The sequence below is a fragment of the Exiguobacterium sp. s34 genome (assembly GCF_018617435.1).
GTDB classification, from domain to species: Bacteria; Bacillota; Bacilli; order Exiguobacteriales; family Exiguobacteriaceae; genus Exiguobacterium; species Exiguobacterium aestuarii.
Genome location: NZ_JACSKE010000003.1, coordinates 1 through 57,671, shown reverse-complemented (window position 1 = coordinate 57,671; position 57,671 = coordinate 1). Strand labels below are relative to the sequence as shown.

The 57,671-nt window shown below is 45.8% G+C and carries 63 protein-coding genes and 2 tRNA genes (1 of these 65 running past the window's edge); 8 read left to right on the top strand and 57 right to left on the bottom strand.

Features of this window, described 5'->3' with window-relative positions:
• From spo0A to aroQ, 15 genes are all read right to left on the bottom strand, one after another.
• Nucleotides 1-634, bottom strand: partial view of a sporulation transcription factor Spo0A gene (gene spo0A, locus KNO87_RS07195; RefSeq protein ID WP_214794691.1) — the 5' portion only. Its footprint begins 98 nt before the window's first position; 634 of the gene's 732 nt are visible here — the first part of the coding sequence; the start codon lies at nt 632-634; its stop codon lies beyond the left edge, outside the window.
• Complete coding sequence (gene recN / locus KNO87_RS07190) at nt 635-2,332, bottom strand: DNA repair protein RecN (RefSeq protein ID WP_214787532.1); 1,698 nt, start codon at nt 2,330-2,332, stop codon at nt 635-637.
• Nucleotides 2,333-2,345: 13 nt separating this feature from the next.
• On the bottom strand, nt 2,346-2,795 hold the full coding sequence (gene ahrC / locus KNO87_RS07185) for a transcriptional regulator AhrC/ArgR (protein ID WP_214787530.1): 450 nt from the start codon (nt 2,793-2,795) through the stop codon (nt 2,346-2,348).
• Nucleotides 2,796-2,950: 155 nt separating this feature from the next.
• Entirely contained in the window at nt 2,951-3,766 is an 816-nt protein-coding gene (locus tag KNO87_RS07180) for a TlyA family RNA methyltransferase (protein WP_214794689.1), read from the bottom strand.
• Nucleotides 3,767-3,772: 6 nt separating this feature from the next.
• Nucleotides 3,773-5,665, bottom strand: a complete 1,893-nt coding sequence (gene dxs, locus KNO87_RS07175) for a 1-deoxy-D-xylulose-5-phosphate synthase (RefSeq protein WP_214794687.1) — start codon at nt 5,663-5,665, stop codon at nt 3,773-3,775.
• A gap of 124 nt (nt 5,666-5,789) precedes the next feature.
• Nucleotides 5,790-6,668 (bottom strand): polyprenyl synthetase family protein, encoded by an 879-nt coding sequence (locus KNO87_RS07170; protein WP_214787524.1) that lies wholly within the window; start codon nt 6,666-6,668, stop codon nt 5,790-5,792.
• Entirely contained in the window at nt 6,665-6,889 is a 225-nt protein-coding gene (gene xseB, locus KNO87_RS07165; protein ID WP_214787522.1) for an exodeoxyribonuclease VII small subunit, read from the bottom strand. The genes KNO87_RS07170 and xseB overlap by 4 nt, the downstream gene beginning before the upstream one ends.
• On the bottom strand, nt 6,864-8,210 hold the full coding sequence (xseA, locus tag KNO87_RS07160) for an exodeoxyribonuclease VII large subunit (protein ID WP_214794685.1): 1,347 nt from the start codon (nt 8,208-8,210) through the stop codon (nt 6,864-6,866). Before xseA ends, xseB begins: the two co-directional genes overlap by 26 nt.
• Nucleotides 8,203-9,039, bottom strand: a complete 837-nt coding sequence (gene folD / locus KNO87_RS07155) for a bifunctional methylenetetrahydrofolate dehydrogenase/methenyltetrahydrofolate cyclohydrolase FolD (protein ID WP_214787518.1) — start codon at nt 9,037-9,039, stop codon at nt 8,203-8,205. Before folD ends, xseA begins: the two co-directional genes overlap by 8 nt.
• 63 nt (nt 9,040-9,102) lie before the next feature.
• Nucleotides 9,103-9,489, bottom strand: a complete 387-nt coding sequence (nusB, locus tag KNO87_RS07150) for a transcription antitermination factor NusB (RefSeq protein ID WP_214794683.1) — start codon at nt 9,487-9,489, stop codon at nt 9,103-9,105.
• A gap of 112 nt (nt 9,490-9,601) precedes the next feature.
• Nucleotides 9,602-10,945 carry an acetyl-CoA carboxylase biotin carboxylase subunit gene (gene accC / locus KNO87_RS07145; RefSeq protein WP_214794681.1) on the bottom strand — a complete coding sequence of 448 codons (1,344 nt, stop codon included), beginning with the start codon at nt 10,943-10,945 and terminating at the stop codon, nt 9,602-9,604.
• A 7-nt stretch (nt 10,946-10,952) separates the two neighbouring features.
• Nucleotides 10,953-11,402, bottom strand: coding sequence for an acetyl-CoA carboxylase biotin carboxyl carrier protein (gene accB / locus KNO87_RS07140; protein ID WP_214787512.1), 450 nt, complete (start codon nt 11,400-11,402; stop codon nt 10,953-10,955).
• A gap of 117 nt (nt 11,403-11,519) precedes the next feature.
• Entirely contained in the window at nt 11,520-12,086 is a 567-nt protein-coding gene (efp, locus tag KNO87_RS07135) for an elongation factor P (RefSeq protein WP_214692975.1), read from the bottom strand.
• 29 nt (nt 12,087-12,115) lie between these two features.
• Entirely contained in the window at nt 12,116-13,183 is a 1,068-nt protein-coding gene (locus tag KNO87_RS07130; protein ID WP_312846164.1) for a M24 family metallopeptidase, read from the bottom strand.
• Complete coding sequence (gene aroQ / locus KNO87_RS07125) at nt 13,179-13,616, bottom strand: type II 3-dehydroquinate dehydratase (RefSeq protein WP_214794679.1); 438 nt, start codon at nt 13,614-13,616, stop codon at nt 13,179-13,181. The genes KNO87_RS07130 and aroQ overlap by 5 nt, the downstream gene beginning before the upstream one ends.
• Before the next feature lie 141 nt (nt 13,617-13,757).
• On the opposite strand from aroQ, the gene KNO87_RS07120 reads away from it, so the two are divergent.
• Together KNO87_RS07120 and KNO87_RS07115 are read left to right on the top strand one after the other, a co-directional pair.
• Nucleotides 13,758-14,699, top strand: a complete 942-nt coding sequence (locus KNO87_RS07120) for a DUF1385 domain-containing protein (RefSeq protein ID WP_214787506.1) — start codon at nt 13,758-13,760, stop codon at nt 14,697-14,699.
• Nucleotides 14,700-14,713: 14 nt separating this feature from the next.
• Nucleotides 14,714-15,124, top strand: coding sequence for an SA1362 family protein (locus KNO87_RS07115; RefSeq protein ID WP_214794677.1), 411 nt, complete (start codon nt 14,714-14,716; stop codon nt 15,122-15,124).
• A 22-nt stretch (nt 15,125-15,146) separates the two neighbouring features.
• On the opposite strand, the gene hpt is transcribed toward KNO87_RS07115, so the two are convergent.
• Nucleotides 15,147-15,674, bottom strand: a complete 528-nt coding sequence (gene hpt / locus KNO87_RS07110) for a hypoxanthine phosphoribosyltransferase (protein WP_214787502.1) — start codon at nt 15,672-15,674, stop codon at nt 15,147-15,149.
• A gap of 174 nt (nt 15,675-15,848) precedes the next feature.
• The gene (mntR, locus tag KNO87_RS07105) at nt 15,849-16,277 is read right to left on the bottom strand and encodes a transcriptional regulator MntR (RefSeq protein WP_074033309.1); all 429 of its coding nucleotides are present in this window, start codon (nt 16,275-16,277) and stop codon (nt 15,849-15,851) included.
• 163 nt (nt 16,278-16,440) lie between these two features.
• Between mntR and KNO87_RS07100 the strand changes: the two genes are divergently transcribed.
• Nucleotides 16,441-16,821 carry a rhodanese-like domain-containing protein gene (locus tag KNO87_RS07100; RefSeq protein ID WP_214787500.1) on the top strand — a complete coding sequence of 127 codons (381 nt, stop codon included), beginning with the start codon at nt 16,441-16,443 and terminating at the stop codon, nt 16,819-16,821.
• Between the two features lie 35 nt (nt 16,822-16,856).
• Here KNO87_RS07100 and gcvPB read toward each other — a convergent pair whose 3' ends face one another.
• The 12 genes from gcvPB to KNO87_RS07040 form a co-directional block, all read right to left on the bottom strand.
• Nucleotides 16,857-18,332 carry an aminomethyl-transferring glycine dehydrogenase subunit GcvPB gene (gene gcvPB, locus KNO87_RS07095; RefSeq protein WP_371816659.1) on the bottom strand — a complete coding sequence of 492 codons (1,476 nt, stop codon included), beginning with the start codon at nt 18,330-18,332 and terminating at the stop codon, nt 16,857-16,859.
• The gene (gcvPA, locus tag KNO87_RS07090; RefSeq protein ID WP_214795353.1) at nt 18,332-19,669 is read right to left on the bottom strand and encodes an aminomethyl-transferring glycine dehydrogenase subunit GcvPA; all 1,338 of its coding nucleotides are present in this window, start codon (nt 19,667-19,669) and stop codon (nt 18,332-18,334) included. Before gcvPA ends, gcvPB begins: the two co-directional genes overlap by 1 nt.
• Nucleotides 19,670-19,694: 25 nt before the next feature.
• The gene (gene gcvT, locus KNO87_RS07085; protein WP_214794673.1) at nt 19,695-20,771 is read right to left on the bottom strand and encodes a glycine cleavage system aminomethyltransferase GcvT; all 1,077 of its coding nucleotides are present in this window, start codon (nt 20,769-20,771) and stop codon (nt 19,695-19,697) included.
• Nucleotides 20,772-20,919: 148 nt separating this feature from the next.
• Nucleotides 20,920-21,258 carry a hypothetical protein gene (locus tag KNO87_RS07080; protein WP_214794671.1) on the bottom strand — a complete coding sequence of 113 codons (339 nt, stop codon included), beginning with the start codon at nt 21,256-21,258 and terminating at the stop codon, nt 20,920-20,922.
• On the bottom strand, nt 21,255-21,743 hold the full coding sequence (locus KNO87_RS07075) for a shikimate kinase (RefSeq protein WP_214794669.1): 489 nt from the start codon (nt 21,741-21,743) through the stop codon (nt 21,255-21,257). The genes KNO87_RS07080 and KNO87_RS07075 overlap by 4 nt, the downstream gene beginning before the upstream one ends.
• The gene (locus KNO87_RS07070; RefSeq protein WP_214794667.1) at nt 21,736-22,035 is read right to left on the bottom strand and encodes a hypothetical protein; all 300 of its coding nucleotides are present in this window, start codon (nt 22,033-22,035) and stop codon (nt 21,736-21,738) included. Before KNO87_RS07070 ends, KNO87_RS07075 begins: the two co-directional genes overlap by 8 nt.
• A complete protein-coding gene (locus KNO87_RS07065) occupies nt 22,011-22,523 on the bottom strand; it encodes a prepilin-type N-terminal cleavage/methylation domain-containing protein (protein ID WP_256441829.1) in 513 nt (170 codons plus the stop codon). The genes KNO87_RS07070 and KNO87_RS07065 overlap by 25 nt, the downstream gene beginning before the upstream one ends.
• Nucleotides 22,429-22,665: a hypothetical protein gene (locus KNO87_RS07060; RefSeq protein ID WP_214794663.1), complete on the bottom strand. Its 237-nt coding sequence runs from the start codon at nt 22,663-22,665 to the stop codon at nt 22,429-22,431. Before KNO87_RS07060 ends, KNO87_RS07065 begins: the two co-directional genes overlap by 95 nt.
• A 414-nt stretch (nt 22,666-23,079) precedes the next feature.
• Nucleotides 23,080-23,382 carry a prepilin-type N-terminal cleavage/methylation domain-containing protein gene (locus KNO87_RS07055; RefSeq protein ID WP_214787486.1) on the bottom strand — a complete coding sequence of 101 codons (303 nt, stop codon included), beginning with the start codon at nt 23,380-23,382 and terminating at the stop codon, nt 23,080-23,082.
• A 14-nt stretch (nt 23,383-23,396) separates the two neighbouring features.
• Entirely contained in the window at nt 23,397-24,374 is a 978-nt protein-coding gene (locus KNO87_RS07050) for a type II secretion system F family protein (RefSeq protein ID WP_214794661.1), read from the bottom strand.
• A complete protein-coding gene (locus KNO87_RS07045; RefSeq protein WP_214794659.1) occupies nt 24,356-25,162 on the bottom strand; it encodes an ATPase, T2SS/T4P/T4SS family in 807 nt (268 codons plus the stop codon). Before KNO87_RS07045 ends, KNO87_RS07050 begins: the two co-directional genes overlap by 19 nt.
• Nucleotides 25,163-25,220: 58 nt before the next feature.
• A complete protein-coding gene (locus KNO87_RS07040) occupies nt 25,221-25,607 on the bottom strand; it encodes a Spx/MgsR family RNA polymerase-binding regulatory protein (RefSeq protein WP_074033321.1) in 387 nt (128 codons plus the stop codon).
• 250 nt (nt 25,608-25,857) lie between these two features.
• On the opposite strand from KNO87_RS07040, the gene KNO87_RS07035 reads away from it, so the two are divergent.
• The gene (locus KNO87_RS07035; RefSeq protein WP_012726597.1) at nt 25,858-26,121 is read left to right on the top strand and encodes a DUF2626 domain-containing protein; all 264 of its coding nucleotides are present in this window, start codon (nt 25,858-25,860) and stop codon (nt 26,119-26,121) included.
• A gap of 30 nt (nt 26,122-26,151) precedes the next feature.
• On the opposite strand, the gene KNO87_RS07030 is transcribed toward KNO87_RS07035, so the two are convergent.
• The gene (locus tag KNO87_RS07030) at nt 26,152-26,772 is read right to left on the bottom strand and encodes an MBL fold metallo-hydrolase (protein WP_214794657.1); all 621 of its coding nucleotides are present in this window, start codon (nt 26,770-26,772) and stop codon (nt 26,152-26,154) included.
• A 159-nt stretch (nt 26,773-26,931) separates the two neighbouring features.
• Here KNO87_RS07030 and KNO87_RS07025 point away from each other — a divergent pair, with 159 nt between their 5' ends.
• Nucleotides 26,932-27,111, top strand: coding sequence for a DUF2759 domain-containing protein (locus KNO87_RS07025; RefSeq protein ID WP_074033323.1), 180 nt, complete (start codon nt 26,932-26,934; stop codon nt 27,109-27,111).
• A 164-nt stretch (nt 27,112-27,275) separates the two neighbouring features.
• On the opposite strand, the gene KNO87_RS07020 is transcribed toward KNO87_RS07025, so the two are convergent.
• From KNO87_RS07020 to KNO87_RS06915, 22 genes are all read right to left on the bottom strand, one after another.
• On the bottom strand, nt 27,276-29,192 hold the full coding sequence (locus KNO87_RS07020; protein WP_214794655.1) for an LTA synthase family protein: 1,917 nt from the start codon (nt 29,190-29,192) through the stop codon (nt 27,276-27,278).
• 226 nt (nt 29,193-29,418) lie between these two features.
• A complete protein-coding gene (locus tag KNO87_RS07015) occupies nt 29,419-30,381 on the bottom strand; it encodes an ROK family glucokinase (protein WP_214794653.1) in 963 nt (320 codons plus the stop codon).
• Between the two features lie 93 nt (nt 30,382-30,474).
• On the bottom strand, nt 30,475-30,669 hold the full coding sequence (locus KNO87_RS07010) for a YqgQ family protein (RefSeq protein WP_012726602.1): 195 nt from the start codon (nt 30,667-30,669) through the stop codon (nt 30,475-30,477).
• Entirely contained in the window at nt 30,666-31,688 is a 1,023-nt protein-coding gene (locus KNO87_RS07005; RefSeq protein WP_214794651.1) for a M42 family metallopeptidase, read from the bottom strand. The genes KNO87_RS07010 and KNO87_RS07005 overlap by 4 nt, the downstream gene beginning before the upstream one ends.
• Before the next feature lie 12 nt (nt 31,689-31,700).
• Nucleotides 31,701-32,750, bottom strand: coding sequence for a rhomboid family intramembrane serine protease (locus KNO87_RS07000; protein ID WP_353047457.1), 1,050 nt, complete (start codon nt 32,748-32,750; stop codon nt 31,701-31,703).
• Nucleotides 32,751-32,871: 121 nt separating this feature from the next.
• The gene (locus tag KNO87_RS06995) at nt 32,872-33,828 is read right to left on the bottom strand and encodes an L-lactate dehydrogenase (protein ID WP_074033328.1); all 957 of its coding nucleotides are present in this window, start codon (nt 33,826-33,828) and stop codon (nt 32,872-32,874) included.
• A 170-nt stretch (nt 33,829-33,998) separates the two neighbouring features.
• On the bottom strand, nt 33,999-34,769 hold the full coding sequence (locus tag KNO87_RS06990) for a DUF92 domain-containing protein (protein WP_214794647.1): 771 nt from the start codon (nt 34,767-34,769) through the stop codon (nt 33,999-34,001).
• Nucleotides 34,748-35,302, bottom strand: coding sequence for a 5-formyltetrahydrofolate cyclo-ligase (locus KNO87_RS06985; RefSeq protein WP_214794645.1), 555 nt, complete (start codon nt 35,300-35,302; stop codon nt 34,748-34,750). Before KNO87_RS06985 ends, KNO87_RS06990 begins: the two co-directional genes overlap by 22 nt.
• Before the next feature lie 54 nt (nt 35,303-35,356).
• Nucleotides 35,357-35,521 (bottom strand): 50S ribosomal protein L33, encoded by a 165-nt coding sequence (gene rpmG / locus KNO87_RS06980; protein ID WP_255313299.1) that lies wholly within the window; start codon nt 35,519-35,521, stop codon nt 35,357-35,359.
• 84 nt (nt 35,522-35,605) lie between these two features.
• On the bottom strand, nt 35,606-37,807 hold the full coding sequence (locus KNO87_RS06975; RefSeq protein WP_214794643.1) for a 1,4-alpha-glucan branching protein domain-containing protein: 2,202 nt from the start codon (nt 37,805-37,807) through the stop codon (nt 35,606-35,608).
• A gap of 14 nt (nt 37,808-37,821) precedes the next feature.
• Nucleotides 37,822-38,574, bottom strand: a complete 753-nt coding sequence (locus KNO87_RS06970; RefSeq protein WP_214787462.1) for a DUF4912 domain-containing protein — start codon at nt 38,572-38,574, stop codon at nt 37,822-37,824.
• 116 nt (nt 38,575-38,690) lie between these two features.
• Nucleotides 38,691-39,353, bottom strand: coding sequence for a phosphate signaling complex protein PhoU (phoU, locus tag KNO87_RS06965; RefSeq protein WP_214693037.1), 663 nt, complete (start codon nt 39,351-39,353; stop codon nt 38,691-38,693).
• 16 nt (nt 39,354-39,369) lie between these two features.
• Entirely contained in the window at nt 39,370-40,131 is a 762-nt protein-coding gene (gene pstB / locus KNO87_RS06960) for a phosphate ABC transporter ATP-binding protein PstB (protein WP_224862754.1), read from the bottom strand.
• Nucleotides 40,132-40,241: 110 nt separating this feature from the next.
• On the bottom strand, nt 40,242-41,153 hold the full coding sequence (gene pstA / locus KNO87_RS06955; protein WP_214794639.1) for a phosphate ABC transporter permease PstA: 912 nt from the start codon (nt 41,151-41,153) through the stop codon (nt 40,242-40,244).
• Nucleotide 41,154: 1 nt separating this feature from the next.
• Entirely contained in the window at nt 41,155-42,099 is a 945-nt protein-coding gene (gene pstC / locus KNO87_RS06950) for a phosphate ABC transporter permease subunit PstC (protein WP_214794637.1), read from the bottom strand.
• An 83-nt stretch (nt 42,100-42,182) separates the two neighbouring features.
• Nucleotides 42,183-43,118 carry a PstS family phosphate ABC transporter substrate-binding protein gene (locus tag KNO87_RS06945; protein ID WP_214794635.1) on the bottom strand — a complete coding sequence of 312 codons (936 nt, stop codon included), beginning with the start codon at nt 43,116-43,118 and terminating at the stop codon, nt 42,183-42,185.
• Nucleotides 43,119-43,271: 153 nt separating this feature from the next.
• Complete coding sequence (locus KNO87_RS06940; RefSeq protein ID WP_214794633.1) at nt 43,272-45,335, bottom strand: peptidoglycan D,D-transpeptidase FtsI family protein; 2,064 nt, start codon at nt 45,333-45,335, stop codon at nt 43,272-43,274.
• A 157-nt stretch (nt 45,336-45,492) separates the two neighbouring features.
• Complete coding sequence (locus tag KNO87_RS06935) at nt 45,493-46,101, bottom strand: superoxide dismutase (RefSeq protein WP_214794631.1); 609 nt, start codon at nt 46,099-46,101, stop codon at nt 45,493-45,495.
• A gap of 84 nt (nt 46,102-46,185) precedes the next feature.
• On the bottom strand, nt 46,186-47,658 hold the full coding sequence (locus KNO87_RS06930) for an alpha-amylase (RefSeq protein WP_214787453.1): 1,473 nt from the start codon (nt 47,656-47,658) through the stop codon (nt 46,186-46,188).
• 114 nt (nt 47,659-47,772) lie between these two features.
• Nucleotides 47,773-47,846: transfer RNA gene (locus KNO87_RS06925), tRNA-Ile, on the bottom strand.
• A gap of 7 nt (nt 47,847-47,853) precedes the next feature.
• Nucleotides 47,854-47,927: transfer RNA gene (locus KNO87_RS06920), tRNA-Met, on the bottom strand.
• 107 nt (nt 47,928-48,034) lie between these two features.
• On the bottom strand, nt 48,035-49,678 hold the full coding sequence (locus tag KNO87_RS06915; RefSeq protein WP_214794629.1) for a Na/Pi cotransporter family protein: 1,644 nt from the start codon (nt 49,676-49,678) through the stop codon (nt 48,035-48,037).
• A gap of 180 nt (nt 49,679-49,858) precedes the next feature.
• Here KNO87_RS06915 and KNO87_RS06910 point away from each other — a divergent pair, with 180 nt between their 5' ends.
• Complete coding sequence (locus KNO87_RS06910) at nt 49,859-50,317, top strand: hypothetical protein (protein WP_214794627.1); 459 nt, start codon at nt 49,859-49,861, stop codon at nt 50,315-50,317.
• Nucleotides 50,318-50,333: 16 nt separating this feature from the next.
• Here KNO87_RS06910 and KNO87_RS06905 read toward each other — a convergent pair whose 3' ends face one another.
• Nucleotides 50,334-52,034 carry a methyl-accepting chemotaxis protein gene (locus tag KNO87_RS06905; protein ID WP_214794625.1) on the bottom strand — a complete coding sequence of 567 codons (1,701 nt, stop codon included), beginning with the start codon at nt 52,032-52,034 and terminating at the stop codon, nt 50,334-50,336.
• A 213-nt stretch (nt 52,035-52,247) separates the two neighbouring features.
• Between KNO87_RS06905 and ispG the strand changes: the two genes are divergently transcribed.
• A complete protein-coding gene (ispG, locus tag KNO87_RS06900; protein ID WP_074033343.1) occupies nt 52,248-53,369 on the top strand; it encodes a flavodoxin-dependent (E)-4-hydroxy-3-methylbut-2-enyl-diphosphate synthase in 1,122 nt (373 codons plus the stop codon).
• 76 nt (nt 53,370-53,445) lie between these two features.
• Nucleotides 53,446-54,030 (top strand): 5' nucleotidase, NT5C type, encoded by a 585-nt coding sequence (locus KNO87_RS06895; RefSeq protein ID WP_214794623.1) that lies wholly within the window; start codon nt 53,446-53,448, stop codon nt 54,028-54,030.
• Nucleotides 54,031-54,067: 37 nt separating this feature from the next.
• On the opposite strand, the gene KNO87_RS06890 is transcribed toward KNO87_RS06895, so the two are convergent.
• From KNO87_RS06890 to KNO87_RS06875, 4 genes are read right to left on the bottom strand one after another with little or no spacing between them, the layout of a single operon-like run.
• The gene (locus KNO87_RS06890; RefSeq protein ID WP_214794620.1) at nt 54,068-55,456 is read right to left on the bottom strand and encodes an NAD(P)H-hydrate dehydratase; all 1,389 of its coding nucleotides are present in this window, start codon (nt 55,454-55,456) and stop codon (nt 54,068-54,070) included.
• A gap of 35 nt (nt 55,457-55,491) precedes the next feature.
• Entirely contained in the window at nt 55,492-55,917 is a 426-nt protein-coding gene (locus KNO87_RS06885; protein ID WP_214787447.1) for a Fur family transcriptional regulator, read from the bottom strand.
• Complete coding sequence (locus KNO87_RS06880; protein ID WP_214794618.1) at nt 55,910-56,767, bottom strand: metal ABC transporter permease; 858 nt, start codon at nt 56,765-56,767, stop codon at nt 55,910-55,912. Before KNO87_RS06880 ends, KNO87_RS06885 begins: the two co-directional genes overlap by 8 nt.
• Nucleotides 56,764-57,525, bottom strand: a complete 762-nt coding sequence (locus tag KNO87_RS06875; RefSeq protein ID WP_214787445.1) for a metal ABC transporter ATP-binding protein — start codon at nt 57,523-57,525, stop codon at nt 56,764-56,766. Before KNO87_RS06875 ends, KNO87_RS06880 begins: the two co-directional genes overlap by 4 nt.
• Nucleotides 57,526-57,671: the final 146 nt, after the last annotated feature.

Below are 57,671 nucleotides of genomic sequence, written 5' to 3'. Positions count from 1 at the left end.
GGTCGCGCATTCCATTCTCCCATGCTGTCTTGATCGCGTGACGCATCGCCCGTTCCACACGTGATGAAGTCGTATCATGCTCTTTTGCCACCATCGGATATAATTCCTTGGTGATCAATCCAAGCAAATCTTGACGCTCGCGCACATAGATGACGGCTTGGCGGATATATTTGAATCCTTTGATTCGAGGAGAGATCCCAAGTTGTTGGAGCAAGAGCGAAATTTCAATTTCATCTGGAGACATTCCTTCAAACTCGCGATTAGCACCGTCCGACAGTTCACGAATTTTCGTTAACAATTGTTGAATATTGAACGGTTTGACGAGAAAGTAAGAGGCACCTAATTGAACCGCTTGTTTCGTCACTTCATCTTTTCCAAATGCACTCAACATGATCACTTCCGGCTTATCATCACCGAGTTCTTCATGTAGACGTTGCAAGACTCCGATTCCATCCAAATGAGGCATGATTATGTCGAGTAAGAGTACATCCGGTTGGTGTGTCTTGACGACATCCAAGCACGCTTCACCATCGTGCGCTGTTCCAACGACACGGAGATCAGGCTCAGATTCTAGTTGTCGGCTTAACAAATCGACGATTTCTCGATTGTCGTCCGCAATACATAATGTAATCACTTATGACACTCCTTTGATGAACTTCTGTTTTACTTGCTGTGACATTTCGAGCAACTCTTCCACATGTTGCTTCGTCAAGTCGGTCATTTGTATACCTGCGATCATTCGGCCGAGCTCGTCAATTCGGCTCTCTCGGTCGAGAGTGGCAACATTCGTCTTCGTCCGATCATTCGTCTCCGTCTTGGTGATGTAAAGATGTTGATCCGCCATCGCAGCGACTTGTGCTAAATGCGTGATACATAGCACTTGTGAACCGACAGACAAACGGAAGATTTTTTCTCCCATCGCTTGAGCGACGCGTCCAGATACTCCTGTATCAACCTCATCGAAGATAATCGATGCGACACCAACCGTTCGGGAGAAAATTGACTTAAGAGCTAACATGACCCGGGAAAGTTCTCCACCTGAAGCCACTTTCGCCAGCGGTTTGAAAGGTTCTCCGACGTTCGTCATCATATAAAATTCGACGTCGTCAAGACCGTCTTGTTTTAGTGTCGTCGTTCGGAATCGAACTTCAAACGCCGTTTTTTCCATATACAGTTCTTTTAGTTCTCGATGGATGGCGTGTTGAAGAGACTCGGCCGCCTCTTTACGAGCCGCGGACAGTCTTGTACCCGCCTCTTTTGCAACTTTTTCTAATCGGACGAGATCCTCTGACAAAGTTTGAAGAAGTTCCTCTCGATTAGTCATCGACTTCAACTCGTCAGATACTTGCTCTCCATAAGCGATGACTTCTTCAATTGTCGTTCCATATTTTCGTTTTAACTGTTGGAACAATGCCAGACGCGACTCGATTTCATCTAAACGAATTGGATCAAACTCGAGTGAGTCTAGTTGATCACGCAACTGAAACTTCGCATCTTCGAGTAAATAATAAGCATTTGAAATCGTTTCTGATACAGATGCAAGGGATGAGGATAATTGAGATGCTTCTTCCATTTCACGCATCGCGACCCCGATATGGTCAAGTCCATTCGACTCTTCCGCGACCGCTTCATAAGACAGACGAATATGTTGATGAATCCGTTCGAAGTTAGCCAGTTCATCACGTTCTTCTGTCAGCGCCTGTTCTTCCCCTGCTTTTAACTCAGCTGCCTCAATTTCTTTCGTTTGGAACGATAACAAATCCATTCGTTGCGCGAGCTCTTGTTCACTTTGACTGAGTCGTTTCAGTTCATCCGCGACTTGTTTCCAGGCTGCATAAGCTGTCTGATACTCCTCTAATAGTGGCCCGACTTCTTTTTCGGCAAAATGGTCGAGAATGCCTAAGTGAAATTCTGAGTCCATCAAGTGTTGGTGTTCATGCTGTCCATGAATATCCACGAGAAGTCGTCCGAATTCTCTCAACGTCGAGAGTGGCATCATCTTCCCATTCACACGACAGACACTTTTCCCGCTACTATGTAAGTCTCGGCGCAAAATGACTGTCCCATCTTCGATTTCGATGCCGTATTGTTCAGCCGCCTCAATCACCGGATGATCCGATTCCACCATGAACATCCCTTCGATTTCGGCCTTATCCTGACCATAACGAACGAACTCACTCGACCCACGTCCTCCAACAAGCAACCCAATCGCATCTAACAAAATCGATTTACCTGCACCCGTCTCACCTGTAAGAACGGTCATGCCCCGATTAAACGGAATGTTTAATTCGTCGATAATCGCAAACTGTTTGATTGATAGTTCTGCTAACATACGTACTTTCACCTCATAACATTCCGAGTAGTCGATCAATAATCTGCTTCGCTTTGTCCTCATCGCGAGCAATCATGAGAATTGTGTCATCTCCACAAACCGTTCCAATCAATTCATCCCATGATAGATGATCAATCAAGACACCAATCGCATCCGCATTACCAGGTAACACTTTCATGACGACCAAGTTTTGAGCTGAATCGACTGAGACGAAACTGTCACTGAGGATGCGCTTCATTTTACCGTATGGGTTAAAGCGCTGATCCGCAGGCAAGCTGTATTTGTATCGCCCATCGTTCAAAGGTACTTTGACCAAATGTAACTCTTTAATATCCCGAGATACAGTAGCCTGTGTGACGGGATACCCTAAACGACGAAGCTCGTCTACTAGTTCATCTTGCGTTTCGATTTCACGATTCGTCACGATGTCTCGAATTTTAATCAATCGCTGTCCTTTATTCATAAGCGCTGACACCTCATTCTTCGTTTCACATACACATTATCATTCTAAAGTATTGTCGAAAAAAGGTCTAGCATTCCAGAGGTGATTTCCACCATTCTCCATCTCTTCTTCTACAATCATAAAAAGCTACAGACAAATCTGTCTGTAGCCATCGCTTACCCTTTTAATTTGGTGTGGGCCGCATCCACAACATCTTCGACTCGGAGTGATGGCGTGACGCCCCCTACTCCCGTATAACGGGCGAATAACAGGAACTCAATGTTTCCATCTCCACCCGTAATCGGGGAGTAATCCAGTCCTTCGACAAAGAACCCTTCCGATGCGAAATAGCGAACCATATCGCTCGCCACCCGCTCATGAACATCACGATCTCGCACAATCCCCTTTTTCCCAACGTCGGCTTTACCGGCTTCGAATTGAGGTTTTACGAGGGCCATGACGACACCGTCCTGCTTTAGAATTTCTTTAAGAGGTGGCAACATGAGACGAAGTGAGATGAAAGAAACATCAATCGTCGCAAAATCTGGCTTGGTTGGGAATTGATCGACTGTCGCATGACGGAAGTTCATCCGCTCCATGACAACGACTCGATCATCGCTCCGAAGCTTCCAGGCTAGCTGATTGTATCCGACATCGACCGCATACATTTGCGTCGCACCGTTTTGAAGTGCACAGTCTGTAAATCCTCCGGTAGAGGAGCCGATATCAATCCCAACACGTCCTTCGACGTCGAGCGGGAACACTTGTAGTGCTTTCTCGAGTTTCAGCCCTCCTCGTCCGACATACGGAAGCACTTGACCTTTCACTTCAAGAGGGATATCGTCAAACACTTTATCGCCCGCCTTGTCTAGGCGCTCGGTCCCACTGTAGACGAGACCGGCCATGACAGAACGTTTCGCCTTCTCTCGTGTTTCAGCGAGTCCGCGTTCGACGAGTAGTACATCTAATCTTGTTTTCGTTCTTTTTTCCATAATCCCTCACACATTCTGTCGATTTGTCTCCATGACGAACCGTTCAATCGATTCTGCCATTTGGTTTGGTCGGAGACCAATCTCTTCTAAGAGTTGATTGACACCACCGTGCTCGATATACCGGTCCGGAATCCCGAGACGTTGAATCCGCGGGAACGCTCCTGCTTCATTCGCATGTTCGAGCACACTGCTCCCAAAACCACCTGCGAGCGCCGCTTCCTCAAGCGTCACGAGCGGAATACCTTCTGCATATAAAGAGGCGAGCATTGCATCATCGAGCGGCTTAATCGTGCGACAATTGATGACGCGTACACTGAGCTTGCCTTCTAACAATGAACGTACTTCCAAAGCGTCTTGAACTTGTGGTCCGAACGTCAGAATCGCGACATCTGTCCCTTCTGCCTCGACTTCCCAATCATCAAGAGAGATTTCTTGGAGCGTATCACTCATTGGTACGCCAATCCCTTCCCCACGCGGGAAACGGATTGCAATCGGTCCACCATCATAGCGAAGCGCTGAATAAACGAGTTGTTGCAACTCTTCTTCATCTTTCGCCATCAAGATTCGAATGTTCGGTACGTGACGCATGAAAGCGATATCGAATACACCTTGGTGTGTCTCTCCGTCTGCTCCAACAAGTCCTGAACGGTCGATTGTGAACACGACGTTTAGATTTTGACGACAAATGTCATGGACGAGTTGGTCATACGCGCGTTGGAAGAACGTCGAATAGATCGAGACGACCGGTTTTAGTCCTTGTGTCGCCTGACCACCTGCAAGTGTTACCGCATGTTGTTCGGCAATCCCGACGTCAAACATGCGTTCCGGGAATTTCTTCGTGAAACAGTCGAGTTTTGACCCGACACTCATTGCCGGCGTGATCAATGTGACGCGCTCATCCGTTTCTGCCACTTTCGTGATTGTCTCGGCAACGACTTTCGAGTAGCTCGGGCCTTTCGGTTTCCCTTTAATCACTTCACCTGACTCGATTTTATAAGGTCCTAATCCGTGCCATGTTCCGACACCGTCTAACTCAGCGGGACGATAACCCTTCCCTTTTTTCGTGATGACGTGAACGAGAACAGGTCCATCGATTTTTTTCGCATACTCAAGTGTTTCAAGTAAGTCTTTCAAATCGTGGCCGTCAGTCGGTCCGAAATAAGTGAAGCCGAGTTCTTCAAAGAACGTGCCCGGAATGAGTGCGGATTTTAATAAATCTTTCACTCGCTCCCCACTCCGTTCGAGTGAGTTGCCGACGAGTGGAATGTGTTTAATAATGGATTCCATCTCTTCACGCGCGTGTTTCAATTTACGCGAAGCACGGATTCGGCCGAGCATATTATGCATCGCCCCGACATTCGGTGCAATCGACATCTCATTATCGTTCAAGATGACAATGACATTTTGCTTCTCGGCACCGATATGGTTCAATGCCTCGAGCGCCATTCCTCCAGTCAATGCCCCATCGCCAATGATTGCGATGGCACGGTCGTTCGCACGGCTTTTTAATTCATTCGCGATCGCAATCCCCATAGCTGCTGAAAGCGAAGTCGAACTATGCCCGGTTTCCCACACATCATGTTCACTCTCACAACGTTTTGGGAAGCCACATAACCCATTGTATTGTCGAAGGGTATCAAACTGGCTCGTACGTCCTGTCAAAATTTTATGAACATACGCCTGATGACCGACGTCCCATACAAGTTGGTCTTTCGGACTGTCAAATACACGGTGCAAGGCTAGCGTCAACTCCACAACTCCTAAGTTTGGCGCCAAATGCCCTCCCGTCACTGCCAATTTTTCAATCAAGAATCGTCTAATGTCTGAGCCGAGTGATTCGAGTTCGGTTACAGACATCCTTTTCAGGAATGACGGGTCTTGAATGGATGTCAAGTCCATAATGACCATCCTTTCTCCTCACATTTTACTGATTCGTACCTTACATTTTACAAGAATGTGACGGTAGATGCCACACATTCCCCAAAACAAAGGTGACACGATGTGCTCATCGTGTCACCAGAGGTCAATGATTTCGTTTCACTACAAACGCCAACAAGTCCAATAACAGGGGAGCTGGAGTTGAGAGCGACTCGATTGCAAAGGTCGCCGCCTCAACTTCTGCATCGAGCGCACGCTTCGCTCCGTCCAATCCGAGTAATTTCGGATATGTCGTTTTTTCATTCTCTTCATCCGAACCGACACGTTTCCCGATTGTCTGTTCATCTCCGACGACATCCAAAATATCGTCTTGAATCTGAAACGCAATGCCGAGGTGACGACCGAACTGTTTTAATTGGGACCGATCTTCTTCCGATACGCCGGCAAGGATCCCACCCGCTTCAAGTGCATAGACAAGAAGGGCTCCGGTCTTCCGCTCATGAATGGATTGAAGTTCCTGTAACGTGACGTCATTCCGCTTTTCAGCGAGCATATCGTCCAGCTGACCGCCGACCATACCTGAGCTACCGGCTGCTAGACCGAAAGCCTCGATGATTTTAACTTTTTCTACGGCAGGGAGCGACATGTGTGCGAGAATACGAAACGCATCTGTCAGAAGCGCGTCACCCGCTAAAATTGCAGTCGCCTCATCAAACTGTCGGTGATTCGTCGGACGACCTCGGCGAAGGTCATCATCATCCATCGCCGGTAAATCGTCATGAATCAGCGAATATGTATGGACCATTTCGAGTGCCGCCGCAACCTCATTCCCTCGTTCGAGTGGTACACCGTATGTTTCAAGAACAGCATAGACGAGTGCAGGACGAATTCGTTTCCCGCCCGCTTCTAAGGAATATGACATCGCATCGCGAAGCCGCGTTGGCATATCACTCGCCTCAATGAGCAAACGCATCGATTCTTCGACAGTTCGCTTCCACTTGTTCAAGTCATCCGTTCGGTTCATGAGGACCCTCCTTTTTCACGCAGGGTGCCATCTAGCTCTAGAATTTCGTCCATCTTCTTTTCAGCGGCCGAGAGTTTTGTCTGGCACAAAGCAGATAACCGGACACCTTCTTCATATAAAGTCATCGCTTCTTCTAGCGGCACATCACCGGTTTCGAGTTGCGCGACAATCTGTTCAAGTCGTTCAAGCGCTGCTTCAAACGTCTGTTCTTGTTTCGTCACCAACAATCCTCTCCTTCACTTCAGCGACAGCATGACCGTCCCGAAAACGAATCGAGATGTTCCCATCTCGTAATTCTTTCACATTTTGCACGTATGCCCCGTCTTGTTCGATAAACGTATAACCTCGTGATAAGACGGCGAGCGGGCTGACCGCATGCAATCTTCCAACCTGTTGTGCAAATTGTTGCTTTGACTGTTCTATCGGTTTTGTCCGACGGAGTCGATCGACCATTTGATTGACCTGCTCACCTTGCTTAGACAATTCTTTTGAGAACCGCTTCACATCAAGCTGTTGTGATAACTGACGGAGTTGATGCGTGGCTTCGGTGAGGTGTCGTTTCATTCCTTGCTCGAGCCGTATTTCTGACTGGGCAAACCGCTCTCGTTTCTGAGAAATCGTATATCGTGGTGATTTCAGCCCATAACTGTTAATCATACGTTCTACACGAGTCCGTGAATCATCGAGTTGAATTCTGACGGCTTTGTGCAGATGATTATCCAAACGTTCTACATCTTTCCGCTGTGCGTCGATCATCGCTGTAGCGAGTTCTGCCGCCGCTGTTGGGGTAGCAGCCCGAACATCTGCGACAAAATCAGAAAGTGTATAGTCTGTCTCGTGCCCGACAGCAGAAATGATTGGGATCGTCGATGCATAGATGGCATCTATCACGACATCTTCATTAAACGCCCACAATTCTTCAATCGAACCACCACCGCGACCGACGATCAGCACATCACAGTCGGTCCGTTCATTCATCCAGCGAATGGCAGAAGCCACTTGCGGGGCAGCCATCTCACCTTGTACGGCTACAGGGGCAAATGTGATGGCAACATGGGGCGCCCGACGCCGAAGCGTGGTCGCGATATCATGTAGCGCTGCACCTTTTGGAGATGTGACAATTCCAATGCGCTCCGGAAACGTCGGAAGGGGTTGTTTCTGTTCTGCATCAAACCAACCTTTTTCCTCAAGTTCACGTTTTCTAGCTTCATACCGTTCATATAACAAGCCGATGCCATCTTGGCGCATCAGTTCAACGTACAGTTGTACATCCCCGGTCGCTTCATACATCGTCACTCTCGAGACAGCGATGACCTTCATCCCGTCTTTCGGTTCGAACTGAAGTTGTTTCGCATCTCGAGAAAACATCACAGCTTTCATCCGAGACACATCATCTTTCAAGGTGAAATAACAATGTCCGGAGGAATAACGTTTGAAATTTGAAATCTCACCGATGACCGCGACTTGTCGAAGCAATACATCATCATCGAGTTGCCGTTTCACATATCGGACAACTTCGGAGACCGGAAGTGGATTAGCCACGTGACGCTACCTCGACCGTGTTATGCATGAGCATCGTGATGGTCATCGGACCGACACCGCCAGGAACCGGCGTAATCGCACTCGCCTTTTCTTTTACAGCCTCATAATCGACGTCACCAACGAGACGCCCTTCGACACGATTGACGCCGACGTCGATGACGAGCGCTCCAGGTTTGACCATGTCCGCTGTTACAAGCCCTGCACGTCCAACCGCGACAATTAAAATATCAGCTTGTCGTGTCATGGCTCCTAGGTCATCTGTTTTCGAGTGACAATACGTGACCGTAGCGGATTCATTTAAGAACAGCATGCCAACTGGTTTTCCTACGATTTGACTGCGCCCGACAACGACAACATGCTTCCCAGCGATCTCAGTTTGTGTCTTTGCGAGATGCAAGATGCCGTGAGGTGTACATGGCAGCAATGTGTCCAGACCGAGCATCATCTTCCCGACGTTCTCCGGGTGGAACCCGTCTACATCCTTTTCAGGAGAAATGCGCATGATGACTCGTGATTCGTCGATCTGTTTTGGTAGTGGGAGTTGCACGAGAATCCCGTGAACTTCCTCATCCTCATTCATCAAGTCAATCAAGTCGAGTAATTCTTTCTCGCTAATCGTTTCATCAAAACGGAGCACTTGTGAATCAATCCCGATTTCCTGTGCCGCCCGTTCTTTCCCGCGTACATAGCTATGACTTGCAGGGTCATCCCCAATCAATACTACTTTCAATTTCGGTACGATGCCGCGTGCGCGAAGTTCTGTCACACGCTCTTTTAACGTTTCTCGATATGATGCTGCCACTTGTTTCCCGTCGATCACTACTGCCATCTCTCTCATCCCCCGTTGTCTTTAGGTTTTTCTGTAGTTGGTCTGGTGTCTTATCTCTATTTTTTAGTCTTCTTTAATGATGTTGCCAAGTACGCCATTCACGAGCTTACCGGCTTCTTCGTCTCCGAACGCTTTCGCGAGTTCGACTGCCTCGTTGATGGTAACGTTCTCCGGAATCGTTTCGACATACAATAATTCGAACGTCGCCATTCGTAAAATCGTGCGTTCCACATTTCCTAGACGATCCAAGCGCCAGTTTTTCAAGTTATCGACGAGTAAGGCGTCGATATCCTCTTGATGCTCTAGCGTTCCTGTGACGAGTTGTTCGTAAAACGGATCCGACTCTTCACCGTCCAACGCAAACTCGATTGCTTCGTCTACCTCTAATTTAGATACTTCGATTTGAAAAAGCGTTTGAATCGCTTTCTCTCGTGCTTCATGACGTTTCATTCAGTTACTCTCCTTTTACATGCTTTCATTGTGATAGTTTAGCATAAAGCACTCATAAATTCAGTACAAAAAACCAGGAAGCCGAAATAATGTTCGGGCTTCCTGGTTGTTGTTATTTCGCCAATGACATTTCTTTTTCGACAAATTTCGTGTCGAATGTGCCGATTCGGAACTGCTCGTGTGCCATGACTTGCTGATGGAACGGAATCGTCGTTTTGATTCCTGAAACCGTAAACTCGTCCAAAGCGCGCAACATCTTCAAAATCGCCTCGTCACGCGTCGGTGCGTGCACAATCAACTTGGCGACCATCGAGTCATAAAACGGAGGAATCATCGCTCCTGCATAGAGACCGCTATCCACCCGAACACCCATACCGCCGGGAACGATATACTGATCGATTTTCCCCGCCATTGGACGGAAATCCATGAATGGATCTTCGGCGTTAATTCGGCATTCAATCGAATGCCCGGAGAAGGTGATGTCTTCTTGTGAGATGGCGAGCGGATGTCCGAGCGCCACCTCGAGTTGTGCTTGCACGAGATCAAAGCCGGTGATCATCTCCGTGACAGGGTGCTCGACTTGAATCCGCGTATTCATTTCCATGAAATAAAATTCATTCGATTCCGGAACGTAGATGAACTCGATTGTCCCTGCTCCAGAATATTGAATCGCTTTCGCTGCCTTGACGGCCGCATCTCCCATCAATCGACGAGTAGTTTCGTCAATTGCAGGTGACGGCGCCTCTTCAACGAGTTTTTGCATACGTCGTTGAATTGTACAGTCGCGTTCCCCTAGATGAATCACGTTCCCGAATTGGTCAGCGAGGACCTGTACTTCAACGTGACGGAACGACTCGATAAATTTCTCAAGATAGACGTCTCCGTTACCGAACGCCTGCTTCGCCTCTTTGCGCGTCGCAATCAAACCTTGAATAAGTTCATCTTCGTCGCGGGCGACACGAATACCGCGTCCACCGCCACCTGCCGTCGCCTTAATGATGACCGGATAGCCCATCTCGCGTGCGAGTTCGACTGCCTCTTCATCTGTGACGACACCGCTAGAACCTGGGACGACCGGGACACCTGACTCAATCATCGTTCGTTTCGCCTCGTCTTTGATTCCCATTTTACGAATGGCATAGCTACTTGGACCGACGAATTGGATGCCACACGCCTCACACATCTCGGCAAATTCTGCGTTTTCAGCTAAAAAGCCATATCCCGGATGCACCATCGTCGCGTCTACGGCGCAGGCGACCGATAAGATGTTTGGAATATTCAAATACGAGTCTTTTGATGGGTTTGGTCCGATACAGTACGCCTCATCAGCCAAATGGACATGTAACGCTTCACGATCTGCTTCCGAAAAGACGGCGACCGTCGGAATATTCAATTCTTTTGCTGCACGTATGATTCGAACCGCGATTTCTCCGCGGTTAGCGATTAATAATTTCATAACGACCTCACTTCACGCTGAAGAGCGGTTGACCGAATTCGACGAGATCGCCATCGGCGACGAGCACTTCGACGATTTCGCCACTGATTTCCGCTTCCACATCGTTAAACAGTTTCATCGCCTCTAAAATACAGACGATTTGCCCCGACTCCACTCGATCACCTACGTTGACGAAGGCTTCCTTATCCGGAGCTGGACGTGAGTAAAATGTTCCGACCATCGGAGACGTGATTGTACGATAAGACGCTTTTTCTGGCGCCGATTGTTCTGTGTTTTCTTCTACTTGAGGAGCAGGCGCAGGTGGTGCGATTGCTTGTGTCTGCATCACTGGCGCGCTCATGACCGCTTGCGCTTCTTTCTTTAATGACAGTTTGAAATCAGATGTTTCAAGCTCCATTTCATGGACCGAAGACTGGTCCAACAGTTGAATGAGCTCTTTAATTTGATCGATTTGCATCTTTCTTACCCCCTGTTTATACCTGGTACTAATCTCCTCTTCACTATAACTGGTCAGACCAATGAATGCAACGAGAAAAAAAGAGCGCTCATTCATTCGAATGAACACTCTGTCTGATTAACCGTTGTAACGACCCATGAATTCTCCAGTACGTGTATCGACTGTCACTTTTTCACCTGGTTCGATGAAAAGTGGTACTTGAATGACATGTCCTGTTTCGACTGTCGCGTTTTTCTTCACGTTCGATGCTGTGTCCCCTTTGACGCCCGGGTCTGCTTCGATAATTGTTAACACGACGCTTGTCGGAAGCTCGATTCCAAGAATCTCGCCATTGTAGTCTGCGATGCTAACTTCCATGTTTTCGAGCAAGTAAGGAAGCGCTGCTTTCACTTGTTCGCTCGTCAACTCAAGTTGCTCGTACGATTCATTATCCATGAAGACATACGTGTCACCCATTGGATAGAGGTATTGCATACGCTTACGTTCGATATGCGCACGTTCGATTTTCTCTCCACCACGGAACGTCGTCTCTTGAATCGCTCCGTTGCGCAAGTTACGCATTTTCGTACGTACGAATGCCGCACCTTTACCTGGTTTTACGTGTTGGAATTCGATGACTTGCCAAATCGAACCGTCAGACGTTTTGACTGTCAATCCTGTTTTTAAATCGTTAACTGATACCATGTTGATTTCCTCCTAAATTCAGACGAGACTCAAGCCTCGATCGTAATTAATTCTTTTGGCGACTGCGTCAGACGGTAGCATCCGTCTTCCGTAATGACGACATCGTCCTCAATTCGGCAACCGCCGACACCGTTGATGTAAATACCCGGCTCAATCGTGACGACCATTCCAGGTTCGAGTACCGTTTCCGAGCGGAAAGATAAACCTGGCGCCTCATGCACTTCCATACCGAGACCATGACCCGTCGAGTGACCGAAGTATTCGCCATATCCCGCTTCTTTGATGATGTCTCGCGTCAATGCATCAGCTTCAATCCCTGTAATGCCAGCGCGTGTCCCTTCGACACCAGCAAGTTGGGCACGAAGGACTGTATCATAAATTTGACGCAACTCGTCCGAGATCGGACCGACTGCGAGAGTACGCGTAATATCTGAGCAGTACCCTTTGTAGTATGCACCAAAATCGAGTGTGACAAGTTCACCTGATTCGATGACTTTATCGCTCGCAACTCCGTGCGGAAGTGCCGAGCGAAGACCAGAGGCGACAATCATATCGAACGATGATGAATCAGCACCTTTAGAGCGCATGAACATTTCAAGTTCGTTCGCGACTTCTCTTTCAGTGCGACCAGGACGGATGAACGTCTGGATATGTGCGTATGCCGCATCAGCGATTGCCGCAGCTTCCTTCATAATCTTAATCTCTGATTCATCCTTAATCAAGCGCAGTTTTTCCACGATTCCAGATGTCTCGACAAGATTTGCATCCACTTCTTTTTCATACGTGCGATATTGACCGACAGTCATCGCGTCCTGTTCGATCCCAAGTCGTGTGATTGACTCACGCGTCACGACATCTGCCACCGATTTAATGAGTGATGTATCGAGTTCGATGATGTCGAATCCGTTTACTTGATCGTTCGCTTGTTCCGTGTAACGGAAATCTGTGATGAAGCTTGCCGATTTCGCCGTGATGACGATGACACCGCTTGATCCGGTGAAACCAGATAAATAACGAATATTCTCACGTTTTGTAACGAGCAATGCGTCAATCTCGTTTGCCTCTAACTGTGCTTGCAGTTTGTTTACGCGTTCAATCATGTCGATTCCTCCAATGTTCGATTAGTGCATGCAGTGCCAACGTGTAGCTGGTGAGCCCAAACCCGGTAATGACACCTAAACATACGCCTGCGAGTTTCGACTCGTGGCGAAACGCCTCTCGGGCATGCACGTTCGAGATATGTACTTCAACGACCGGGGCAGCGATGGCGGATATGGCATCTCGAATCGCGATCGATGTGTGCGTATAAGCACCCGCATTTAAAATGACACCTTCATACTCATAGGCATCATGTAACGCGTCAATCAATTCTCCCTCGTGATTCGATTGTTTGAACGTAAGTTCGACTTCTTCCGGTGCAGCGAGCATCAATTCGGCAGCTAAGCCTTTTAACGACACATCCCCATACACGTCCGGCTCACGGCGACCGAGTAAATTTAAATTCGGTCCATTCAATACTAAAATCCGCAATCTTCTTCCCCCTCGTTCGTCAAGTCTTATCTATTGTAACAAATTTCTCGAAAGAACGTGAATCGAGCCTTCCGCACTTTCGTTTTTTTGATAAAACACGGTATAATTCAAGTACAACTCTGTAAGAATCGAGGAAAGTGAATGAATTCTAAACCAACCATTCCTGTCGGAGGACAGGCACTCGTGGAAGGCGTCATGTTCCAAGGCCGCTCCGAGAGCGCATCCGCCATTCGGCGAAAAGACGGTTCCATCGAAACGTTCGAACAAGCGCGAATCCTCGTCCCATGGGTCCAATCATTAAAAAAAGTACCGTTTCTCAGAGGGATTGTCGCGCTTTATGAATCACTGAAGAACGGATCGGCGCATATGAACTTTGCAAGCGACCGATATGATGTCGACCCGAGTGAAGATGTCAGCACAAACGAGGAACAGAAGCAGAGCATCTGGATGATCGCCTTCATTGCAATCATCGGTGTGATCTCTTACGTCTTCGGCAAGTTGATTTTCAACGTGACTCCAGCACTTCTTGCCGCAATGTTTCAAGATGTGCCGTTATTTTCTGGACACGTGGTTCAAAACCTCCTTGAAGGGGGAATAAAATTAGTATTGTTGCTCAGTTACCTCTATTTGATTTCGTTGACGCCACTCATCAAGCGCGTCTTCCAATATCACGGAGCTGAACACAAGGTCATCAACTGTTATGAGTCCGGACGTCCGATCACGGTCGAACAAGTTCGTCAAAGCTCACGTCTTCATTACCGTTGCGGGTCGAGCTTTATTTTGTTCACCGTCTTTGTCGGGATTGGCGTGTATATGATCGTCCCAATCGATCCACTTTGGCTACGACTCGTCAGCCGAATCGCGCTCTTACCTGTCGTCATCGGAATCTCATTTGAAGTCCTTCAATTCACCAATCGTTTCCGTGAACATCGCTTTCTGTCTTTCCTAGGCAAGCCAGGTCTGTCTCTCCAGTTATTGACAACTCGGGAACCAAGCGATGAACAGATCCAAGTCGCAATCGAAGCATTTGAGACATGGGAACGTAAAGAGTTAGGAGAATCGGTCATTCATAGAGAGGGATAAGAGGAGGAAGCACCATGATCAGACAAAGAGTAGGTTCGATCGCTGCAACAATCGTGTTTATCCTAGGCTTCATAGGGGTCGGGCATATGCTTGCCACCGATCCTGGTCGCTTATTTAGACAATTATTGTTCATCGGGATATTCGGGTTAGTCTTTTATGTGATCTATCGCGTTTTCATCGGGCGTCGTATGTCTCCAGAGGACATGCGCTATCGTAAAACTGCACAAGCCTCTAAAAAACGGATGCAAGGTAACCGTGGTCCTCAAGTTAAACCATCTGCGGCCACAAAGAATAAGAAGAATAGAAAACCGGGTTCGAACGTCACGAAGTTGTCGAAACGCTCGAACGTACATCGGAGCAATCCCCCACACCTTACGGTAATCGAGGGGAAAAAAGGGAAGAAGAAAAAGAAAGCAAACATGTAAAAGGAGCGCCGCGGCGCTCCTTTTATGTTGTCTCCACATACCCGATGTATGGTAAGTTACGATACTGTTCCGCATAGTCGATCCCATACCCGATAACAAACTCATCAGGGATTTCAAAGCCGACATAATCTGCGTCCAATTGTACGAGACGGCGTGCCGGTTTATCGAGGAGCGTACAGATTTTTAGTTGTTTTGGTTGATGAAGCTCCATATGCTTGCATAAGAACTTCAACGTCTGCCCTGTATCGATGATGTCTTCGATGATGACAACATATTTCCCTTCCACATCCAAGTCAAGGTCTTTACGAAGTTGTACACTGCCACTCGAAACAGTCTTTTTCCCATATGAAGACGTCGCGACCGTGTCGAGCTGTACACTTCCTTTCATATAACGCATTAAATCAGCAGCAAACACCATTGACCCTTTTAAAACTGCAACGATGACAATAGGAGTCCCATTTGCATCTTTCTCAATTTCTTCTGCTAATTCTTGTACCCGATCTCGAATTTGCTGTTCATCAAACAGCTTACCTTTAATTTGAATATCCATCAGTTCGGCGAATGTTCGCCGTCACCCCCTATTTCCTGAATCCACGATTTATCTTATCATATTTTATGTAGAAAGTTATACATTACACAATAAAATGTTATTTTCGTTCGTATTTGAGGTGGATATACCCTATAAAAAAACGTCAATCGTTTACATTGACGTTTTTTTAGTATGTTATTCTTCCGCAGCTCGCTCTTGTTCACGAAATTCTCTGAATTGATCCATCAGTTCTGGCTTGTCTTCAAAAAATTCCACAAACTGCGTCATACAATCGAGCGTGTTTGAACTGAGATGATGCTCGATCCCTTCGACATCTTCGTATACATCTGCTTCGTCGACTCCAATCAGACGTAAAAAAGACTCGAGCATCGCATGGCGCTCGACTAATCGTTTTCCTACTTTTTGACCTTTTTTCGTAAGCATGAGACCTCGATATTTTTCATACACGAGATATTCTTCACGGTCCAATTTTTGAACCATTTTGGTGACTGAGGAGGGATGAACCCCTAAATGTTCAGCGATGTCAGAAACACGTGCGTATCCTTTTTCTGACATGAGTAAATAAATGCGTTCTAAATAATCTTCCATACTCGGTGTCGGCATGGGCACGACCTCCCCTAATGTTCCGGTTTCCACTTTATATTTTATCCTAACTAACCTGAAATCGAAAGGGATAGCTCCGATTCAGTCAGTCAATCATTGTCTCGTGACCTTAAATTCATTATAATGAGATATGGTAACTTTGAAAGAGAAGGGAAGAACATCTATGGGAATTGAAACAATCCTCGTCATCCTCCTATGGGTTGCCTTGATCGCCTACATCGTATGGCGCTTCATGCCAGCTCGCGGGTTGAAAAAAATGAAACAAGAAGAATTCCGCGCTTCACTCCGCAAAGGACAATTGATTGACGTACGTGAACCGAATGAATATAAGGGTGGTCACATCGTCGGTGCACGAAACATCCCGGTCGGTCAATTGAAGATGCGCATGAAAGAATTACGTAAAGACCAACCAATCTTGATCTACTGCCAAGGAAGTTCACGCTCTAACCAGGCTGCAAAACTTCTCATGAAGAACGGATACAATAATATCTATATGCTTGATGGCGGCTTCAAGAACTGGAAAGGCAAGATTAAAAAAGCATAAAAAATGGCGGGTCGATTCAAATCGACCCGCTCTTTTTATTTCACTGATGACGCCTCACGACGTTCATATTTTAAGACTGGTTTACGAGCAGCAAGCGTCTCATCCATGCGTTTAACGACCGTCGTATGTGGAGCCGTCTGTACGATTTCTGGATTTTCTTCCGCTTCTTTCGCAATCTGAAGCATCGCATCGCAGAACGCATCAAGCGTTTCTTTCGATTCGGTTTCAGTCGGTTCAACCATGATACATTCTTCCACATTCAACGGGAAGTAAATTGTTGGTGGGTGGTAACCAAAGTCGAGCAGGCGCTTCGCGATATCAAGCGTGCGAACACCAAGTGCCTTTTGTCGTTTGCCTGACAAGACAAATTCATGTTTGCAATACGTATCGTATGGCACATCGAAGGCATCTTTCAATCGGGCAAACATATAGTTCGCATTGAGCACGGCTTCACGAGATACGCGTGTCAAACCTTCTGCGCCCATCGTCTTAATGTAGCTGTATGCTCGAACATTGATCCCAAAGTTTCCATAGAACGGCTTAATTCGACCAATCGAGAGTGGTCGATCGTAGTCCAAGCCAAATCCTTCATCAGTCTTCGTGACGATTGGTGTCGGCAAGAACGGAATCAAATCACGTTTCACGCCAACCGGACCTGAACCCGGACCACCACCACCGTGAGGACCAGTGAACGTCTTATGCAGGTTCAAGTGAACGACGTCAAAGCCCATGTCTCCAGGACGTGCGATTCCAAGAATCGCGTTTGAGTTCGCGCCGTCATAATAGAGCTTTCCGCCAGCTTCGTGAACCACTTTAGAAATCTCGAGGATATCCGCCTCGAACAAACCGAGTGTGTTCGGGTTCGTCAGCATGAGGGCAGCCGTATCCGCGCCAACTTTCGCTTTCAAATCATCCAAGTCAACAAGACCACGCTCATCTGACTTGACTGTTACCGTCTCAAATCCAGCGACAACGGCAGAAGCCGGATTCGTTCCGTGTGCCGAGTCTGGAACGAGTACTTTCGTACGAGCCGTATCGCCATTCCGTTCGTGGAATGCTTTGATCAACATGAGGCCCGTCCATTCCCCATGTGCTCCTGCCGCAGGTTGCAATGTCACTTCGTCCATGCCCGTGATTTCGGCAAGTTGTTCTTGTAAGTCGACCATCAATTCAAGTGCACCTTGAATCGTCTCGACCGGTTGCAGTGGATGAATATGCGCAAATCCCGGAAGACGCGCCATATCCTCGTTCACTTTCGGGTTATATTTCATCGTACAAGAACCGAGTGGATAAAACCCTGAATCTACCCCATGGTTTCGAGTAGAGAGCGCCGTGTAATGGCGAACGACATCGAGTTCAGACACTTCAGGAAGTTCAGCCACTTCTTTCCGAATCATCGTCGCTGGTAGTAATGACTCGAGGTCTACTTCCGGAACGGTTGGCGTCGGTAAGTTATATCCTGTTCGTCCTTCACGTGATACTTCAAAAATAAGTGTTTGTTCGTGTTGCATCATTTCATCCCCCCGACCACTTCGACAAACTGATCAATCTCTTCTTTTGTACGCAACTCCGTCGCACATACTAGCATCTGTGACTGACGCTCCGCTTCATATGCCCCAAGCGGAAGGCCACCAATCATTCCATGTTCAAGCAAGTGACGTGATACTTCTTCTGCATCGCGAGCAAAATCGACAACGAATTCATTAAACATCGGACCTTCATCAACGATTTTGAATCCTGCCGTCTTTAAGGCCTCTTTCATATAACTGGCAGTTTGAATATTTCGAACGGCCATATCACGAATTCCATATTTCCCTAAAGCAGACATCGTGATGGAAGCCGCCAGCGCGTTAAGTGCTTGGTTCGAACAGATGTTTGATGTCGCTTTATCACGACGGATATGTTGTTCACGTGCTTGAAGCGTTAAAACGAACCCACGTTTCCCATCTTCATCGACTGTCTGTCCAACAAGTCGACCAGGTAGTTTACGCATCAACGACTTTTTCACTGCGAAATATCCACAAGACGGTCCACCAAAACTTTGTGGAATCCCGAACGGTTGAGCATCTCCAACCGTAATGTCCGCTCCAAGGGCACCCGGCGATTCCAAAATGCCTAGCGCAAGCGGGTTACTTGAGACAACGAAGAGCGCACCTGCATCATGTGCTTGCTTCGCCAATTGCTCCAAGTCTTCAATGCGACCATAAAAGTTCGGATATTGTACGACGAGACACGATGCATCTGTCAAATCGAGGTCCGACACATCCGTTACCCCGTCTGTTACATTTGTATACTCGACAGAAAGTCCAGGTCCATCCGCATACGTGCGAATGACATCTTTCGCTTCAGGATGCACCGCCCCGGAAACGACAACACGTTTTTTCTTCGTCTGTGCACTCGCTAAATAAGTTGCTTCAGCAAGAGCCGTGATTCCGTCATACATCGACGAGTTTGCGACGTCCATTCCAGTCAACTCACAAATCATCGTTTGGAACTCGAACATCGCCTGAAGCTCACCTTGTGAGATTTCAGGTTGATATGGCGTATACGCCGTATAGAATTCAGAACGTAAAAGCATATGGTTCATCACGGTCGGTGAGAGATGATCATACATCCCCGCTCCAAGGAAACTTGGGTATGATTTCGTGTGCTTGTTTTTGTCCGCTAATTTCGTCATGTGACGAACGAGATCGACTTCCGGAAGTGGCGAGCCGATTGCTGCAAGTGACGCTTTTTCACGAAGCGACTCTGGGATATCCGCAAGCAAACCTTCGATAGAATCGACTCCAATTGTTTGTAGCATGTCTCGCTCATCTTGTTCGGTCATCGGTAAATAACGAAATTCCATTCTGTTCATTCTGAATCCCCCTGTTTCATTTCGATCGTTTATAGAAAGGTGTCGGTACGCGCTCGGCTTCAATCTTTTTGCCGCGGATGTCGATGACAAATTGCTCTTCATCTTTATAGCGTGCATCAACACGCGCCCATGCAATCGACTCGTTCACCGTCGGAGGCATCGTACCAGTAGTAACGACACCAACCACATTCCCATCAATTTCAACTTGTGCTCCTTGACGTGCAATTCCACGACCAAGTAATTTCAAGCCCACCATCCGGTTCGGGATATTTTCTTTTTGTTGGGCGAGCGCTTCTTTTCCAATAAAGTCAGTGTCTAATTTAACCGCAAAATTAAGGTTCGCTTCGAATGGAGTGACTGTTTCATCTAGTTCATGTCCATAAAGCGGGAGGCAAGCTTCAAATCGAAGCGTATCTCGTGAACCTAATCCACAAGGTGTGACACCTTTTTCTTCAAGCGCTTCCCAGATTGCCGAGATGCCTTCTGCCCGCGCATAGATTTCAAATCCGTCTTCTCCTGTATAACCGCTACGCGAGATGATTGAAGCTACGCCCGCCACATCTCCGTTCATGAATTTAAAGAAGCCGATTTCGTCAAGCGCCACATTCGTAATGGATTGTAGAACAGTTTCCGCATTTGGACCTTGAATGGCAATTTGACCGTATTCGTCAGATTCATTCGTCACGGTGACGTCACCAGAGACAAATTTACGGATGTGCGCCTCATCTTTTTCGATATTCGAGGCATTGACGACGAGCCAATAAGCATCTTCATCTAACCGATAGACGAGTAGGTCATCCACTACGCCACCATTTTCAAGACAGAGAAGATTGTACTGAGCTTGACCAACTTTAATCTTTGATACGTCATTCGTCACAAGATTCTGCACTTGTTCTAAAGCATTCGGGCCTTCAATCCGAATTTCTCCCATGTGAGATACATCAAACATCCCCACGTTTTGACGTACAGCCTGATGTTCTTCTTTAATCGAAGAGAACATAATCGGCATTTCGAATCCCGCAAAATCAACCATCTTCGCCTTCGGTTCAATCAAATCGAACAAAGGCGTACGTTTCAAAGTAACCTTTTCCATAATATCCCCCAATCCCGAACGTAAAATGCTTTTGTTTTTGAAATCTTTCGTTTTCCATTCCACTTTAACAAGTTTTATTCTTTCTGCATAGTGAAAAAAGCGAAAAAGAAAAAGGATGAAAAACGAAAACGTTTTCATCCTCATTATTTCATATTTTTGTCTCTGTGGAAACGTCAGAGCGTTCGATTCCCGCTGTCCGTTTAATTTCATGTGTCAGCCCAACTGCAGCCTGTTTCAACTCAATTGATTCATCTTTCGCCTTGATGCCGAAATCTTTGATTTGAGTGATTGATCGATTGACTGCATCCACATGCTCTTTGATTTCAGTGACTTGTTGGTTAATGACGTCGGCACGAATCTTGAATCGTTCCGTTAATCGATTCAATCTCCCAAACGTCGGCTTCAGCTGTTTTTTGAATAACAAATAGCCATATACGGCAAGTCCGATAATGGACAGTACAAGAATTGCAAGGTTAATCCAAATCATGCTTTCCCCTCCTTCATTCGGATAATCTGTTCTGCAATACAACGAGGTGCTTGGGACGCATCAACCTTCTCATCCGCTTCTTGATAAAGCGTGACCCGTCGATTGTATAACGCTCGAACTTCCGACTCCCCTTTTCTAACAAGCGGCCGATTAGAATCTTTAATCCGTGCCCAACATTCCTCAAATGGTAAATCTAAATGAATGATTTTGCCATGTTCGCGCATCCAACGTATGTTTTCAGAGCGCTCGACAATACCACCACCCGTGAGAACAAAGTCAACATCTATCCCCTGAAGCACTTTTGTTTCCGCATCACGGAACGCCGACTCCCCATATCGGTCAAAATATGTAGCGATATCGGTTCCAACTATGGTTTCGATTTCCCGGTCAAGGTCCACGACTTCACCAAATTCTCTAATAAAAGTGAATAAGGTAGACTTACCTGTACCCATAAATCCCACGATATAAAACGGTTTCTTATTCATAAGCAATCACCTCTCTATGACGTTCACCAGATTTTAACACCATCTCCACTTCCGCTCGATTCGGTGCAATCGGACGACACGTCACAGTGCCCGTCGGTTTGTTAAGTGTTACTGGTTGATTGCCACAGCGTTCTTTCGCCAATAACAAATGGGATTCAAAACGTATGGCTAGAATTTCATCCGAGATTCGTCTCGTCGTTCGTTCTACATCAGTATACCAAAATAGTGCGGCACCAAGTAACCATACGACGATTGTCAAAGTGGTGATTAGAAAGAATCCTCGTTCATACACATGACGTACCGCTCCCTCTCGAAAGACGAATCGGTCCAAGAGATACGAAACCCTATACCGACCGTTTCGACGCGATACTGATCGATTCCTCTTAAAAATAACAAGTTCCCTCCTTCGTCTCCAACCATGACTAGGTTTCCATTCAATTGTTTAATCGTCCATGACCATATTTCTTCATCAGTTTTAAGAAAATCACCTCTCAATCGTCCTGCATCGACGCGACAATTTTTGCTGTTCTGCAAACGACGCACAATGAGTTGAGGGGTCGTATGGTGATCCCATTTCGGTTGTTCGTAAAGGTGTTGACCGAGCGCAAGCAGTTCGACTAACAATAATAAAAAGATGGGGAGAATCAATAACACTACAGTCATTTCTATCATAGTAAACCCCGAATCAAAGCGTCGGTAAGCAAAAACCCTTTTCACACACTTCTTCACGCCCAGTTGGTTCAGTGGCTTCAAGCAGCACCTCTCCTTGTAATCGTTCATAGATAAACAAGGTATCACGCAACCTTGCGACTTGATTATTCCCTTCTGTGACAAACGATGTCAGAATGAGTACCCAGCCCATCACGACCGCTAGGCTCACACTCACCTCCCATAATGAAAATCCTGTCTCATCCACCTTCATGGATGATCACCTCCGGTTCATATGTTCCGAGCCGAAATTTTAAAAGTACGGATGTTTTTCCACTTACAAATTTCCACTGCCCTGCATAGGAAGCCGTGGCCTGAGAGAAGGTGATTGTATTATTAGTCGGAAGATATACATCGATCCCTTTCGGTACGTCCACCCTCCGCACTAAAGTCATTCCACACATGATCAAGTATCTTTGTTGTTTCGACACCCAAATTAATTTCGGCACACAACTTCCGTTTTCCGATATATATGGATATTGCCCCGCTTCTTGAATATTTGTCACTAACGTATCCGTAAAATCATATAGTTCTAGTCGCTCAAAAGGCTTTACAACAGGACTACTGATTAGTAGTAAGAACGAGATGATCACAAGGACCCACGCCATCTCAACTAACGTATAGCCTTTCATTGTTTTTTAAGTGAACCATCGAGTGGAGAATACAGGTAGGCTGACGATTGACAACTATAAACGAGCGGATCTGATGAAGAGGCACGCTCAATCACTTCTAATGTGGCGGGATACGATTTATGTTCGGCATAGTGTAAATTGATTTCTGACTCCACGATGCGTACACTCCCCTCACAACTCACCTGGTCTGCACGTGACTTTCCTTCTGTCAGCGTTGGGACGAGCAATAATAGTAAAATCGAGATAATGAGTAAGACTGCAGCCATCTCAACGAGAGTGAATCCTTGTTCTTCCTTCATATAAATGTCCCCTTTCATAATTGAGCCATAATGAGTTTTACCGGTAAGTAGAGCGTATAGAATAAAGTGGCGACCATCACACTGAGCACCCCATATAGTGCCGGTTCTACCTTTTCAATCAATCGGCGACTATACTGCTCCATCTCTTCAAATACGAGCTCTCGATGGAGCGACATCAATTCACCAAGTTCCCCGCTCATCGATCCCACCCCTAACAAACTGACCACTTCATGGTCGATAAACCGTTCACTTTTGACCGCCATTTCAATCCCTTCCCCGTCAGATAAGCGATTGTGAATCCGATTTGCCATTTCAGCCATCTCCCCTCTCTCATTGGCGAGCCGACTGATGATTTGCCTAATGTTCGTCTCAGTTTGTTGGAGCAACGACAACTCACTGACAAATACATACGTTAAATAGAGTGTCTTACCACGGTTCCATATGTAAAACGGTAGCTCAACACCTTGTCGATATAACACGTAAACGATGATACCTAGGATCACGAAAATAGAGAATAGCGCTGGAAAGAACCACTTCGATAGTAAAAGCGAACCTGCTCCATCATACGTGGAGACATCGACCATACCCATCAGTTTCGGAAAAATATACAACGCATAAACCATTCCAAGACCGAGGAGGATAAAGAAAATGATCAAAGGATATCGAATGAGTCGCTTCAATTCCTCCTTCAATCGCATTCGCATTTCCAAAACTAAAACGACTTGAGATAACCCATCCATAAATCGGCCATTCCGTTCGGCTGTCATCAATATTTCTTGCATTTGTCGATTCGTGATGATTTTCGAGAATACGTCTGCTAAACTTGTGCCCGTTTCAAGACGCGCCCTCATCTGTTGAACATCAATTTTCCTACTTCCTTTTTCATGATATTCGAGCGTTTCCATTGTGGCTTTTAACGAAACACCTCGAGACTGGAGACGTAGAAAACGGTGAATCAATTGAATTGGTGGATTTACTGAAGCGTTGCCCATTCACAAGTCACCTCCTGATCACGCGTAAGTACACACCAATGCCTTTTCACAGATGTTTTCCCGAGCAATTGTTCGATCCGCTTCTCCCCATCTTGAATTGTCGCAGTGTGAAACGTAGTAATCGTCAAGTGCCCACTGAGAGCAGCATCATAGGCGACAATCAGCTCTTCTTCCGTCCGCACTTCCCCGATTACAATGATGTCAGGGTCGGCACGTAACGTTTCTTTCAGCAACTGTCGATGGTTCAATCCTGCTTTTGCATTCACTTCAAGTTGGATCACTCCATCAATTTTTTGTTCTGGAGGATTTTCAATCGTGACGATCCGCTCCCGCTTTAAATAATTCAATAAGGCGTACAACATCGTCGTCTTGCCCGCCCCAGTAGCCCCGCCAATCAACAACAAGCCGGTGCGCGATGCAGTCATTTCTTGGAACCGCTCAACATCTCTAGGTCGTAATAACCGATGAAGCTCAAACGCTTGATTCGGGATCCTCCAAGACATCAATGTCTGTTCGAATGAAGGGAGAAATGTAACTCGGATGACTTCCTGATCGAGTTCGTACACGCCTGACTGCGGCACACGTTGGTTCGTGTCCGGCAATGAACACCAATATCGCATGTGAAGCGTGAGACGATCGTATTGCTCTACATCCATCGACTGCAGTTCAAGCAGCTTCATATCTGACCGGATCTGGATCTTCACTCCATCGGCGCTCGGAATAAAATGGAGATCGCTCGCTCCTGCATCTCGAGCCACAATCATCAGTTGTTCAATGAGTTGTTTCATCTCGTTCACCTCGAGAAAAGCATAAAAAAAAGCCCACCTTGTTTAAAGTGGACTTGTATTATGAAACTTGTGTCGAAACGACATGATGACGACGGGCATATGTTTCAATTGAAACTTTGTCATATCCGACAATCACTTCTTTTCCATCCGTTAAAATTGGACGTTTTAACAACTTCGGATTTTCGCTCATTAGTTTGAGGAGCTCACTCAACTTCAAATCTTCCACATCAACGTCGAGTTGTTTGAAAGCTTGGCTTCTCGTAGCCAATAATGAATCGACACCTTCTTCACTAATCGCAAGGAGTTGTAATAATTCGTCAACAGTTGGTGCATCTCTGAAAATGTGACGTTCACTCACTTGAAGCTCTTGTTCCTGTAAAAACGCTTTCGTCTTCCGGCAAGAAGTACAGCTCGGGTACGTGTAAAACATTAATTCTGATGCCATTTTATGTTCCTCCTCATTTCAACTTTTTAATTCGCTCATTTTGTATAAGTTGATTATACATCTCTTATACCCCGTTTGTACATATTTTGTACAACTTTTTTATAAATTTTGTACAAGTTTATTTTCCGTATTGATTTCACATATTTTTCACGATTATTTTGCTCAATTCTCACGTTTCCATAGCATTTTTTCGAATGTGTTGGTAAAATAGTGAATGAGAATGGAATAATGCACGTATGGGGGGATTAACATGGCAAGAATGTTTCGTGTCCTAGGCTTCTGGACTGGGCTAGTGGCGGCACTTGCTTTCGTAGGCGCACTAGGCGGCGACCAAAGTAGTAGTGAACATACTGGTGACTTTATCGTTATGGGACTTGTCTTCTTAGCACAAACGATTTTCTTCGTTGCACTTGGCTACTTAAAGCTTACTGAAAAAACATATGTATACGTCTTCGGCGCGTATTTGACAATTTTCTTCGTTGTCTTTACGTATTGGAGCAACTTCCAAATGTAAAAAAGATTGTCTCGTCGGAGACAATCTTTTTTATTGCTTGAAGAATGGATTCGTTTGCTTTTCTTCCTCAAGCGTCGTCTTTGGCCCGTGACCTGGGTAAAGGACCGTCGCACCCGGCATCACGTGCTTCATTCGTTCAATGGATCCCATTAACGTCGCCTGATCGCCTCCGAATAAATCGGTACGACCGACTGATTGTTTAAATATCAAGTCCCCACAAAATGCAATACCTTCATCCGCCAAATATAATACGACACTACCAGGAGAATGACCTGGAGTGTGATATAGATGGAATGTGAAATCGCCGATGACCAACTGATCACCTTCGTATACTTTCTCTGCCCGTTTCATCGCAGGTACAGGAAGATTGAAGGCTGTTGCACCGTTCTTTTCTCCATCAATCAACCAATCGCTCTCAAGACGATGCACGTACACAGGGATTTGATAGCGTTCACGGAGTGAATCAATCCCCCCGATGTGATCGAAATGCGCGTGGGTCAACAGAATCGCCGCAGGTGTTCCGAGGCGATCGATTGTCTCGAAAAATCTTGGGTCATCCGTCCCTGGATCGATGATGATGACAGTCCCTTCTTTTTCAAGAACATATCCGTTCTCTTGCGCTAAGCCAGACGTAATCTTCTTTACTTGCATGTGATTGATCCCCCTCTCTTATTCAAAACAATATTGTGGCAAAATTGTATCGATGTCAACCTTTGCTCGACAGCGCCTCAATAATCGGATAAAATAATAATGATATTTCAGTGAAATTTTTATGAATTTCATGACGTATAATTAAAGGGGGAACTCGTCATGCATTTGTATGAACCGTTCGGATGGATTTCTGTCATCGTCGCGATTGTGGCTGTATGGGGAATGATTCGTTCATTCAAAAAACGCCAATTCTTTCCGCTCGCAGTTGCAGGTTTAACTGTACTCGTATTCGGATTCTTTGGTGTTGCCACGTTGATCTACGGTGGTATTCCAGGTTAATGGATTCGCATCAAGCAATCATCAAGCGACTTCGGTCGCTTTTTTTGTGCCTAAAAACGAATCAACATTTTATGAAAGTGTGCTAAAGGATAAACATTCTACGTTGTTTAAGAAAAAACCAAAAAAACGAACCAAATCACATTGTGGTTTGGTTCGTCATTACGTTATTCATTCGTTTGTTCTTTAAAACGGAGCAAGTCAGAGTAAATCAAATCATCATTCATTTGTAAGATTTTTTCTGCTTCTTCCGTCATTGGGCCACAAAGTGTCGTGTCTTCCACTACTTCTCCAGATGTAGCATTGTAACACGTCGATTGTGTCCACACATATTCATCGGTCACGACCGTACCATCTCGGAAGATTGCACGGCTGTTTCGGTTTTCAGAGAATAAGTCATTCCCGAATCCAATTGTGTCCGACGTGTCAATTCCAAGTAAATGCAGGATTGTCGGTTTCATGTCGACATGACTTCCGATCGTTTCATGCACTTCACCTTTGTCTTGACCTGGCAAGTGAACAGCGAACGGTACTTGTTGCAATTTCGCCACGTCATATGGCGTCAACTCTTCCTTACCGAGCAACTCTGCCATCGCATTGTTGTGGTTCGTCGAGATACCATAATGGTCACCGTATACGACAAAAATCGTATCATCCCACATTCCGTTCTCTTTCAATTGATCGATGAAGAGACCGAGTGCATAGTCTTGATAAGCAAGCGCCTGTGGGAAGTTGTTTAACGTTGTTGAACTTGTCTCGAACTTCGGTACGAGTTCATAGTCTTCGCTTGGCATCGTATATGGGAAGTGGTTCGTCAATGTGATGAACTTCGCATAATACGGCTCAGGCAATTCTTGAAGCATCGGAATCGATTGTTCGAAGAAACTATCATCTAAGAGACCCCATTCTGTCATGTCTTCTGGATTTCCAAGATCGTAGCTCTTCTCATCGAAGAATTGGTCGACACCAATATTTTTATACATTTGGTCACGGTTCCAGAACGATTTATTGTTCGCATGGAATACGGCCGAATAATAGTTATCTTCTTTAATCAACTCTGGAAGTGCTTGATATTCGTTATCCGCGTTCGTAAAGTACACAGCACCACGCGGTAAGCCGTATAGTGAGTTATCGAGCGCGAACTCCGCATCCGATGTCTTCCCTTGACCTACTGTATGGTAGTAGTTTGGCCAATAGTGAGACTCTTCAATCAGCTTGTTCAAGTTTGGCGTGATATATTCACCGTTCGGCGCTTTCATGTTATGTGTGAAATTCTGTGCTGATTCAAACGAAACAACAATTACGTTCTTCCCTTTATACTTACCAAACAAATCTGGGTTCGGTGCAGCATAGTTTTGACGGGTGAACTGTTCGATTGTTGCGAGCTCAGATTCATCAGCCATCGCTTTTTGAGCAGATGTTTTCGTTTGAAGCATCGCATCATATACATGGAAGTTAAATGTTCCGATGTTTTTCACTAATAATTCACGGTCGAATGAACGAGTCAACAATTCAGGTCGTTCTGTTTCAGCCAATGAAAGGTTGAACAAGAATACCGATACAGCGGCAACGAACGTGACGAGTGCGCGTCTATGTGAAGCGGCATTCTCTTTCATGTTCATACGCCACAAGATAAATGGTAAGACGAATACATCGCCAAGAATGATTAAGTCTTTCCATTCAAGAAGTGATGTGAACGATGTCGACAACGTCTCCATGTTCGAAGGTTGCATAATGACTGGCATTGTTAAATAGTCCGTGAATTCACGATAGTACACGGCATCCGCAAACAAGATGAATGAGGCGAGCGCATAAAGTGTGTAGAGCACCCATTTTTGTTTGTTTCCTTTAAAGAAGAAATGGAAGGCAAACAGGAATAGTGTCGAGCTGATCGGGCTGATCAGCAAGATAAAGGCTTGCGCGGTATTTTCAATCGGAATGTTAAAGAAAAATTGATAGACGATATACGTCTTCGTCCAAAGCAATAACGTAAAAATCCAAAATAGACGATATTCTTGAAACGAAGCGCGGACCGTATCGTTCAGTCTCGTCGATAGCTTCGAGAAGCGTTGAGATGAATTCATCTGACGGTCTCCTCCTCTTTTCAGTTTTCGGCATGTTTTTATTAGCCATTATTTTTTTATATTTGTTCAATCGTTGTACAATTCAATATGAATAGTACACGTCCAGTATCAAGTCCAAATCTTACCCCTTTTTTAATAAAAAATCAACTGTGACGTTACAAATTTTACAATATCCCATACCCTTTCCCACAAGAAAACACGCCTGCAATGTGCAGACGTGTCCGTTTTATACGCGAGTCGGAAGGAAGTGTTTGCGTGCGAGCCAAGCACATCCAATCACACCGGCATCATTTTCGAGTTCAGCAATTTTAAACGACGTCGACTCATATACACGTTCGAGCGCAAAGCGCTTGAACTGAGCATCAAGCGGTTCAAGCAATGCTGCACCCGCTTTTGAGACGCCACCACCGATGACGATCATTTTCGGGTTGAGCGTGTTTGCGATATTCGAAATCGTCAATCCGAGGTATTCTGTCATCTCATCGATGACTTCTGTCGCTATCGTGTCTCCGGCTTTATATGCTTCAAACACGTCACGTGCCGTTACTTCTTTCAATTCGTTCAATGTAGTATGTTGATTTTTTCGTTTTTGGAGGGCTAAACGAGAAATACCTGTCGCAGAGGCAATCGTTTCGATACACCCTAGACGACCACAACCACATTTCACTGCTTTCGCCTCATCTCGCTCGACGGTAATATGACCGATCTCTCCGGCCATTCCAGCCGTACCATGAACGATGTTCCCGTTCGTAATGACGCCTCCACCGACGCCTGTTCCGAGCGTGATGGCGAGTAGTTCTGATGCACCTTCTCCGGCACCCTTCCACATTTCACCGAGGGCAGCAGCATTCGCATCGTTTTCGAGGACTGCCGGAAGACCGACCGCCTTTTCGAATTCACTCACGAGTGCGAAATCTTTCCACCCGATGTTCGGTGAATATTCGACAACACCCTCTGTGAAACTAATGAATCCAGGTGCCCCGATTCCTGCACCTGCGAAATCTTCTTTTTTCTTCCCTGATGTCTCTAAATACGTTTCAAATGAGGCTGCGATGTCTTTTGGAATATGTACACCGTTTTCTCGAATATCCGTTTTAACTTCCCACTTATCAGAAATGATGCCATTCATGTCTAAAACAGCCATCTTCACCGTTGTACCACCGATGTCGATTCCTAATAACCATTTCATACCGTTCACTCCTCATCTCAACTAAATCGCTTTCATTGAATAGTGTACACTATTATCACCTTAGTGCAACCCTTTGCACTAAGGGGATTTCTGTCAATCTGTTGAATTTTTTAATTCGTGGGTCAAAATGATTTTCGCTGTGTCATAAACACGCTGTTCGATGATGCCCCCCTCATACAACTCGTCGAGTTCCATCATCATCAGTGAGATTTCTGCATCCCGTTCCCCGATATAAATAATGGTTCCGAACGACTTTAAAAACTGTTGGACATCATAAAAGTTTTTCATGCTTCTTCCTCCATCGTGGACTGGACATAACGATTTAACAATTCTCTTGTCGCTTCCATAGATGACACATGTGTCCGTTCATAGCTATGACTCGACTCAATCCCTGGACCAATCAAAGCATGTTTTACATCGTAGCCTGCGCGAATGGCAGCCGATGCATCCGATCCATAATAAGGATAGATATCTACCTTATATGCAATGTCATGCTCCTTACATAATGAGGTAAACTTTCTGCGAAGATTGATGTCATATGGTCCAGATGAATCTTTGGCACAAATTGAGACTGTATATTCATCTGAATGTTGACCATCTCCGAGCGCTCCCATGTCGACGGCAATGTATTCCACAACCTCTTCCGGAATGCCTGCATTGCCCCCGAATCCAACTTCTTCATAATTCGAAATCAAGAAGTGAACCGGGTGAGGCAGGTCGTAGCTAACCAAATCTTTAGCCAAGTCTAATAAAATAGCTACGGATGCTTTATCATCCAAATGACGTGATTTCACGTATCCGGAAGTCGTCACCTTGAATCGTGGATCAAATGATACAAAGTCACCGATTTCGATTCCAAGTGCCGTCACATCTTCACGAGAATGAACTTTCTCATCCAACCGAACTTCAATGTTTGATGGAGAGCGCTCTGCAGAATTCGTGTCTTTATAGACATGCACACTCGATTGATGGATGAGGATAGTCCCTTCGATTGCCTCGCCTTCCTCACGATGAACGAGACAGTTCTCACCTTCAATTGCCGTCCAAGCGTACCCTCCAACTTGAGTGAGTCGTAGGCGTCCACTTGGCAAAATGTCCTTGACCATCGCTCCAAGTGTATCGACATGCGCCGTCAATAGACGCGCCTCCTTCGAACGACCCGGGAATGTGGCCAGTAATGCCCCTTTATGTAGCCGAGACGTTTTAACACCGATTGACTGAAGCTCTTTTTCTGCAAAACGAATCGCCTCCTCCGTCATACCAGACGGACTTGGAATTTCAACTAATGTTTTCAGTGTATCAATCATCATATTCTCTCCTTACCAAGAACCGTACCCATATAGTAGACCAAATAACACGGTCGCGAGCACAGAAAATAAGATACGTTGCTTGCGATTTTTTTCATCGGGCAATCCGACGACCCCAGAGACGACGAATCCACCAAGTAACCCACCCGCATGCGCGAAGTGGTCCAAACTCGCGCCTAGTACAAACGCAAGTCCCACATTTAATCCTAACATAATAAACAGCGGAGGTCCGAGCGTCTTCATAAAGAGGGAGCGATCACGAAGTCCAAAATAGAGTAGCGCGCCGACCAGACCAAATAATGCTCCTGATGCCCCGGCTGAAATCGATTCACTGAACGCATACGATGCCGTCGTCGCTAGAATGCCACCAACCACGTATATGATAAAAAACCGGATCGACCCATACATCCGTTCAACGAGCGGACCAAGTGACCAGAGCGCAAACATATTGATGGCAAAGTGAAACCATCCGATATGCAAAAACATCGGCGTAATCAACCGCCACCACTCTCCCTCGTCGATGAGTGGGTTCACTTTCGCACCGAATGCAATCAAAGTGTTCGGATCGAGCGTCGAACCGACGGATTCAGCCAGCCACATGACTAAAAACGTAATGAACATCAACCCGTACACTACTTGTGGTTTTCCGAACGAGAATCGTTTCTTTAACTCCGCTTTCTTCTTTTTATCCATTGCGACCGCGAGCATTCGAAAACGATCGTCTTCCATCGTAGGGCTACATATCGAGCGAGATAACGTCACTCTCGCTGGAATCGGGAAAGTCATGCTCTCAATCCGCTCTTCATCGACAAGACGTTCACCATATATATGAAGCGTCAATCGCTTTCGCCCGATTCGAGATAGACGAAATGCGCCCAGGATGGCGTTCACATCGGTACTGACATGATTCGCCCACGCTTTTTCAGTTTGAACGTATAGGTCATAGCGGTCACCTGCTTTTGTATCAAACAAGATGACCGCACGAGACGGCTCTAAGATCCCTTCGATTCGGCCACCGTCCTCGACCGCCTGATAAATATCTTCCCAAAAGCATGTCGCCACCAATACCCCTCCTCTCTTATTCTATTGTAAATCACGTGACATCTCACCACAAAGTCGTGACTTGTTTCAAACGTACAAAAAACCCGCAACCTCTACGGCTACGGGTAAATCAGTATTTAGATTACAAGACAGGCTCCATCGTTTTCATGAGGACATTCGCAGAATGTTGCATTTTTTGATGCTCTTCTTCTGACAATTCAATCTCAACGACTTCACGCACACCTTGACGGTTGATGATGGCCGGTACCCCGATATGAATATCGTGTAATCCGTATTCCCCATCGAGGTGAGCACCGACTGTCAACAACGTGTTTTCATTACGAAGAACCGCTTTGACAAGGCGAAGTAATCCGAGTCCGATAGCATAGTATGTCGCACCTTTACGTTCGATGATGTGATAAGCCGCATCACGTACGTTCACATAAATGTCCTCAAGGTCTTGCCAGTTATATTCATCATGCTCTTCAAGCAACTGTTCAACAGACTTCCCGTAAATTCGGGCATTGCTCCATGCAGCGAACTCGGTATCACCATGTTCACCCATGATGTAGGCATGACAGTTACGTGGGTCGACGTTGAAATAATCGCCGAGCATGTAACGTAAACGAGACGTATCAAGCACTGTACCTGATCCGAAGACGCGATGTTTTGGAAGTCCAGAATATTTCCATGCCAAATGTGTCATAATGTCGACTGGGTTTGAGGCAATAATGATGATACCATCAAAGCCAGAATCCATAATGTCTGAAATCATCGATTTCATGATCTTCGCATTTTTTTCAACGAGGTCAAGACGAGTCTCCCCTGGACGTTGTGGTGCACCTGCAGTAATGACGACGATATCTGCTACACCACAGTCTGCGTAGTCTCCTGCCCAAACACGCATTGGTGAAGATGCGAACGAGACACCGTGGTTCAAGTCCATCGCTTCCCCTTCTGCTTTTGCCTTGTTGATGTCAATGATGACAAGCTCTTCACAAAGACTTGCTGTCGTTAACTGGTATGCGAAGCTCGCTCCAACTGCCCCTGCCCCTACGAGTGCAACGCGCGTTACTTTAGCATGATTTAATGTTTCCATATTGTTTCTCCACCCTTCGAACAATCTGTTTCATGTATTTGTTATCTCTGTTACAACAAGATTGTAACATCATTCACAAACCCTAACTACAGCGGAAACCGTTTTCACTTTGGCAATATTGTGACAACTTTCACATTCATTTGAAACATCTTCATTTCCTGTACTACCCCTCATCCGAATACGAAAAAACAAATCATCGCCGCTCCAAACACGGACAAAAAATTGACTGCATCATTTCCAAGAACCCGCCATCCCGAAACATATGTTGTCGGAACTTGATGATGAGTGTTCTTCTCGGTCAACTTCCCACACACCGTACAGCGAAACTTTCGTTGTACCGTTGCACCGAGCAATGTGTCGATGACGCTTCCACTTAGTCCGATTCCCCAAAGTGCCAATAGTAATGCCAAGTCTAATTCGACAAACAAAAGAGACGAGCAGACAATCATAAATGCGCCTAATACCGACATGACCGTTCCAAATGTCGAGACAGCGCCACTCGTTCCCGGCTCAACTTCCCTGAACGAGAACATGAACCGAGGTTTACGTTTTGCGAGGACACCGAATTCAGATCCCCACGTGTCACTCGTCGCTGCTGCAATGGACACGATGTACATATATAGATAGACGACATCGTCCGTCAGCAAATAACCGAGGGCACAAAGTATCCCTACCCCTCCATTGGCTAACACTTGGATGGCGTCTCGAGCCCCCGTTTTCTCGACGATTTCATCCACACTTACTTTATCGCGAGATCGATATTTTGATGCGAGAGAAGACGTCGAGAAGAAGACGCCGAGTAAATAAAGTCCGAACCACCCAAACGACAATCCAATCAATACCCCTGTTATCACCGTCAAGATTGCTCCTGAGAGAGTTAAGGAGCGCAACCGATATCCGAGAAAGGCGACGATACAAGTTACAACAAATATGGCGAACATTGAATCATCTCCTTTTCTGTCACAATCCACTGCACAGGAAGATCGTGTGGTTCTGTCGGCACTTGATCGACAAGTTGAACGGAATACGCTAACGAAACCGTTATCCCTTCATATGTACGTAAAAAGCGGTCATAGTATCCTCCACCCCAACCAATACGGTATCCCGATCGGTCAAATACCCTTCCCGGTACAAGACATAAGTCGATTGCTTGAGTCGTCGGTGGAGTGGTCGGCTCCAAAATATTCATGACACCCGTCTCGAGATCATTCACAGAATGAATGATATGAAACGTCAACCCTTGTCCCGTTACTTTCGGGACGCACACCGTTTTTCCTGCTTCAAACGCCTCATGAATGATTGGGGACGTATCAATTTCGAGCGGAAGTGAAGCGGTCAATGCAATTGTCTGGCTTTCCTTCCATATATCTGTCGAGAACAACCGTTGATGGATGGATTGATCGACATGTGGTCGATTATTCATTTGCTTAATAGATTGATGGACAGTCTGTCTTAACGCTGCTTTTTCTTCCACAACGCATTCCTCCTTACAAAAAAAGCCGCCACATATGTGACGGCCGGTCCCTTATTACTTCACTTCGCGGTAAAGCGTGTGACGACGGAGACGTGGGTTGTATTTGCGCAACTCAAGGCGCTCAGGGTTGTTACGTTTGTTTTTCTTCGTGATGTACGTGCGATCGCCTGTTTCTGTGCAAGCTAATGTAATTTTAACGCGCATTTCTTTCACTCCCATCTTAATGATGTTGTATCAAGTGCTTTTGCTTTACAGTCTAAGCATACTCAATTATCCTACCAAGTTTCTTGTGAAAAAGCAAGATTATTTCACGTTCTTTTTCATTGATTCCTGTCCATATGGAGAAGTTTCAAGGGGTAGGCATGTGTTGACATTCTCGCTTACCTTATACCATTGTTCTAGGTCATGCATCGAGAGCTCTTCGCCGACATATACGCACTCCGCTGCAGAGAACACACTGTTTTCAATTCGATGGATCGCATCGAACAAACCACCATGACCGTGCGGGTTACGTGTCGCTTCAAAGGACAACATAGTTGAGTATAACGGAAGCGCAAGGGATTGCGCAAGTTCTCTTGCAGCAGGAATCGTCATCCAATCAAAATGATGAATCACTTTGAACGATACTCGTTTTGAAAGTTCATGAACGAGTTTTACATACGCAATATTATGTGTGGCGACCTGATTCATGACGTGCTCTAAAAATGGGCTAGTCGGACGGACCCGATATACATGAACGTTTCCATGTCGTTCGTATTCCGGCAACTCATCGTGATACGGTGTCAACACATAGACGGTTTCTCCCTCATTCGCTCTCGCCTCTACTTCCTCGACGACACGATGCCCAAGTCCACCGACGATATGACCGTGATATTCCGGTGTGATCATGAGAATTGCCGGATCTTCTACATCCCGCTCAGTCGTCACATAATAATCGTGAGGAGACAGGAATGAATCGACATCAAGGTCTTCGTCTTGTAGGAATGGGTACGCCGCATAATGATCATCGAGCAGTTCACTTGATACCCCACCTTGATAAAGCGCCGTCTCAAGTTCGGCAAAGAGGCGTGTATGCTCACGGAAGCGCTCAGCCGCATATTGTGCCGTCGTTTGACCATCTAAGATAAACGCCCAGTCACTTGATACAGCTAACACATAATGGCGAATCAATTGCTTTAAGGCACGATTCGTCAAATCAGACTGATCACGATAATCGGCTACGTCTTTGACAAGCTGCATTTCCATCATATGAAGATGACGGAGCATCCATTCATTCCGTTCATTGATCCACACTTCACCGTAGCCTTTTCGTCCCCATGTGTTCATGGAAACATGGACGGTTTGTAAATCTTTGAAGTGACGCTCTAGGAAGATCGCCGGCGTGATCGTTTCGATTCCAAATTCCTCGAGTCGCTCTGCGACCTTCCCGAGAAATTCAGGACCTTCAAACCACCAATGACCAAACAATTCTGCATCAAACGGTGCCGTCACCAAGAACGGCGGGAACGTTTGACCTCCATGGGCCTCGAGATGGCCCTCTAACGTTTGTGCGAAGTCTGTCGCATGATTCTCAATTTGATGTTCAGCCCACTCACGTACATAGAAGTCTTTTTGATCGGTGTCACCTGTGATGCGGTGCATTTTTAATCCTGTGTCGAATCGAATGCCTTCCGGATGCATGAACGATTGGATATAATCCCAATCTCGGTCGTAGGCCAAATCTCGATAGAATTCACGATAATCAGGGTGACCCGGATATCCAATCATCGAACTCCAAATTTTACCCGAAATGATTTGATCTCTCGGGAACAATGCGACTCCGTGTGGAGAATAGACGGGAGCTCCAATGCCCTTCTCTGGAGTTGGATCCGCATCGAGCAATGCATGTTCGTCGACAAATGTGTATCGAATCCCTTCTTCGTACAGGATTCTGTCTACACCTGGCGTGTAGGCACACTCAGGCAACCAAATGCCGGTCGGACGGAACCCGTAATGACGTTCGAAGCAGTTAAGACCTGTCCGAATTTCAGCACGAGCTGCCTGTTCCGTAAAGAGGTGCGGGGTGAAACCATGGGTCGCTGTACAAGTCACCATGTCAATATAACCCGCTTCTCGATATGTACGGAACGCCACATTCAAGTTTTTATTCCAATGAAGGAACGTATTTTTCAAATCACGATAACGTTGCTCATAAAAATGTAGCGTTGACGTCTCTTCATCCGTTCTCCCCTCAGAGAGCTCCAACGCGATCAACTCAAGCATCTCATCTAAGTGTTCGACGTATCGATCTTGGATGAGGGGGTCCGCGAGCATTTCTACGACAGGTGGTGAAATACTAACTGTCCAATGCAACGGACGCTTCAAGCGATCAACTTGCCAAAGGATTGGAATATATGTTTCTGAGATGGCTTCGTACACCCATCTTTCTTCTAAACGATGCTTCTCTTCATGCCTAACGTACGGTAAATGAGCATGAAGGACGAGTGAAAAGTATCCTGGTTTCATGTAGAAAGTCCTCCTTAACGTACGTGACGGTATGCCGCATATTTTGGTAATGTATCTAATAACTCTGGAGATTCAACTTCTCCGTACTGCCAACGTCTCACTGGCTCCGCGAAGCGTCCGATACCAACTGGTTCTGCACGTGGTGTATCAAGTGGTGCCGATGCCACAATTGGTAAAAACTCTCCCTCCATCGTGCGAATCCCGAACTCAAACACGTAGGTCGTATTCGGATCGAGAGGTCGAACGAACCAACTGTTCGTCATTTCAGGGAGATCGAACGTATACGAACGATTCGCGTGACCACTCGCGTAATCGAGCAAGGTCACATCTAAGATACGAAACGCTTTCGGTAGCTCTTCCCATCGTCTCATAAACTGGAGCTCTAACGTTTCTTTCACTAAGTCAGACACTTCCCAGCACACATATACCGAGTTCGGTGATTGAACGACCGCATGCAAGAAGTCTACGTTATATCGTTCTGGCAATTGCCAATAACCTTCAGGACTCTTTTCAAGGAGTGGAGAACGTTTCACATCAACCGTCTCTTTTGCTGATGCGACTTGTTTACGCGAAGTTGATCCCGACGCTTTAGCTTTAGCTTTCTTATTACTCTTTTGTTTCACAGGGACAACTTCCTCCAACTCTTGTTGCTGATTTCTCCATTTTCGCCATGCGTATTGGACTTTGCCAATCGGGACGTCTAGTTCTGCCGCAATCTGTTTCAACGTAAGTCCTTGTTGCTTCAAGGATACGATTTTCTCTTCCATCTCTGTATGGCTCCCTTCATGTAAAAAATCCATGTAGACTAGTATTCGCTCATTCTTTATGAATTCCTGCCCAAAAAAATAAAGAACAACAGCACTGTTGTTCTTTACCACTAATCTTATTGATTCAAATCATAATGTTTCCCTTTTTCGAGGAAAATTAAATGTTCTCCGAAGTTTGTCACGTGATCGCCCATCCGCTCGAGATAACGAGCGATGTTTGAGAACTCGTACACATCGTTCGTTCCGACTGTCATCGCCGGAAGAGAACCGATGTATTGTTTAATCACCGTTAGATTGATTTCATCAATTACACGGTCCATCTCATTGAGTTCACGGACACGACTCACTTCTCCTTTACGATACGCACGTGTTGCCAACTCGAGCATGTCAATCAACTGTTCAGCCATCTGTTTAAGTGGTTGAATGTCATGTAAATAAGGAACATGTTCAATTCGCGTCACAGCTTTAGCGATGTTCGTCGCGTAATCCGCAATGCGTTCTAAGTCCGTCGCCGATTTCATCGTTACAATCAGACGACGTAAGTCGGTCGCAACCGGTTGCTGCTTGGCAATTAATAAAATTGCTTCATCGTTAATTGTTAATTCCAAATCATCTAGTTCGTTGTCATTATCGATTACCGTTTGCGCTAACTCTAAATCATGCTTTTCTAACACTTCGATTGCGGTTGCCGTCTGACGCATCGTCAAATTTGCCAAACGGACCACTTTATCTTCTAATTCAGTTAATTTCGTATCAAAAAATGTGCGATTTTGTGCCATCAATCTAGTCTCCTCCTTAACCGAAACGGCCAGAAATATAGTCTTCCGTCCGTTTGTCAGATGGATTCGAGAAAATCTTATCTGTTACATCGAACTCGACAACTTCTCCATTCAAGAAGAAGGCCGTTTTATCCGAAACACGGGCAGCTTGTTGCATGTTATGCGTCACGATAATGATCGAGTATTGCTCTTTCAACTCTTGAACGAGTTCTTCCACTTTCAACGTAGAGATTGGGTCAAGGGCAGAAGTCGGCTCATCCATCAAGATGACGTCTGGTTCGATCGCTAGCGTTCTAGCGATACATAGACGTTGTTGTTGTCCACCAGAAAGTCCATATGCGTTCTCGTTCAAGCGATCTTTCACTTCATCCCAGATGGCAGCGCCACGAAGCGAACGTTCAACGATCTCATCGAGTACTTTCTTATTTTTAATGCCATGCGTACGAGGTCCGTAAGCTACATTGTCGTACACCGATTTCGGGAATGGGTTTGGTTGCTGGAATACCATCCCAACGGATGTACGTAAATCTTCTACTTTATATCCACGATCGAAGATGTTACGTCCATGGTACAAGATTTCACCATTTGTACGAACAGATGGGACGAGTTCGACCATGCGGTTCAACGTTTTAATGAATGTCGATTTTCCACATCCAGAAGGTCCGATGATTGCCGTGACTTCATTCTTTTTGATGTCGAGGTTGACGTCAATCAACGCTTGGTCTTCTCCGTACCATAAGTTCAAGTTATTGACGACATAAGCGCTATCTTTTTTCATCTCAGTAATTGTCGGTTCTGTCGTTGTTGTGTTCACGATTTGATCTCCTTTATTGAGCTCTTGTTGTTTCATCATCTCGAGCTTCCTCCTCATTCATCTGCAAAAACGACTTAATGTCGGTTCGTATATTTGTTTCGGATATAGATCGCTACAGAGTTCATCGCAATGAGCATCGTCATGAGTACGATGATTCCTGCCGCGGCCAAGTTTTGGAATTCTGCTTGTGGTCGGCTCGTCCAGTTATAAATCTGGATTGGGAGCGCAGTAAAGTCAGAAAAAATACTGCTTGGTGTTGTTGAAATAAATGTTGCTGCGCCGACCATGATCAACGGTGCTGTTTCACCGATTGCACGGGAAACGGCTAAAATAATCCCTGTAATAATCCCAGGAATCGCTGATGGCAAGACGACATTGAATGTTGTCTGCCATTTTGAAGCACCAAGTGCTAAAGAAGCGTGACGTAACTCCATTTTGACTGCCCGCAATGCTTCTTGTGAAGCTACGATGACAATCGGTAAACTCATGAGACCGAGTGTTAACGCACCGGCCATAACTGAGTTTCCTAACTCCATCACTCGGACGAATATCGTCAAACCGAGTAATCCGAAAACAATTGAAGGTACACCAGCCAAGTTCGAAATGTTAACCTCGATAAATGAAGTCATTCGATTTTTCGGTGCATACTCTTCTAGATAGATGGCTGCACCGACACCGATGACGAACACCATTGGCACGATGAGTAACATCAACCATAGCGATCCAATCAATGCAGGATATAACCCCGCATCTTCAGGACGACGTGACGGGAAGTTACGCAAGAAATCAAGGTCGACCCATCCTGCCCCTTTTGAAACGATGTCATAAATCAACGTCGACAAGACGACTAACGCAAAGACGAGCCCTGCCAAAAAGATATACTTAAAAATTTCATTCAGTTGTAAACGGCGCTTAATACGTTCAGACACCGTCTCACGATCCATCAGGTTCTTCGTATTCTTGAACTCACTGTTCGGTAAAGCCATATTAGTACTCCTCTCTGAAGCGGCGCGTCACCCAGTTGGCGAACAAGTTCATCAAGAGGGTAAAGACGAACAATAACGCACCGACCGCATAGATACTGTAGTATTCGATTGTGCCGTAACCTGCATCACCTTTTGCGATTTGAACGATATAAGCTGTCATCGTTTGAATCGCATTGAGCGGATTGAACTCAAAGTTTGGTTGCGATCCACCAGCGATCGTCACAATCATCGTTTCACCAATCGCACGGCTCATTCCGAGAACGATTGAGGCAATGATCCCAGAAGTCGCTGCAGGCATGACGACTTTCGTCGCCACTTCAAGACGTGTTGCCCCAAGACCGAGGGCACCGTCGCGAATTTTCTTCGGTACCGCACTCATCGCATCCTCAGAAATCGAAGCAATCATCGGAATAATCATAATCCCGACGACAATCCCCGGACTAAGCGCATTGTAAATTTGGAGTCCTGGAATCAAAGCTTGTAAAATCGGCGTAATGAATGACAATGCGAAGAAACCAAAGACGATGGTCGGTACACCTGCCAACACTTCTAAGATTGGCTTTAACACACGGCGAGCTCGCTCAGAGGCGTACTCACTCAAATAAATCGCAGACGCCAAACCAAGCGGGACGGCTACAATCATCGCAATCACAGTAATTTGGAGCGTCCCCATCACAAGCGCCCATACCCCGAAGCGCTGATCTGCACTAAGCGGGTACCATTCTGTCGATCCTAAAAATTCAGCGACTGGCACTCGTTCAAAGAACTTAAATAGCTCAAAGCCAAGTGTGAACGCAATACCAATTGTCGTTACGACTGATACAAATGCGCTCAAGAATAATAAGAACGGCATGATTTTATCAAACACGTTCGTCGTACTATATTTCTTTTGTTTATTTTGTTGAATCATCTCTCGAATCGAGAGCTTTTTGTTTGGTTCATTCATCTCGTGTATCGCTCCCTACCTCTTCATACTAGAAAGCATGGCGAGAAGGTGAGAGCTAGTCTCACCTTCTGCCACGTATCATCTTATTCTCCAGCGATTTCGTCGATCATCTTCATGTTTTCGTCGTAACGCGCTTGCTCCATTTTCACGTAACCAACCTCTTCTGAAAGGTCAGCTGCATTTTCATTCATGAAGCGTGCGAAGTCAGCCACTTGCTCTTTGTCTTTCAACGAAGCGTTGTTGACGTACGTGTAAATTTCACGTGAGAGCGGGTAAGACAAATCGTTGATTGTGTCATGAGTTGGCTCAACTCCCTCAACATTTAATGCACGAAGCGTGTCTTGGTTCTCGAGGTAGTAAGCGAACCCGAAGAATCCGATTGCACCTTCCGTCCCAGCTACACCCGTTACGAGTACGTTGTCATCCTCTGACAATTGTGCATCTTGACGAATGTCCGTTTCATCGAGAACTTTCTCATCGAAGAAATCGTACGTACCTGAATCTTTACCAGGTGCGAAGAATGAGATCTCTTCATCTGGCCAGTCAGAGCGAACATCTTTCCACGTTTTCACGCTTGTGTCAGTCCACATTTTATTCAATTCTTCAATCGTGATATCTTGTGCCCAATCGTTCGCTGGGTTGACAACGAGTGAGAGACCATCAAGCGCGACTGAGAGTTGTGTAAATTCCACACCATTTTTCTCAGCTTCCGCTGCTTCTTCTTCTTTGATTTCACGTGATGCGTTCGAGAAGTCTGTCTCGCCTGTCACGAAGCGTTTGAAGCCACCACCTGTACCAGAGACACCGACCGTCACTTCAACTTCTGGTTGCTCAGCTGAATATTCTTCTGCGACTGCTTCCATGATTGGGAATACAGTTGATGATCCGTCCATGACGACTTTTCCTGAGAGCCCTTCGCCTTCAGCAGCGCCACCTTCTTCATTGTTCCCACAGGCTGCACCTACGAGTGCGACCGAAGTGATTGAAGCGAATAAAGCTGATTTTTTCATCCAAGACATTTGTGACGTCCTCCTTGAGTTTGCTTTGATTTTTGTTGTGGATCTGTTGTTCTGTCCTACAATTAATATCCTAATGAACTTCTATTAACGAGAAATAAACGGAACGTAAAAGAATTGTAAAGACAAAAAAAGAAGCCACCGAAGTGACTCCTTTCATTGAAGCATTGCATTCACATCTTCTAAATTAAAGTAAGCTTTCATAATATCGTGCGCGACTCGAGTGTTGATTCCTTCCGCCTCAAGTCCAGGCATGATAATCGCCCATGCGATTTCAGGATCATCAAATGGTGCCCAACCGACGTGGTTCGAGTTCAGCGTCTTGATTGGTTCCCCTTTTGCGTTCCGTTTCGCCTGACCGTCTGCACCTTCAGCAATGGCCTGCGCTGTTCCGGTCTTACCGGCCGCAGTCATCCCTGTCTGTTGCAAGATCCGAGATGAACCAGACGAAGATTCAACCCCTTGACGATACCCTTCACGAACCCGCTCAATATACTCGTCTTGAATATCCACTTTATTCAACGCGTTTGGTTGGAACGTGCTGACGACTTGCTTCTTGTTTTCATCGAGCGAACCCGGCTCAATGATTTCTTTTAGTAAGTGTGGCTGAATGCGATAACCGCCATTCGCTAACGTAGACGTATATTGTGCCAATTGGATCGGCGTATACGAGATATACTGTCCGATCGACATATCCATGAGGAGCGTGACACGGTCGGGAACGCTACGGAATCCGATCGACTCGAACGGTAAATCAATCCCCGTCTCGATTCCGAGACCGAACTGTTTATAGTAATGTTCCATCGTTTCAAATGCTTGTGTGACATTATCCCCGACGATTTGTCCGGTAGAATAATAGTCAGCCAAACGTAACGCGATTTGGAACATATAAATATTTGACGACATCGCAAGTGCATCTAAATCGTTAATGTTCCCCATATTGCGGTAAGAGGCTTTGGTAGATGATCCAATTTTTATCGGCGCATCATAAATATACTCTCCTGGCTCGACGACGCCTTCTTCAAATCCATAGGCGACGGTCGCCCCTTTGATGGTTGACCCGATTTGGCTGGCACGAAGCACAGTCCCTGTCGAGACGTCTTTGAACTCGTTCGTCTCTAAATCAAGCTCCTGTCCTGACAAGGCGAGTAGTTCACCCGTCTGCGGGTTCATGACGACAGCAAACGCGCGGTCGAAATGAGGACTTCCAGAACGTCCGGCACGAATCGCTTTTTTCAAAATCTCGTCGACTTCTTTCTGGAATTCAATGTCAGTCGACAATACGATATCTTTCCCTGGGTTCCCACTCACGCGTGTCGGCTCTCCGACCGGTTCACCTTTATATGTCGTGAACACATCGTAGGCAGGCGTCCCGCGAAGGACATCTTCATATTGTTGCTCCAAGTAGGACGTCCCAACCCGGTCGTTCAATCCGTATCCTTTCGCCTGATAAGAAGCTCGTTGCTCGGCCGGGATTTGTCGATAACTTCCTAAGAAGCTCTTGAACGTCTCATCGAACGGATAGTCGCGTTGATAGTATGGCTCGACGCTCACGCCTGGCAACATTTCTAAGTTCTCTTCAATGACCGCCATCTCTTTCGGGCTTGCGCCGATTTTGATGACTTGTGGATCAAGAGCGTATCCGCTCTCCATATTATGCTTAATCGCAATGATTTCTTCGGTCGCATCATCGAACGTGATTTCTTCTTCTGTGATAGAGTCGAGCAAGAGACGATCCACGTCCTGGTTGGACAACGCAGCTCGCTCATCTTCTGGCAACTCTTCCAACAATGCCTGCGTGCGTTCTTGTGCCAGTTCAGGATTCGTCGCGATCCAGTAGTCTTTGCGGTCACGTTCCGTCATTTTGCGATCCTTTTCTGGAATATCGACGATTTCTGACAATTTTTTGGCGACATCTAAACGTTCATCCGCTTTCGTCACTTGCGAACGGCGATACATGATCGAGTAGTTCGAAATCGTATCCGCGAGCACTTGACCGTTACGGTCATATATTTTCCCTCGTGGTACCTCGTATTTAATCTTACTTGACTCCGTTTTTTGTACTTCACGTGCAATCAATTCCCCATTCACGATTTGAACGACACCTAATCGAAAAATCAAGGTCGCAAATAGAACGAAGACGATGAAAAATAACAAATTCAAACGTAACGGTAAGTGGTTTCGCCGTTTTTTCGGCACTTTCACACGATTTTTAGCCAAGTCCGTTATCTCCTTCCACAATCGATTCCTTCTATAGTATAGAGTACATGGTCATCTATTATTTTGTCCGTTTTTCACTATATCATAATTTGTTTACAAATTAATGAAAGACACAAAAAAACCCGAGACTCTATGAAGAATCTCAGGGTTTGTCGGCTTATTTTGCGTCAGCGTACAATTTCGCAACATAATCCCAGTCGATGACGTGGAAGAATGCATTGATATAGTCAGGACGACGGTTTTGGTAGTTCAAGTAGTAAGCGTGCTCCCAAACGTCAAGTCCGAGGATTGGCGTAACGCCTTCCATGATCGGTGAATCTTGGTTTGGTGTAGACGTCACTTCAAGTTTACCGTTCTTCACGACGAGCCATGCCCATCCAGATCCGAAACGAGTTGTTGCAGCTTTTGTGAATTCGTCTTTGAATGCATCGAAGCTACCGAACGACTCATCGATTGCAGCAGCAAGTTCGCCAGACGGTGTGCCATTCTCGTTTTTCTTCAAGAGTTTCCAGAAGAACGAGTGGTTCCAGTGACCGCCACCATTGTTACGGACAGCAGTTTGAATGTCAGCAGGAAGTGAATCGATTTTTTGGAGCAAGTCTTCGAGTGAAGAGTACTCCACGTCTTTTCCTTCGAGTGCATTGTTTACGTTTGTGACGTAAGTGTTGTGGTGTTTCGTGTGGTGGATTTCCATCGTGCGTGCATCAATGTGTGGTTCGAGTGCATCATATGCGTAATCAAGTTGTGGTAATTCAAATTTAGCCATTACTAAAATCCCCCTTAAAATTGTTGTGAACATCGTTCGTTATAAATGTAACAGATTTGTGACGGTCGACTCAATTGTAATGCCTCACTCTACATCTTCTTCTGGTAACGCCCAGACTGAAATAGATCCCGCCGCCACTTTAAATACCCCAAATCCTTCGTCATCAATCTCAATTTTATCTTCACGCGTATTCGTCAAGTCGACCCATGTTTCACCAGCTCGCTCTTCCCCGACGAACATACGCTTTTCAGCCTCGTCCGAAGTTGAGATGAGAACGGCACATCCTGAACGTTCAATTTCTTCCACACCTTTACGCACCCATCCGATGACGTTTGAATCATCGAAATAGTCGTCCTGTTCCCCGTAAGCTTTTTCTCGACGAGCATAAAGAAGTGTATCGATGGCTAGCTTCATTCCGTCGGTTGGGTGAGGGCCATCTATGCCATAATAATCTCCATAGAACACACATGGATAGCCATCTTTACGAAGTAAAACGAGACCGTATGCGATTTGCTTGAACCAATCTTTCACCCATGACTCAAGCGCCTCTTCAGGCTGTGAATCGTGATTGTCCACGAACGTTACCGCGTGAAGCGGGTGTGACTGGACGAGCGTGTCATCAAAAATGGTTCGCATATCGAACGAGGCACCTTCCTCCGAGGCTTGATGCAGTTTATAGTGGAGAGGAACATCGAACAAATCGACGTGGTAATCGATGTTATCGAGAAATTCGCGGCAAGCATCGAGATCTGATTTCCAAAACTCTCCGACGAAATAGAATTGGTCGCCTTTCTCTTCTCGCATCGTTTGACTGAACTCTTTGACGAAATCGTAGTTGATATGTTTGATTGCATCCAATCGGAATCCGTCACACTTCGTTTCCTCAATGAACCATTTACCCCAATTCAACACTTCTTCCCTGACTTCAGGATGATGATAATCGATGTTCGCGAACATCAAATAATCATACACACCGAATTCATCATCGACATTATCATTCCATCTCTTGTTTTCTCCAACAATGAAGAAAATCCCGGAACGGTCTGTCGCCGCATCGTAATCGGTCCCATTAAAATGAGTGAAGTCCCATTTGAACGAAGAATATTTCCCATCCCGGGCTTCATAATCAAACTTTGTCCATCCCTCGATTTCAAAAGGCTCATCTGAAAGGACTTTCGTGCGGTCATCCGGATCCACTTCTAATACTTCAAACTTCTCGGTCGCATCCGCACCTGCTTTATGGTTCATAACGACGTCCATATAAATTTGCATCCCTAGTTCTTGCTGACAGAACGATGTCGCTTCAAGAAGTTCTTTCTTCGTGCCATATTTTGTGGCAATCGATCCTTTTTGATCGAACTCACCTAAATCATATAAGTCATAAATGCCGTACCCCGTGTCCTTATCACTCTGTCCTTTTGTGACAGGAGGTAACCAGAGCGCTGTAATTCCGGCTTTATTTAAATCTTCTGCTCTCTCTTTTAACCGCTTCCAATGTTTTTGATCCGCTTCGACATGCCATTCAAAAAACTGCATCATGGTGTGATTTCGTTCCATTTTGTCCGCCTCATTTCATATTTTTCAAAAAACAAAATGCTAACGAGTATTTACCCATGAAATTTAGATTGAAAACAAAAAAACAACTTTCACAAAATGAAAGTTGTTTTGGAATGGACCCTGTAGGACTTGAACCTACGACCGGACGGTTATGAGCCGTCTGCTCTAACCAGCTGAGCTAAGGGTCCTTATAAGTAGCGGCGGAGGGAGTCGAACCCACGACCTCACGGGTATGAACCGTACGCTCTAGCCAGCTGAGCTACACCGCCATGTTGTTATACAGTAATAATATACTGAATATGTTATACAGTGTCAAGGAAAATTCCTTGCTAAGTACAGAAAAACACTCCGACTATTTAGCCGGAGTGCTCCATCTTTATACAGTTACTTCGTTCGCGTCTTCAAGTGTGATTTCTGTGATGTTCATGGCATGGTCACCGATCCGCTCAAGGTTTGAGAGCATGTCGACAAAGAACATACCTGCTTGTCCATCACAAGCACCCGTGTTCAAGCGAACAACATGGTTTTTACGGAATTGACGCTCGAGCATATCGAGTTTCGCTTCCATTTCGATGACTTTACGTGCTTCGACCATGTCACCGCTCGCTAACGTCTGAAGTGATTTCTCTAACGTTTCGCGTGTGAGGTCATACATTTCAGTCAATTCTTTTTGAGCATCTGCTGAAAGTGTCACTTTCGTAGCAGTCTTATAGTCAATCAACTCAATGATGTTTTCAACGTGGTCACCGATTCGTTCGATATCGTTGATCGCATGCATGAGCGTCTTGTGTTCTTGTGATTCTTGCTCGGTCAAATCGACAGCTGCCAATTTTACGAGGTAATCTGTAATTTTCGCATTCAACGAGTTCAATGCTTCTTCGATATGCGCAGACTTTTCAGAGTGCTTTTTATCCCCTGTTGTCAAATAGTTACGCGCTTCGTCAAGACCAAGTTTTGCGAAATCTCCCATTCGGATGACTTCGTATTTCGCTTGTTCCACTGCGATCGATGGCGACTGTTGAATGAAGATTGGATCCAAATGCTGTGCTTTCGTATCGACGATTGAATCTTCACCCGGCACCAATTTCGTCACGATCCACGCAATCGACCCGATGAACCAGAACTGGACGAATGTGTTGACGACGTTAAACGTACCGTGTGCGAATGCAATTTGCATCTTGTCTTCAATTGCCAAGAAGTCTGTAATCCAATAAATATAGTTTGTGAACGGAATTAACAAAATCATGAAGATTGTCGTTCCGATTAAGTTAAAGATAACGTGCGCTGCAGCTGCACGACGTGCGGCAACTGATGCACCGATTGATGCCAAAATGGCTGTGATTGTCGTACCAATGTTGTCACCAAACAATACCGGAAGAGCGGCATCCAAGTCGATTGAACCACCCGCATAGAGCTCTTGCAAAATTCCGATTGTTGCAGAAGATGACTGGACGATGACTGTAAATACCGTACCGACGATGACACCGAGGAACGGATTGTCACTCATTGATTGCGTCAAGTCGATGAAATACTCACTTGAGCGGAGCGGACGCATTCCGTCACCCATCAACTCAAGACCATAGAACAATGCCCCGAGGCCAAAAATAACTTGTCCAAGGTGCTGGTAACGCTCTTTCTTAAAGAAGAAGAGTAAGACTGCACCGATTGCAATCATCGGGAGTGAATACTCACCGACATCGAATCCGATGATAAATGCCGTCACCGTTGTACCGATGTTTGCCCCCATGATGACTCCGATTGCTTGACGGAGTGTCATGAAGCCGGCGCTAACAAGTCCGACCGTAATAACGGTTGTACCTGAAGAAGATTGAATCAATACAGTAACGATGATCCCGGCGAGTACACCAAGGAATGGATTCGTTGTATACTTATCTAGGATGTCACGCAGGCGATTCCCTGCAGACTTTTGGAGTCCGTCTCCCATCGATTTGATCCCGAAGAGGAAGATCCCTAGACCTCCAAAAAACATGAATAACATTTCTTGCAAATTGTATTCCACGATTTTTGTACTCCTTTTAATTAAGAATTGGTTGGATTTGCTTGGTTTTTAATGCCCTACTCATTATGCCTTCATCGGCGTCTTCATGTAAACACGTTTTATGTAAAAGTTTTATTAAAACACTGTACTATTTTAACCATTTTTCTATTAGTTGTAATATAACAGATTGGAGTTTTTAGCATGTTGTCCACCATCTTTACGTTCCTTCGAACAAGTTTAGTGCCATCAAAGCGAACACTACGCCTTCGACTCGCTCCGCTTCATGCCTATATGGGAGCCACTCTCGTGTTGACGCTCCTGATCACCGTCTTGGACTTTGTTGTGATTCGTCCTGACTTTTTCATTCCGATGTGGCTATTCTTACATGGATTCGCCATCTTCTTTTTCTATTTACTGTGGGTCGCCATCATGGCTTTATACGTTCAGTTGTTTACAAAAGTCTACTCGAAAAACATGTGGGCCTACCGTCAAGCTTGGCCATATACCGTGTCGATGACATTCATTCCGACTATTTTATTAGTGACGTTATACCATATGAACCCTTCCCTTATATCGATTGGTTTCGTCATTGGACTCGGATATATCACCTACCCTTTAACGAAAGTGCCACAAAAAAAACAACGACAAGCGTCTTCGTAAACGCTCGTCGTTGTTTTTATTTTGGTGATAATTCCTCTAACGTCCGATTCAACGCATCACTTTGGTCGCCCAAATCCGTACCTGCAGATTGTAAAGCGGACTGAACATGTGACCACCGATCGACACCATCGTTCAGCTCAAATAACTTTCGTTCGAGTAACGAACTGATTTCTCGCAACCGCTCATTTGATTCAATTAATTGCAAGAGCTGTCTTCCTGTGTGTGAGGTTTGATCCGTGATGGACTGAAACTCATCTAACTGAACCTTGATTTCACGGTCAATGACCTCAATCCCACCTTCCACTCGAAAAACGGCATCTTTTAATACATGTACTTCTTTTATAAAATCATTGACTTCTAATAGTAAGTCTTTTCGTTCTTCGTTCAGTGCTTCAATGGCATGGACTGCGAGTAACGTTGCTTCACTCGTCATTTTTGCAAGATTTCCGACCTCGCTAGCGACAACGGCAAACCCCTTACCGTGCTCACCAGCTCGAGCCGCCTCAATCGACGCGTTTAGCGACAACATCTTCGTGGCTGCCGACACCGAAAGGATGCTCTTTAGTGCCTCATCCGCTTTTGAGGAGTTCGACTCACTTTCCACAAGTTTTTGTTGAATGCTCTCCACTTGTTGCTCGACATAATCACTCGCCTCTTTCACGGAAGAGAACGTTTCAAGCTCTTCATGTAAAATGGATTTCAGTCGATTACCACGGTCGTCCACACTCGAAATTTGATGTTCCAGCGTTTCGATTTGTTGTGTGACTTCTCTCATTTTAAATGTGGAATCGCTCGTCACTGACTGATACGAATGACTCGTATGTTCAACTGTTGCCGCAACTTCACGGAATTGTTCAACTTGGTGATGGCTGTTCATCAGTTCTTTTTTAAAAACCGGAAGACTTTGATGAAATGCGCTCGCTGTCTTGCCCATCATGTCCATGGACTGATTCCATAAATGAATGAATGTGTTGAACTCGGTTTCGAGTATATGTATTTCTTTTGATTTTGCTCCGAGTGCCACATCATCGAATCGACGCGTTTCAACGGCGTGGCGCAATGAATGGGCCAATATACTCAACGGTTTGACTTCGCGATGAATGAATCGTGTGAAGAGGATGGCCATCCCAATCATCGCAATCAATAAGATGAAAATGATATATTGTCGCAATTCAGTCATTGGACCGAGCGCAGATTCTTTCGTGACGACGAGAACGTAATCTGCTTTTAGTTCTGGTATCGTAACTGAAGCCATTAACAATTCTTCTGTCTCTTCCACTTCCGTATTCATCGTTTGTGAAACTTTCTCCACAATCTGCTCTGTCTTCATCCCTTTTGATCCACTCAATTGATCAACAGAATCTCCACGTACTAAAAATTGTGCGGCTTCGAATTCATCTCCTGATAGAATAGAAGCTTGTTGCATATAAGTGGACTTCAATGAACGATTTAGTTGCTTCTCGTTTGCGACATACGCGTTGTAGGAGGTTTTCACCGATTCTCGCATGACTGTGACTTCCCGCATGAGGCGTTGCTCGATTTCTGCGGACAACAGTTGTTCCGACTTTATGGCGAACCAACTAAATGTAATGGTAAAGACAAGTAAAATAATCGGCATGAGTGTCCATTGGAGACGGTGCGCCATTTTGAACTGTCGATTCGATCGATTGTGTAGTTTCGCCTTCTCACTTAAATTCCGTTTAAAGACCCACTTCATGTGATGTCACCTCTTTTTCTATTCTCGCCTTTATATCGGTCTTGAGACGGTGGAAAATTATGAAGTAGATGTTAAGATAGCGTTAGAGTTTGTAAAGAGCACACATCCATTACGCATCCTAGATGCTTTTTCACATTCTTTTCGTTATGATAATGAAGAAACCTTATTTTCTTAAATCGATTGGAATCTTTCCAAAAGAAGGAGATTACGTATATGTCAGAAATTTTGCATCGTTCATTAACTCGTCCGATTCGTGTCGGTAACTTGATTATCGGAGGATCGAACGAAGTCGTCATTCAATCTATGACCACAACAAAAACTCACGACGTCGAGGCGACAGTCGCCGAAATTAAACGTCTAGAAGAGGCTGGGTGTCAAGTTGTTCGCGTGGCATGTCCAGACGAACGTGCAGCTGACGCACTCGCTGAAATCAAGAGCCGCATCAACATCCCGCTCGTCGTCGATATTCACTTCGACTATAAGCTTGCTTTAAAAGCCATCGAAAGTGGCGTCGATAAAATCCGCATCAACCCGGGTAACATCGGTCGCCGTGAAAAAGTCGAGGCTGTCGTAAACGCTGCGAAAGCAAAAGGTATTCCGATTCGAATCGGTGTCAACGCTGGATCACTCGAAAAACAATTCCTTGAAAAGTATGGCTATCCGACTGCACAAGGAATGGTCGAGAGCGCAATGCATCACGTGAAGATTCTCGAAGATCTCGGATTCTATAACACAATTATCTCGCTCAAAGCCTCTGACGTGAACTTGGCACTTGAAGCGTACACGCTCGCTGCGAAAACGTTTGATTACCCGCTTCACGTCGGGATCACGGAATCAGGACCACTCTTCTCTGGCTCACTTAAATCAGCAGCTGGACTTGGTGCAATCCTCTCACTCGGAATCGGTTCAACGGTTCGTGTCTCGCTTTCAGATGACCCGGTAGAAGAAGTGAAAGTTGCGAAAGAAGTGCTCAAGTCATTCGGTCTTGCAGCGAACGCTGCAACATTGATTTCTTGTCCGACATGTGGTCGTATCGAAATCGATTTGATTTCGATTGCAAAAGAAGTCGAGGAATATATCCAAAATATTAACGTCAACATTAAAGTTGCCGTTCTAGGATGCGCAGTAAACGGTCCTGGTGAAGCCCGTGAGGCTGATATCGGTATCGCTGGTGCCCGCAATGAAGGTCTTCTTTTCCGCCACGGTAAGATTATCCGTAAAGTTCCTGAAGCTACGATGGTCGAGGAATTGAAAAAAGAGATCGATGCAATCGCTGCCGAGAAAATGGCTGAGCGTGAGCGCGAAGAACAAGAGCTTGCTAATCAATCTAATTAATGAATTAACATTCCCGCACGGTTGCAACCGTGCGGGTTTTTGATAGAATAGAGGGCATGTGAGGAGGAGTGATGAGATGCGAATCGGCATTGATTTAGATGGAACCGTTACGGACCCTAAAAGTTGTTTTATATACATGAATGAAGCACTCGGTTATTCCATTGATTATCATCGTGCGACGGAGTATGAGTTGCATACGTACACCACGATGGAACAACATGAGTTTTGGAAGTTTATGATTGAAGAAGGCCATGAGGAAGCGATTTATCGTCGTTCCCTTCCCCACTCTGATGTTTTAGAAGTACTGTGGAAGTTGAAGGACGAGCATCATCTTCATTACGTGACTGCAAGAAGCGAGGCGGTTCGACCAGTCACGGAAGAATGGATCACGAGTCACCGACTTCCACTCGATTCACTGGTGATGACCGGGTCACACGATAAAATCAATGTCGTCAAAGACTTGTCACTCGAACTATTCATGGAGGACCGTTATGAAAATGCAATTTCCATCCATGAAGAGACATCCATTCCCGTACTATTGTTCGATGCTCCCTATAATCGTAAAACGCTGCCCGAAGGCGTGACACGTATTTCAACGTGGCGCGAAGCCCATCATCAGATTGCCCACATCGAAAAACAAATGATTCTCAATCAACGCTAAAAGGCATTCCCGTCCAGTAAACTGGAATGCCTTCTTTTTATATACGACCAAGTTCTTCAATCACATCGCTTGCGAGTACGCTTGCTGGATGAATCGTCTGACTGATCGATTTAGCCGCGAGCGCATGCCATAGCACGGCTTGTTCATTCGGTGACCATGTTCCCCCTTCACGTGCCCATAGTGCAAGTAAAATCCCGGTCAATACGTCCCCACTTCCTCCTTTGGCAAGAGCAGAGGCTTCAACTGTATTGACGGCACCTGTTCCGTCTGGGGCGACGATGAGTGTAAACGTTCCTTTTAAAATCAAATGGACTCGATACTCTTTCGCAAATTCGGAGGCAATCGTGAAACGGTCACTTTCAATCTCTTCGACCGACTTACCTGTCAGTTTAGAAAATTCACCAGGGTGTGGAGTAAGGATGAGCGGTCCCCGGGTCTCAAGTCGCCTCTTCGATAATGCTCCCGCGTCTACAATGACGGGACAAGACTGTCGAGTTACTTGTTGCCAAATATGATCCACCCCTTCCCCCTCTACCATTCCAGGACCGATTGCAATCGCATCATATGTTTTTTCCAATTGATCTGAATGTTGATTGTACATCGCTTCAGGTAACGTCGATATGAGGGGGCTTGCCTCTCTCGGAATCGAAAGGTTTAACAGGCCGATGCCAGAACGTAGTGCCGCACGGCCCGCCATAAACGGCGCCCCGAGAAGATGACGACTCCCTCCAATCAGCATGCCATGCCCATAATCCGTTTTATGGCTGTAACGATCTCGCATTAGAAGTGATCGTTCAAAATCCGATTCGTTCAACATACGCCAGTCCGCTGTATGTGGGAGCCCGATGTCAATTCGTTCAAGTTGTCCATAATACGGCGCAGTACGGTTTAAAAACGCTGTCCGTTTATAACCGTGTAAGGAATAAGTATGGTTCGCCTGAACAGCCAAGCCGTCAAACTCACGGGCGTGGTCACTCGGCATACCTGAAGGGACATCGATCGACAACACCTTCGCCGATTGTTGGTTCACCCATTCGATGACGTCTCTTGCTTTTCCTGTAACTGCTCCCGATAACCCGACACCGAACAAGGCATCGATGATGACGTCCGTAGAGATCGGTTGCTCTATGATTTGAACAAACGATGACGCATAGGCGGAATGCGCCGATGCGGCCTCAGATTTACTTTCCCCAAGTGGTGACCACACGCTCACTTCATGACCTTTCATCGCAAGCTCTCTAGCGACGACCCATCCGTCTCCTCCGTTGTTTCCTTTCCCACAAATCACTAGAACGGTTGAAGACGAATCGATTTGAATCTTCGGTACAATTGCCGAGGCTGCTCGTTCCATCAATACCGTATCGGGCATTCCGTTTTGGTTGGCGGTTTGATCAATCTGTTTGATTTCTGCAGCTGTGTAAATCATCTGACCTCCCCTTTCGATACAAAAAAGGGATTGAATCAATTCAATCCCTTTTGCTTACATTCCTTACAATACCCATATATCTCGAATTTATGATCGACCACTTCGAATTCAGGATCGACCGTTTCCACAAATCGCATCGGACATAAATCGAGGAGCTTTGTCTTTCCACAACTTCGACAAATTAAATGGTGATGATGATGTGACGTGCCACAGGTGACACGAAATGATTTTTCTCCTTCAAGCTCCGTCGCCTCAAGAAGCCCCTCCTCAGCAAATGACTTGAGGTTTCGATATACCGTATCAAAACTCATCGTCGGATGCTTATCTCGCATATATTCCAGCACTTCTTTAGCGCTGATATAGCGATCTTCCTCAGAGAGAAAGGCGTACATTTCAAGACGTTTCGGCGTGACTTTCAAAGAAGACGCACGAAGACGATTCAATTGTTCAGTCTCATTCATGTTGTGCCCCCTTTTTCCTAAAACTCATCACGTTCTCAAGAACCATGACCCCAGCTAAGATGCCGACCGCGATCAAGACGATGACTCCACCTGGCGCAACATCAAGGTCATAAGCGAGGACGAGTCCGCCGATTGTCGCAACTTCACCGAAGATGATTGACCAAAGGATCGTCTGTTTGAAGCTTGAGGTGAATCGTAACGCCGCTGCAACCGGTAACGCAATCAAACTAGATACGAGGAGTGTACCGACGATTCGCATACTGACAGCGATCACAAGTGCCACAATGAACATGAACAATAGATGGAGCATCGTACTCGGTAGTCCTGACACTTTCGCTTGCTCTTCATCAAATGACAAGAAAAGTAACTGTTTATAGAAGATAAAAATCACGAGGACCGTTAAAACCGCTACACTGACAATCAACGTGATGTCTGATTGACTCACTGCAGAAATCGATCCGAACAGAAGCGTCGACAAATCCACGGAGAACCCTCTCGATAGAGAGATAAAGATTGCACTCAATCCCATCCCAGCTGACATCATGATTGGAATCGATAGTTCCTGGAAGTGTACATATTTACTTCGTAACCAGTTGAGTCCAAGTGCCGCCAATACTGAGATTAACGTTCCCATATAGAGCGGGTTGAGGTCCGCGAACAGGGCGATGTATTGCCCGAGAAACAAACTGAATGAAATACCGGCAAGTGTCATATGGGACAGCGCGTCGGCAATCAAGCTCATTCGTCTTACGACGACGAATGAACCGATGAGTGGCGCCGTAAAACCGATGACAAGCGCTGCAATGAACGCATAGCGTAGAAAACTGTATGTCCAAAGGTCTGCAATCATGTTGTACCCTCATGAACAAGCACTTTCACCGGATATGGCTTGATAGACGTTGCCAATTCACCGAGCTCACTATACTCTCGGAGACCACAATTACATGCTAAGCGCCCACGGTCGAGATGGACGACTTTCGTAACGAGGTCTGTTACAACGTTTAAGTCGTGAGTGACGAGAACAAACGTACACGTCGTGTGTTCTCTGAGCATATGCAACACTTCATAAAAATCCTGTAAATGTTTCTGGTCAACGCCAACCGTCGGCTCGTCTAAAATCAAAAGGTCAGGTTGGTTTACCATCGCCCGTGCGATAAAGACGCGTTGTTGTTGTCCTCCTGACAAGTCTCCAATTTTACGATGGCGGAACTGCCACATGTTGACCGTTTCTAATGCATTTTGAATCGCTGCCTGGTCCTCCATTTTGAGACGCTTGAATAAACCGAGGCGGCCATATCTTCCCATCGCCACAACTTCTTCAACGGTAACCGGGAATCCCGAGTTAAATGAAGCCGCTTTTTGGGAAACGTAACTGATACGAGACTTGTCTTTAAACTGCGAAATCGGCTTGCCGAACAGTTCGACGGATCCTTGTTGTGGATGGAGTAAACCAAGAATCGTTCGAATCAATGTCGACTTCCCAGAACCGTTTTCTCCAACGATTGCGACGAAGTCCCCTTGTCGAATATCAATCGAAACTTGTTGTAAGGCCGGTGTCCCATCATAGTAGTAGGACACATCGTTTAATTTGACGACGGATGCTGTCATCTAATCCCTTCTCTCATTTGATAAATCGTAATCATTTCTACTTTCTAGGCGTTTGTATTATACAGAATATCTGGCATGCCTTCAAGCCAGACCGTTTCTCATATGCTAAATGGTGAACTACTCGCCACTTATTTGCTTCACAAATT

Coding starts and splice junctions, on each gene's coding strand:
- recN (WP_214787532.1), bottom strand. CDS start 2,332: ATGTTAGCAGAACTATCAATCAAACAGTTTGCGATTATCGACGAATTA.
- ahrC (WP_214787530.1), bottom strand. CDS start 2,795: ATGAATAAAGGACAGCGATTGATTAAAATTCGAGACATCGTGACGAAT.
- KNO87_RS07180 (WP_214794689.1), bottom strand. CDS start 3,766: ATGGAAAAAAGAACGAAAACAAGATTAGATGTACTACTCGTCGAACGC.
- dxs (WP_214794687.1), bottom strand. CDS start 5,665: ATGGACTTGACATCCATTCAAGACCCGTCATTCCTGAAAAGGATGTCT.
- KNO87_RS07170 (WP_214787524.1), bottom strand. CDS start 6,668: ATGAACCGAACGGATGACTTGAACAAGTGGAAGCGAACTGTCGAAGAA.
- folD (WP_214787518.1), bottom strand. CDS start 9,039: ATGGCAGTAGTGATCGACGGGAAACAAGTGGCAGCATCATATCGAGAA.
- nusB (WP_214794683.1), bottom strand. CDS start 9,489: ATGAAACGTCATGAAGCACGAGAGAAAGCGATTCAAACGCTTTTTCAA.
- accC (WP_214794681.1), bottom strand. CDS start 10,945: ATGAAATTATTAATCGCTAACCGCGGAGAAATCGCGGTTCGAATCATA.
- accB (WP_214787512.1), bottom strand. CDS start 11,402: ATGCAAATCGATCAAATTAAAGAGCTCATTCAACTGTTGGACCAGTCT.
- efp (WP_214692975.1), bottom strand. CDS start 12,086: ATGGTATCAGTTAACGATTTAAAAACAGGATTGACAGTCAAAACGTCT.
- KNO87_RS07120 (WP_214787506.1), top strand. CDS start 13,758: ATGAATTCTAAACCAACCATTCCTGTCGGAGGACAGGCACTCGTGGAA.
- KNO87_RS07115 (WP_214794677.1), top strand. CDS start 14,714: ATGATCAGACAAAGAGTAGGTTCGATCGCTGCAACAATCGTGTTTATC.
- hpt (WP_214787502.1), bottom strand. CDS start 15,674: ATGGATATTCAAATTAAAGGTAAGCTGTTTGATGAACAGCAAATTCGA.
- mntR (WP_074033309.1), bottom strand. CDS start 16,277: ATGCCGACACCGAGTATGGAAGATTATTTAGAACGCATTTATTTACTC.
- KNO87_RS07100 (WP_214787500.1), top strand. CDS start 16,441: ATGGGAATTGAAACAATCCTCGTCATCCTCCTATGGGTTGCCTTGATC.
- gcvPB (WP_371816659.1), bottom strand. CDS start 18,332: ATGCAACACGAACAAACACTTATTTTTGAAGTATCACGTGAAGGACGA.
- gcvPA (WP_214795353.1), bottom strand. CDS start 19,669: ATGGAATTTCGTTATTTACCGATGACCGAACAAGATGAGCGAGACATG.
- gcvT (WP_214794673.1), bottom strand. CDS start 20,771: ATGGAAAAGGTTACTTTGAAACGTACGCCTTTGTTCGATTTGATTGAA.
- KNO87_RS07080 (WP_214794671.1), bottom strand. CDS start 21,258: ATGATTTGGATTAACCTTGCAATTCTTGTACTGTCCATTATCGGACTT.
- KNO87_RS07075 (WP_214794669.1), bottom strand. CDS start 21,743: ATGAATAAGAAACCGTTTTATATCGTGGGATTTATGGGTACAGGTAAG.
- KNO87_RS07065 (WP_256441829.1), bottom strand. CDS start 22,523: ATGAACGATTACAAGGAGAGGTGCTGCTTGAAGCCACTGAACCAACTG.
- KNO87_RS07060 (WP_214794663.1), bottom strand. CDS start 22,665: ATGAAGGTGGATGAGACAGGATTTTCATTATGGGAGGTGAGTGTGAGC.
- KNO87_RS07055 (WP_214787486.1), bottom strand. CDS start 23,382: ATGAAGGAAGAACAAGGATTCACTCTCGTTGAGATGGCTGCAGTCTTA.
- KNO87_RS07050 (WP_214794661.1), bottom strand. CDS start 24,374: ATGGGCAACGCTTCAGTAAATCCACCAATTCAATTGATTCACCGTTTT.
- KNO87_RS07045 (WP_214794659.1), bottom strand. CDS start 25,162: ATGAAACAACTCATTGAACAACTGATGATTGTGGCTCGAGATGCAGGA.
- KNO87_RS07040 (WP_074033321.1), bottom strand. CDS start 25,607: ATGGCATCAGAATTAATGTTTTACACGTACCCGAGCTGTACTTCTTGC.
- KNO87_RS07035 (WP_012726597.1), top strand. CDS start 25,858: ATGGCAAGAATGTTTCGTGTCCTAGGCTTCTGGACTGGGCTAGTGGCG.
- KNO87_RS07030 (WP_214794657.1), bottom strand. CDS start 26,772: ATGCAAGTAAAGAAGATTACGTCTGGCTTAGCGCAAGAGAACGGATAT.
- KNO87_RS07025 (WP_074033323.1), top strand. CDS start 26,932: ATGCATTTGTATGAACCGTTCGGATGGATTTCTGTCATCGTCGCGATT.
- KNO87_RS07020 (WP_214794655.1), bottom strand. CDS start 29,192: ATGAATTCATCTCAACGCTTCTCGAAGCTATCGACGAGACTGAACGAT.
- KNO87_RS07015 (WP_214794653.1), bottom strand. CDS start 30,381: ATGAAATGGTTATTAGGAATCGACATCGGTGGTACAACGGTGAAGATG.
- KNO87_RS07010 (WP_012726602.1), bottom strand. CDS start 30,669: ATGAAAAACTTTTATGATGTCCAACAGTTTTTAAAGTCGTTCGGAACC.
- KNO87_RS07005 (WP_214794651.1), bottom strand. CDS start 31,688: ATGATTGATACACTGAAAACATTAGTTGAAATTCCAAGTCCGTCTGGT.
- KNO87_RS06995 (WP_074033328.1), bottom strand. CDS start 33,828: ATGGAAACATTAAATCATGCTAAAGTAACGCGCGTTGCACTCGTAGGG.
- KNO87_RS06990 (WP_214794647.1), bottom strand. CDS start 34,769: ATGTTCGCCATATTTGTTGTAACTTGTATCGTCGCCTTTCTCGGATAT.
- rpmG (WP_255313299.1), bottom strand. CDS start 35,521: ATGGGAGTGAAAGAAATGCGCGTTAAAATTACATTAGCTTGCACAGAA.
- KNO87_RS06975 (WP_214794643.1), bottom strand. CDS start 37,807: ATGAAACCAGGATACTTTTCACTCGTCCTTCATGCTCATTTACCGTAC.
- KNO87_RS06970 (WP_214787462.1), bottom strand. CDS start 38,574: ATGGAAGAGAAAATCGTATCCTTGAAGCAACAAGGACTTACGTTGAAA.
- phoU (WP_214693037.1), bottom strand. CDS start 39,353: ATGGCACAAAATCGCACATTTTTTGATACGAAATTAACTGAATTAGAA.
- pstB (WP_224862754.1), bottom strand. CDS start 40,131: ATGAAAAAAGATAGCGCTTATGTCGTCAATAACTTGAACTTATGGTAC.
- pstA (WP_214794639.1), bottom strand. CDS start 41,153: ATGGCTTTACCGAACAGTGAGTTCAAGAATACGAAGAACCTGATGGAT.
- pstC (WP_214794637.1), bottom strand. CDS start 42,099: ATGAATGAACCAAACAAAAAGCTCTCGATTCGAGAGATGATTCAACAA.
- KNO87_RS06945 (WP_214794635.1), bottom strand. CDS start 43,118: ATGTCTTGGATGAAAAAATCAGCTTTATTCGCTTCAATCACTTCGGTC.
- KNO87_RS06935 (WP_214794631.1), bottom strand. CDS start 46,101: ATGGCTAAATTTGAATTACCACAACTTGATTACGCATATGATGCACTC.
- KNO87_RS06930 (WP_214787453.1), bottom strand. CDS start 47,658: ATGGAACGAAATCACACCATGATGCAGTTTTTTGAATGGCATGTCGAA.
- KNO87_RS06910 (WP_214794627.1), top strand. CDS start 49,859: ATGTTGTCCACCATCTTTACGTTCCTTCGAACAAGTTTAGTGCCATCA.
- KNO87_RS06905 (WP_214794625.1), bottom strand. CDS start 52,034: ATGAAGTGGGTCTTTAAACGGAATTTAAGTGAGAAGGCGAAACTACAC.
- ispG (WP_074033343.1), top strand. CDS start 52,248: ATGTCAGAAATTTTGCATCGTTCATTAACTCGTCCGATTCGTGTCGGT.
- KNO87_RS06895 (WP_214794623.1), top strand. CDS start 53,446: ATGCGAATCGGCATTGATTTAGATGGAACCGTTACGGACCCTAAAAGT.
- KNO87_RS06890 (WP_214794620.1), bottom strand. CDS start 55,456: ATGATTTACACAGCTGCAGAAATCAAACAGATTGATCAAACCGCCAAC.
- KNO87_RS06885 (WP_214787447.1), bottom strand. CDS start 55,917: ATGAATGAGACTGAACAATTGAATCGTCTTCGTGCGTCTTCTTTGAAA.
- KNO87_RS06880 (WP_214794618.1), bottom strand. CDS start 56,767: ATGATTGCAGACCTTTGGACATACAGTTTTCTACGCTATGCGTTCATT.
- KNO87_RS06875 (WP_214787445.1), bottom strand. CDS start 57,525: ATGACAGCATCCGTCGTCAAATTAAACGATGTGTCCTACTACTATGAT.